This window comes from Nocardioides psychrotolerans, from assembly GCF_943371775.1.
GTDB classification, from domain to species: Bacteria; Actinomycetota; Actinomycetes; order Propionibacteriales; family Nocardioidaceae; genus Nocardioides; species Nocardioides psychrotolerans_A.
Window position 1 is genome coordinate 1 of record NZ_CALRWD010000009.1, and the last position, 56161, is coordinate 56161.

The window sequence follows — 56161 nt, forward strand, 5'->3', positions numbered from 1 at the left end:
CGCGGTCATGGACGCGCTCGTCGACTGGGGTGCGGAGCGCGGTGCCACGACGGCGTACCTCCAGGTGCTGGGCGACAACGAGCCCGCCCTGGCGCTCTACGAGAAGCTGGGCTTCCGCGAGCACCACCGCTACCGCTACCTCGCGCGGGCCTGACCGCTGCCCAAGATCGTCTCGGAGTGCGCGACCGGCCACGGCCAGGTCGTGCGGACCAGCAGCAGGAGCAGGCTCCCGGCTTCCGAGAGGAGAGGGAGCGATCCGGGACACCCCCTTGCAGCGGCAGAAGTGAGTGCCCCGGACCGCAACTCGTGGCACCAGGGGGCCCGCGAGACGTGGTGACGATGCCGACCCTGGCGGAGGAGGAAGAGGGGCGACCCGGCGAACCAGGCCGCCCCTCTCCCAGGGTCAATCAGTGTCGATGGTCAGCGGATGCCGACCACCTTCGTCGTGCCCTTCTTCGTGGTGGACGTGGCCGAGACCACCGCGAAGTAGCGCGTGATGGTCTTGCCGTTCCGGTCAGCGACCCGGAAGACCTTGATGCCGTTGGCGCCGAGGGTGCCGAACTTCACCAGCACCCGACCCGTGGCGGTCTTCTTGAACAGCTTGACGTCGGCGCCGGGGGCCTTCTTCGCCGTGATGGTGACGACGTCACCGTTCGCGGTGTTGGACCCGACGATCGACGGCTTGATCGCGACGGCGCCACCAGCGGTGCCGAAGGTCACCTTGCGAGGACCGACGTTGGCGACGCGGACGTCCGCGTCGTTGCGGACCACGGCGGTGACGGAGGCGACTCCGGCCTTCGACCCGACGAAGTCGTAGAACGCCTGACCATCACCGTTGGTCGGCAGGAACGTCGACTCGTAGGTGTCGTCGTCGTCGTCGCCAGGTCCGACGCGCAGGAACTGGGCGTCGTAGCCGTTGAGGGGCTGGCCCTCCTGGTCGGTGGCGGTGATGGTCATGGTGACCGCCGATCCCACCGGACGCTGTGCCTCGCCCTGCGCCGCGAGGACGAAGGTCGAGGCCGCGTCGTCCACGACATACCAGTTGACGGCGTCCGTGGTGCGCTGGACGTCGGTCAGCTGGGTGTCGACGGTCTCACCGGGGTTGGCCGGGTCGAACGCCGAGGTGTTGACGTTGTCCTTGTAGACGAACTTCTGCGCGTTGTTGATCTCGACCTCGAGCGACTGCGTCGCCGCTGCGGGCGACGAGGCCACGATCGACGGCTGCCCCAGCGCGAGCTGCGACGAGCCAGGCGTGCTGAACGTCGCCACCGGGGAGTTGTCGGTCACCGAGAGCAGCTGCGACGTCGGGTTGCCGTACTGGTCGAAGGTCTCGACGTCGTAGTTCACGACCTGGGCCGCGGCACCCGTGCCGGCACGGGCCTTGGGCAGGATCGAGGACTCCTGGACGTCGGAGAGCGAGACGCTCAGCGGCGCCGTCTGGCTCTGCGTGACCGGCGTGCCGACGGTCGTCCACGTGAAGTCGTGGTCGTCCGTCGCACCCCCGACGGTCGCCGTGATCGTGTCGGCCACGATCCCGTCGTCGTCGAAGCCCGTGTTGCGCTCGATGTTGGCGTAGAACTCACCGATGCCGTCACCGGAGGTGTTGACGGTGATGCTCTTGCCGATGCTGCCGAACTGAACCACGGCACCGGGGACCGGGGTGGCCTTGAACGGGTTGAGGCGGTTGGCGAAGAAGCCCTCGTCGATCGTCACCGTGACGGGGAGGTTGACCAGCCGGACGCCGTCGGCGTTGAACGCCGCGATGCCACCCTCGGCCAACGAGTCGGGCAGGAGCCCGCCGTTGCCCTGCTGGTTGACGTACTCACCGTCGAGGCCGTCGGTGGTGTCGGTGCTGCCACCGTCGTCGTTGTAGACCACGACCTGCGTCGGGGTGAGCGAGCGCAGGAAGTCGAGGTCCAGGTCGACGTTGCCCACGGCGAGCGCAGGAGACGTGGCCCGGATGGTGTTGTCGAGGTCCTGGCCCACGGGTGCGGCCGGGTCGGTGACCACGACGGAGAAGGCACCCGTCGCGCTGGTCGTGGCGGACGCCACCAGGTCACCGCCGCGGATCGTGCCGGCCGGCTGCGAGGCCTGCGGAGCGTAGACCGCGTTGTCGTTGGGGATCAGGGTCAGACCCACGGTCCGGCCCGGGAGCACCGTGCCGGAGGGGAGCTTGACCGTGCCCGACTGCGTCGTGCTGGTGTTGGCGAGCGCCTGGGCGCTGGTGCCCGAGTCCCAGGCCACCACGGCCTCATCGGTCGCGATCGCGAAGGGAGCTGCCGACGCAGCACCCGAGGTCGCGGTGACGGTCGCCCCGACCTTGTTGTTGTTCACGCCCGGCTGCACGACGACGGTGGACTTGCCGTCGACGTCGGTGTTGGGGATCGCCAGGGGCGTCGTGCTGTCGACCGGCGTGTTGTCGGCGACGTCACGCGCGATGGCACCCGTCAGGGCAGCGCCCTGGACCGGGTCACCGTTGGCGTCCTTCACGGTGAACGTGAGCGTGGTGCTCTCGTCGTCGTCCATCGCCGCACCCAGCGACGAGGTGATGGTGACCGACGCCGGAGCCTGCGGGAGGTTGGTGTTGGTCAGCTTGAGCAGCTGGTCGGAGCCGTTGTCGAAGACGCCGTCCTGGTCGTAGTCCACGACGACGTAGGTCGCACCGACACCGGCCGCGGGGTCCTGGTCGTCCGCCCCGTCGATCGCGGCCTCGTTGAGCCGCACGGTGACGGTGCCGCCGAAGTCGGTCTCGGCCGCGTCGAAGTCGGCGTCGGCGACCGTGCGACCCATGCCGAAGGCAGCCGCCTGGTCGACGCCGGCCACGTTGGACTCGTAGACGTCGAGACCCGAGAGCGGCTTGCCCTTCTGGTCCTTGACCGAGATGACCCAGCGGGTCTCCTGGTTGGCGCCGCCGCCGGCCACGTTGGCCGGGAAGCCCGGGGCCGTGGCCTTGCTGGTCGTGGTCGGCACCTGGTCGTAGGCGGAGAAGACCTGGGTGTCGTCACCCTGGGCGAAGATGCGCGTCTGGATCACGATCTCGTCCAGGGCGTCGGCGGTCGTGTTGCCGGCGACCGGCACCAGGGCGGCGTACGGCGTGAGCGCGTTGATGTCGGCCACGTCCGTGGCGATCGCCGGGATGCTGGCGTTGACGACGACGGGACCGCGGTTGGTCACGAGGGTGTTGGCGAAGGGCGAGCCCACGGCTGCCGCCTCGCGGGTCTTGCCCGTGACCACGACCTCGCCGTCGAGGTTGATGCCGACCTCGTCGCGCAGCGCGCCGTTGATCGAGACGGGCTGGGCACCGACGTTGGGGGTCGCGGTCCCCACGACACCGTTGGTGTTGGTGGCGAGCACGGCCGCGTTGACGTCGAGGACCTCCGCCCTGATGTCGGTGATGGCACCACCTTCGGCACCGGCCGGGGCGACCCAGTCGGCCGTGGCGACGCCGTTGAAGAGCGGAACGGTGGCGATGTTGACCTGCGTCGCACCCTTCAGGTAGCTGAAGCGGACGGAGTTGGCCGCGGGGAAGGTGCCGATGTTGACGCCGGCGAGGAGCTGGACGGAGGAGTTCTTGCCGTCGAACTGGTTGGTGTAGGCACCCGACTGCTCACCGGTGTAGAGGTTCACACCTCCGGCCTGTGCCTGCGCGATGGTCTGCGCCTGGGCCGGCGCGAGCGCCAGACCCGAGAGCGCGAGCGCGGAGATGGCCGAGACGGCCAGACCACGCTTCATGCCGCTGCGATTCATGATGATCCTTTCGGAATCGTTCCAGGTCGACGAGGGCCGACCTGCGTCCTGAGATGACGCTCCGACGACGCGCCGGAACGACAGGAAAGTCCTGTCGCAGGAGGGAACCTAGGGCTTTACCGAATTGCCCGCGCATTAGATGCAGTGCGGCCGTTGCGACTGCAAGAAAGGCAGCCGCGATCGGTCGCAAACCCCGTGGTTGCAAGGGTTTTCGTCACTTTTCAACCACTGCAGGGCGGACAACTCGACGTCGACAATTGTTGAAGAAAGACGCCGGCACGTGCAATAAATGTTTGCGCAGGTGAAAGGCCGACAACGCCACGGAAATGCAAAATTAGTACAGATCCCTATGGCGCTTGCAAGTAAGGGCGCGGCATTCTCTGCGAGGTCCATGCCTCGGGGACATGGCGGCCGGAGCGTCATGGGGGCGCGCCGGAGGAAGGGATCCCTGGTGAGCGCTGACTCCACGTCGGCCCCCGTGGCCCCCCTGGGACGGGAGGCGCCTGTGGCCACACGTCGCCGCGGTCGGCCCTACCGACTGCCGTCCGACCCGACCCCGCTGCAGTCCCACGAGGTCGGCCTGCGCCAGCGGATCGCCTGGCTGCTCGGCGTCTCACGCATCCACTCCACCGACCCGGACCTGGCGCGGCGTGACCGCTTCCTCGAGCAGCTCAGGTCCCGGGGCGTCGTCGTCGACACCTCACGACTCAGTCGCTGGGAGTCGGGACAGATGTCGGTCTCACGCGCAGTGGTGACCGCCTATGAGGAGGTCCTCGGCCTGGCCCGTCGACAGCTGGCCGTCGGGATCGTGGCGCTCTCCCCGACGTCGGAGGATCCCTTCGGCTCCGGTCGGGCACCGCTCCAGGACTCGATCCTGGCTCACGAGCAGCTCGATGGACACTTCGAGGACGTGCTGCGCGGGCGTGCTCCCGGCCACCTGTGGCTGGAGCTGTCCGAGCTCATCACCTCCGATCCCCACGTCTACCTCATGCAGGAGACGTGGAGCCAGTTGACCGAGCTCCTGGCCACCGAGCTGGGGCGCTCGACCGGCATGGCCTTCCTCTCCCGTTTCCAGGCCCAGCGGATGCTGGTCGCGCATCCGGGGTCCCGGCGCGCTGCGGTGCGGGCGATCGGCACCGTGGTGACCAGTCCCGCCACCGAGTTCGTCCTGCACCCCCTGTCCCTGCTGGAGGAGGTGCAGGACCCGCAGGCCGACGACCTGCTGCTGCGGCTGCTCCACGAGCCGCCCTCCCACCGACGCGCTGGTGCCTCGTGGGCGGTCGCGAGCAAGGCCGCCTCAGGGCACCTCGCTCCGCCCGACCTGGCCAGGGCCGAGTCCGCCACCCTCGAGATCCTCGAGAGGACGCGAGGTCTCCTGGCCCGGCTCGATGCGCTCAACCTCTACGTCCACCTGCCTCCCGCCGCGCAGCAACGGATCTCGCGTCGGCTGGTCGACCATGAGTCGGCGGACCACATCGACCTCGCCCGCGTCCACGGCCTGATCGAGGCCCCCGAGGCCGCCCGGGCCGTGGCGAGCAGGATCGCGGAGTCGGTCCAGGGCCGGACCCACACCGACCACCTCGTCGAGCTCGACCCCATGCTGGCCCGGCTCGTGTGCGAGATGCTCTTCCACGCCCGCCACGCACGTCGCCACCAGGCGGCCCTGCTCCTGGCGGCCAGCCCCTACCGCGCCGAGCTGGGGGCTTCCCTGTCCGCTCTGGCGGCGCGCCCCGACGAGGCGGTCGCGGTCAATGCCCTGCACGCCCTCACCCAGGTCGCCGACTCCGACCAGCGCGGCGAGCTGCTGCGCATCGCCGTCCGTGACCCACGGGCCTCGGTCCGCGTGGCCGCCCTGATGGCGCTCGGCCAGGTGGTCGGACCGCTCACGGCCGACGAGGAGCGACTGCTGGTGGGAGCCATGCCCGACAGTGGCCCCCTGTGCAGCGCGACGATGTACGTCCTCGGCATCGGGGGCGCGACGAGCCTCACATCGATGTCGAGCGACGACGGGGTGCGGGGGCAATCGGCTCGGTGGTGGGGTCGCAGCGGGGCCATCACCGAGCCGATGGCCCGCAGCTGACCCAGACCACGCCGGAAGCCGTCAGCAGGCCACCGCCAACCCAGCCCGAGCAGGACCGGGCCGGATCAGCGCGTCGAGGGTCAGCGCGATCGTGGTGCGGCTGAGCGGGATGAGCAGGTGCTCGGCGGGGTCCAGGGGGCACTTGTCCTGGATGGTGAGGTTGACGGTGCGTGGCCCCGCCGCGAGGTAGCCGGACGTGTGCGGCACGACGACCTCGTCGTAGCGCGTGGTGATCTGCGTGTAGCTCACCGAGCCCGGCGTCTCGTCGCCACGGTTGAGCTTCGTGAGGAACGCCGAGCCGGCCGCCTGCTGGGTGCAGGCACGGCAGAGGATCCCGAACCCACCAGCCAGTCCGGCGCCCCCGAAGGGCACCAGCGCCGTGCCGTGGTTGGACGGCGCGACGCCGACCAGGTCGTCGACGACACGAGCGCCACCGAGGAACTTGATGTAGTAGCGCGGGAGCAGCCCGCCCTGCGAGTGCCCGACCATCGACACCTTCTCAGCACCCGTCGACCGCAGCACCCGCGACGTGAACGCCGCGAGCTGACGCGCCGACCTCACCATGTCGCCCGTGCCGCGGTTGCCGTAGTCGAGCGAGTAGACGCAGAACCCCGCCGCCTTGATAGCAGCCGAGAGGCCCTCCAACAGGTTCTTGCGGTCGCCGATCGTGCCGTGCACGAGGATCACCGGCGTCGGGCGTTGCTCGGTCGGCCTGCAGGACCAGTCGTTGGCGCCCGGAGGGTCGCCGGCGGGCGAGGTCGGCAGTGGCAACGGGAAGCCGGATCCGGAGCCGGCACCGGCCGGCGCTACCGCTCCGAGAGCGGCGACCAGCGACAGGACGAGGGCGACCAGGGCTCCGAGGATGATGCGCATGGTCCATCCAACGACACACGGTGAGTGCGGTCACGTAAGAGGCCGTTGTGCGGGCCCGACGTGCCCGGACGTCCTAGGACCAACGGTCTAGCCGCATCCAAACAACCCCCCGGATGGATAACACGAGGGAAACACCTGACCGTTAGATTCCTGTGGTGCGTGATCTGTCACCGTGGCTCGGTTCGGCTCCGGAGGGACTCCTCGAGGCCTTCGACCGCTACGAGCACGCCTTGGTCGAGGGCGACCCGGCCGCAGTCGCCGCCTGGTGGGTGCCGGGCTCCGCGGCGACGTACGCCGGACCTGAGGGCCTGGTGATCGGGCGCGAGCTGATCACGGCGTCCCTCGCTCCGACGACCGATACTCGCCCCACCTGGGACGGGCACGACCCGGGCGTCTTCCACCTCCTGCCGATCGACGCCCAGTGCGCTGTCATCACGCTCACGATGCAGGAGGACACGGGCGGCTGGGGCTCGGAGACCCAGGTGTGGGTGTGCCGCCAGGACACCTGGCTGCTCACCGCCATCCACACCTCTCCCCCAGGATCCAACGCGCTGGACACGCGGCTGTGGCGAGTCGTGGGTGACCCGCTCGTCCCGGGCGCCCGTGACGGAGCGTTGGCCGGGGAGACCCTGGCCGTCAGCGACCTGCTCGCGGTCGCCGGCCAGCAGATCGGCGCCGGCAGCCCGGCCTGGCTGGCGAGCTCCTCGGCCGAGGACTGGGACGCCACCGTGGTGTCCACCCTGCTCAACGCCGGCGCTGACCTGCGCGGCATCTGTCGCACCGACGAGCTCGGCTGGTCGGCGTTCGGCGTCAATCCCCACTACGGCACGCCGCCCAACGCGCGCGCCCCGCGTCGCGTGCCCGGAGGAGCGGCCTCGGGCGCGGCCAGTGCCGTCGCCCTGGGCCAGGCCACCATCGGCGTCGGCCTCGACACCGGTGGCTCGCTGCAGGTGCCGGCCGCCTACCAGGGCCTCTACTGCCTGCGTACGACGCACGGCTCGCTGGCGCGCGACCGCGTGGTGCCCCTGAGCCCCACCTTCGACGCGATCGGCTGGCTGGCCCGCGACAGCGCAGCGCTCGCGGCCGCCGGTGACGTGCTCGTGCCGGCGTCGCTGCGCCTGGCACCGGACCGCGACCACAACCGCGTGGTCGTCGTCACCGAGCTCCTGGCCCTGGCCGACGACGACGTGGCGGAGGCCGTCGGGGACTACGCGCGGGAGCTCGGCGCGGTCGAGGAGTCGTGGGGCCTCGCCGAGCTCGACTCCTGGGTGAAGGCGTTCGTGACCGTTCGGGCGGCCGAGGCGTGGCGAGAGCACCGCGACTGGCTCGTCGGTCGGACCGACTCCGTCGGCCCGGCCGCGCGCGACCACTTCCTCGCCGGGGCCGCCGTCTCCGAGCACGAAGAAGCACTGGCCGCCGAGACCGTGGCCAGGGCAGGCGTCCGGCTGAGGACCTTGGTCGCCGACCGGATCGTGGTGCTCCCCGCTGCCGTCTCCGTCGCGCCCCGTCTGGACGACGACCTCGTCGCGGCAGAGCAGGCCAACCTGCGGCTGACGTGCCTGGCAAGCCTGGGCGGCCTGCCGGCCCTGACCGTGCCGGTCGCCGGTCCCGGGCTGCCACGCGCTGCGTGCCTCGTGGCGGCCCCGGGCCGCGACCGCGACCTGCTCGCGCTCGCGGTGCGGGCTCAGTCGTCGATGGAGCCCGGCGGCCGACAGATCACCGTGTCGGACGCGGTGTAGTCGGTGTGGAACTGCTCCTCACGCACGACCTCGTCCGAGCCGGGTCGGCTGAAGTAGCGCCACACGTCGACCTGGAAGCCGGAGTAGCCGGAGTTGGGGTAGCAGTCGGGCGTGTCCAGCGTGCGCGTCGCGGGCGCGACGTAGGCGTAGCGGTCTGACGTCCGGGTGGTGATGTCCCACGTCTTGGTGGAGTACATCGAGACCGTCAGCACCCCCTGCGACGACGGGGTGCTGGGGCTGAGCGAGGCCTTCACCAGCACGCCGTGCTTGGTGTCGTTCTGGAAGCGCAGGTCGATCGCACCGAACGCGACGGTCGCCTCACGCCCCACGGGGTAGCGGTCGATGTAGAACGAGTGCGGCTTGTGCTCGATGTCCTTGAGCCCGGCGAAGAACGCGGCGTTGAAGGTGGTCGTCGCCATCTGCGAGACCCCGCCGCCGAGGTCCTCCTTGAAGATGCCGTTGCTGATGATGAAGCCCTCGGTGAAGCCGTTCTCCCGGGTGCGCTCGCCGACGATGTCGTTGAGCGAGAAGATCTCGCCGGGCTCGAGCACGGTGCCGTCGACGATCTCGGCGGCCCGGCCGATGTTGATGTTGCGGTAGTCGGCGTAGGGGAAGTAGGTCGTGAACGTCGACACCTGCTCGCGGATCTTGAGTGCGCGCGCTTCCTTCGTCGTGAAGTCGGCATCGACGACGGTCGCCTCGACCTCCATCTCGCGCTCGCCCTCGGGCTGCGTGACCAGGGTCAGGAAGGCCTCGGTGACGACCGACGGCTCGTAGGTGACGCCCGGCTTGGCCGGCACCACGCGCGGCGTGCCGTCGACGACCTCGAAGGACGCGTCGACCGGCGCCCCGTCCTGGCTGATCCCCTCAGAGACCAGCGTGGTCAGCCGCTCGGTGTCGAGCTCGGGCACCAGCACGCCACCCTCTGCCTTCATCCCGAGCACCCGGGCGAAGTCGCGCGGCTGGAGCCGCACGGGCGAGTCGCCGAAGACCAGGGTGACCGAGCTCGACAGGGCCGGGTTGGCGAAGTCGTCGAGCGCGCTCTGCACGTCGGCCATGTCGATGTCGGGCTCGAGGTCGGTGAGGGTGAGCTCGACGGCCGCCTCGTCGGAGAGGTACGCCGAGACGAGGGCCTCGCGCGCGGCCTCCGGGTCGAGCCCCTCGCCCACGACGGGGTCGGTCACGACGATCTCGCCGCGCCGGAAGTCGACGGCCCCGTCGACGGGCTCGCGGCCGAGGTCTCCCCCGAGCCGCTCCACCAGGGCGTCGAGCCTGGCCTCGTCGACGTCGACCACGCCGTCGAGGTCGTCACCGCCGGTGTAGTAGTCCCAGAGCCGCTGGGGCTCCCACGACTGCTCGCCACCGGCCTCGGCGACGGACGCGAGGTAGTCGACCGACAGGCCGGCGTCCGCGGGCTGCACGGCCTCGGTGCGGTCACCGACCGTGACGGTGATGGGGGCGTCGACCTTGTCGGCCAGGCCCTCCTCGAGCGCCTGGGCGGCCGCAGCCGGAGCTCGACCGCCGATGCTCACGCCTGCGACGGTCGTGCCACGCGGGACCTTGTCGCCCGCCGCGAGGTAGGCCGCGGCGTAGCCGCCACCGGCCAGCAGCGCCAGCCCCACCAGGACGAGCAGCACCACCCGGCCGCCGTTGCGCTCACGGCGCGGGTCGGCCTCGCTGGGCGTCGTCTCGTCCCACAGGCTCATCGCCACATCCTACGAAGTCAGCCCTCTTCAACCGGGAGGCGCCCCCGCGCCGGACGCCGCCCGGGCGCCGGCAGCGTCGCCAACGAGAAGACCAGCACGGCGACCCCGAAGCCCAGCAGCGCATAGCCCTGCCCGTCGGCGGAGATCACGTAGTCCCCCTCGGGGCGCGGGACCGACAGGAAGGCCGCCATGATCGCCCACCCGGCACCGAACGGCGCTCGCAGCCACCACCCGGGCGGCAGCGCCCAGAGGGCTGCGGAGGTGGCGGCCACCCCGAGCAGGAGCCCCCACCACAGCGAGTGCAGCGCCACGCTCGCGAGCCCGACGGCGAGACCGCCCAGGAGCAGCCCGAGCGCCGCGAGGACCTTCACGGACCGCTCAGTGACCTGCGGGGACGCCGGCGAAGAGGTCGAGCTCGAGCCCGTCCTCACCGAGCTCACCCGGCTGACCCTTGGCGAGGCGGTAGTACTCGATGCCCCACGCCGTCGCGCCCACGTTGTTGGACAGCGCGAAGAACGGTCCGTCCGTGGTGATCTGCGTCTTGTGAGCCGCCAGCGCGGCCATCTTGTGGGAGTGGAACTCCTGCGCATCGACCATGGCCGCGAGATTCTCGTCGGAGGTGACGAAGGGCGGCAGCGGGCCGTCGGGGTCCATGCCCTCGAAGGTCGTGGTGTCCCCCGCCTCGCGCAGCGAGCGCAGCCCGGCGCGCATGCGGCTCTCGGACATCGCGCCCCAGTAGATCTTGGCGATCTCCCACGGCTCCCCCAGGTCCCGCCGGTACGACGGCACGGCAGCCAGCTGGGCGGCGTACATCGCCACCCGGTGGGCCTGGATGTGGTCGGGGTGTCCGTAGCCGCCGAACTCGTCGTAGGTCACGAGCACCTGCGGGCGGACCTCGCGGATCACCTCGACGAGGTGGGTGGCGGCCGCGGTCAGGTCGGCGTGCCAGAAGGCGTTGTCGTGCACCTCGTCGGCGGCGACCGCGTGGCCGTCCTCGTGCCACTTCATGCCGGAGTCGCGGTAGGTGCCGAAGCCGCCGAGGAAGCGGTGGTCGGTGACGCCGAGCTCGCGCATCGCGTCGGCCAGCTCGCCCTGGCGGTGCAGCCCGAGCCCGTCCTCCTTGTCGGCGGCGAGGTGCTCGAGCTCGGGCACGAGGATCTCGCCCATCTCGCCGGCGGTGCAGGTGACGAGCGTGACGCCGCGACCCTCGGCGACGTACTTGGCCATCGTGGCGCCCTGGCCGATGGACTCGTCGTCGGGGTGGGCGTGGACCAGCAGCAGCCGGTGCTCGGGGGTGCTCATGGCCGCCAGCCTAGTGAGGGCTGCCGACGGTCACTCAGGAACCGTCACGATGCAGACGCTTGGGCTGCGTGGGCAGCTCGACCGGCTGGGCACCGGTCGCAGGAGCAGCCGGCTCGTCGAGGTCGAGCCAGCCGTCGAAGTCGTCGACGAGCACCTCGAGCACCAGCTCAGGCGCATCCGTCAGCACCGCCCACGGGTGGTCCTCGTCGTCGTCCTCGCCCTGGAAGGGCTCGCGCACGACGCTGGTCTCGAAGCCGTCGCGGGCCAGCCGCTGCGCGACTGCGCGGGCGTCGTCCTCGTCGAAGAGGATCGCGCGCAGCAGCGGCGCGGGCTCCCCCAGGTGGTGGGCCAGCTCGGCGAGGAACGGGCGGTCGGGCTCGAGCCAGTCGACGTCGTGCAGCTCGTCGCGGCTCAGCCAGCGCAGCTCGTCGTGCTCGGTCGCCTCCGGCTCACCGCGCGTCAGCCGCGCCAGCGCGACGATCAGCACGTAGGAGTCCTCGATGACGCTCTGGCTCTTCAACCAGTCGGTCACCTCGATGTCGCAGCCGAGCTCCTCGGCGATCTCCCGCTCGATCGCGGCCATCGGCGTCTCGCCGACCTCCACCTTGCCCCCCGGCAGCTCCCACCGCCCCGCGGCCTCCGGTGGCGTCGTACGCCGTGCGGCGAGGACGCGCGCGTGCCTGACGATGGCTGCTCCCACGACCTGCTGCATGTCCGGAAGGCTATCCGCCTCTCCGCCCTTCTCGCTGGTTGAGCCGGCCGAGCCCCACCACCCTCGCTGGTTGAGCCGGCCGAGCCCCTGGGCGAGGCCGCGTCGAAACCCCGTGAGCCGAGAAGCAGCCGCAACCCAAGCCCGACTACCGTCACCCCATGCCAGCACACCCCGGCCTCCACCTCACCCGCACCGAGGAGAACGTCGAGGAGATCGACGCCCTGGCCCGCCTGCTCGGAGGACGGGTCGGCCTGGAGACGATGCTCGGAGACCTCGACCGCCAGGGCCGCAGGGGCCTCGCCCCCGGCCTCAAGGTGCACCGCTCGTTCACCTTCGACGCCGCCGACCGCCGCGACGAGCGCTGGTGGCCCCAGGGCATCAGCACCTCGGCCGACGCCTCCGAGGCGGAGACCATCGGCGGCAGGCGGATCGTCGCGGTCGCCTGGTATGCCAAGAAGCTGCCCGGCGACGCCAGCGGCAACCACGGTTCACGCATCACGTTCTTCGACCTCGACACCCGCCGCTATCGGCACGTCCTGCTGGTCGTGCCGAAGATCGAGGACGGGCGACTGGTCCTTGCTCCGCTCCGCGCCCACGCGGGCGGGATCGTCTGGTCGGGGCCCTACCTCCACGTCGCGGCGACGGCCAAGGGCTTCCACACCTGCCGCCTCGACGACCTGCTGCGCATCCCCGACGACCTCGCCGGCCCGACCTCGGGCATCGGCATCGAGGACGACCGGGTGTCGTCGCACGGCTATCGCTACGTCCTGCCCGTGCGTTTCTCCTACAGCGCCGCGGCGGCCGAGGGCGAGGAGCGGTTGCGCTACTCGTTCATGTCGCTCGACCGCGACACCACGCCGCCGTCGCTGGTCGTGGGTGAATATGCGCGCGGCAAGCAGACCCGCCGCCTGGTGCGCTTCGCCCTCGACCCCGAGACCCACCTGCTCTCGACGGCCGACGACAACCTCGCCCGCCCGTTCCTGCTCGGCGACGGCGTGCGCCGCATGCAGGGCGCCGTCATGGCCCGGGGCCGGCTGCACGTCACGACGTCCGAGGGCCCGTGGGGCCTGGGCTCGTTGTACGCCGGCGCACCGGGCGAGCTGCGTCAGCACCGCTGGGCGACCCCGATGGGCCCGGAGGACATCACCTACTGGCCCTCGACCGACCTGCTGTGGTCGGTCTCCGAGCACCCGCGGCGGCGCTGGATCTATGCCGTACGCCGCGCGTCGGTCACCTGATCTGCGACTCAGATGGGCTGAAATGCAACAGGCGGCCCGGGCCTCACTCTCGCAGCGGCGTGAGAGTGAAGCCCGGGCCGCGTCTGTGCGTCCCGTCTTGGGGCAATGCTGCTAGGGGGATACGGAAGTTACCCCTGAGGAGAGGTCGCTCCGGGGCACTTGCGTGCCCCGGAGCTCACTCACATGTGGTGCTGGATCAACGAACCTTGCGCTGGTTGGTCGTGTCGCCCGTCGTCTGGGCCGTGCGGCCGACGACGGCGACGTAGCGCGTGATCCGGTTGCCGTTGCGGTCGGCCACCGTGAAGACGGCGTCGCCACGGTTGTTGAGCTCCTTGACCTTGCCAACCTGGACGCGCTTGCCGGCGACCAGCTTGTAGAGGCGGACAACGGCGCCGGTGGCGCGAGCCGGGGCGTTGACCGTCAGACGGTCCTTCTTGCCCAGGTTCTTGCCGAACAGCTTGGCCTCGATGACGACCGGGTCCACGTCGTCGGCAACGAAGGTCACCGAGTCGCTGAGCGTCACGATGCCGTCGTCCGACGTCACCGTGGCGGTGATGTCAGCGGTGCCGGCCTCGGTGCCGATGAAGGTGTAGAACGCCTTGCCCTGTGCGTTGGTGAAGCGCGAAACGTTTGCGTCGCCATCACCAGCAGCCGGACCGTTGCGGATGAACTCCACGACGGCGCCCACAATCGGGTTGCCCTCCTGGTCGAGGACGGTGACCGTCTCGGTGACGGACGTGCCGACCGGAACGTCGCCCTCGGGGCTGGACTCGATCGTCGTAGTGGTCACCACGGCCTCGTAGAACTCCACGTCGACGGTGTCGGTGCGGGGCTCAGCAGCGGCAGGCAGGGCCGTGCCGGTCGTGGTCGTGTACTCGTACGAAGGCGAGTTCCACGTGCCGGTCACGGTGACCGTGCCACCCTCGGTCGACGACACGGAGAAGTCTCCGTTGCTGTCGAAGTCCGACAGGACGGACGCATCACTCAGGGAAGCGTCTTCCTCCGACTCGGAGAGGTTGACGGTCTGACCGCCCACGCGGTTGCCGAACTGGTCGGTGACGAAGACGTCGTAGAAGACGTCGGTGCCGACGGCAGCCGGGTCGGTCGGACCGTTCTGCTCACCCTCGGGCGACTTCACGATCTGCACCTCGCCGCCGTTGAGCGGGTTAGCGGAGTTGAAGTCAACAACCTCGGTGTCGGACGCCGTGCCAGACGTGGCCGTCACGACCGCGTCGGCCAGACCGTCGTTGTCGAACTCGTCGTCACGCTCGATGGCGACCTGGAACGTGACCTGGCCCGCACCGTTGGTGACGGCGGTGGTCGACTTGCCAAGGTTGACCAAGTTGCCAGCGTCGGCGCCGACGACCGAAGGCGTCTTTTCGGCGCCCGTGGTGAAGAAGCCGTCGTCGATGGTCAGCGTGACCAGCGTGCCCGCGGGGACCGGTCCGTCGGACAGCGTGTCCGCGTCGGGGCCGTCAGGCAGGGAGACGGTAGCGGTCCCAGTCTGAGCGACGCCCGGCTTGCTGCTGCCGGTGATCTCCGTGATCGTGACGGTGCTGCCTGCCGGCGGGGTCGAGTCGACAAAGTCGACCGTCAGGTCCGCGGCGTCCTCGGCGGCGTTGCCGAACGAGTTCGTCGTGGTGTCGGCGTCGAGAGTGCCGCCCTGCTCGGCCTGGTCCGGGGTGGCCGGGTCAGAAAGAGCAACGGAGACAGTGCCGGTGCCATCGGTGACATCGGTTGCGGTGAAGTCACCCGTGCGGGTGGTGCCGGCAGGCTGGTTGCCCTGCGCGGCGACGACGGCGTTGCCGCCGCCGGCCCGGTTGAACGTGAAGGTGACGGCGCGGCCGACGAGCGGGGTGCCGTCGGCCAGCTTCAGCGTGGCGTCGTACGTGTCGGTCGTGCCCGAGGCCGAGGTTGCCGTGGGCGCCTCGGTGAAGGCGAGGGTGGACTCCCCCTCCTTGAAGACCAGGTCAGCAGCAGCAAGATCGCCAGCCGACAGGCCCGGCGTGCCATCGCGCTCGACGAACGTCTTCAGGGTGTACGTGCCGTCGCCGATGTCCGTGAACGGGATCGTGGCAACACCCTGCGCGTTGGTGACAGCCGAACCCGTGACAGGGGCAGGGGTCGGGGTGACCGGAGTCGTCGCGAACGGCGCCAGGCTCAGCGTGTAGGAGACCGTCTGACCAGCCAGCGGGTTGCCGTTCTGGTCGAGGACCTTGGCGGTCAGGTCGCCGGGGGTGTACTCGTTGGTGTCGAACGCAGCACCGTCGGCCGAGGTGGCCGTGATGGTGGTGGCGGTCGGCGTGTACGAGGTGACCGTGACCGAGCGGCGGAAGTCGTCGGCCGGCTGGAAGCCGTTCGTGTCGGTCGTGTTGACGTAGAAGTCGTAAGTCGTCCCCGGAGCGTTCGAGCTGTTGGCGTTCTCGAAGACAGCCTTACCCTGCGAGTTGGTGTAGACCGCATTGGCCTCGCCCGCAAGGAAGTCGCCGTCACCGTCGGCGTCCTCAGCAACAACCTGGGCACCCACGACAGGCTGACCGAACTGGTCGAGGACGGTGACGGTGATGTCCGCCTCGCCACCCTGCTGGACGGTGGCAGGCGAAGTGGCCGTGACCGTCGTGATCGTCTGCGAGCGCAGGACGACAGGCTCGGCGTCATCGGCGTCGGCGACAGCAACCAAGAGTGCCTCGTCGAGGAGCGGCGCGGCACCATCGATGGCGTAGCCCGACAGGTCGACCGGGGCCGAGTAGGTACGGGTCGTCGCACCCTGGGCGACCGGCCCGGCGACGTCCTCGTTGGTGACGGTGCCGGTGGAGTACTCGTAGAACTCCAGGTCAGGATCAGCGGTGAGGTCGGACGTGGTGCCAGAGACGGCAGCCAAACGAGCCGAGGCGGTCTCGCCGGCGTAGGGCTGGTTGAAGTAGCCAACGTTGGAGCCGGGGGCGTAGGCGATGTCGATCGCGTCGGCGCTGCCGGAAACGGTGACTGCGTTGTTGTCCGTGTCGATCGGGGTGCCGACTCCGCTCAGGGCCTGGGCCTGAACGATGATCGGGAGGTTGAAGACGGCGGGGGCCGGAGCCCACTCGGTCGAGAACGCACCGGAGGTGCGGCTGACCGGGCTGCCGATGTTGGTGAACGTGACGCCACCGTCGGTCGAGTAACGGAACTGGACCTGCGACACATCGGAGCCGCCAGCGGCCACGAGGTGCACGGTGGACTCGACGCCGTCGCTCTTGAGGGAGGCGAGGCCGCTGTCAGTGGTGACGAGGTCGACCTGAGCTGCGCCGATCTGCTCTGCGAGAGGGACGGCGTTTGCCGAGGTGGCGATGAACGGGATGCCCGTTACCGCGAGTGCGGTGATGGCCGTGGTGGCCAGTCCCCGCTTGATGCCGCTGCTGTTCATGCGTGTTCCCTTCAGGAATGAATGTTGTTCGGCGAGCCCGAGAGCCGCCTCGCACCGGAGCTAGGTCCCAAGACGGGTGACCTGGCTCTCGACGCAGTCAGCAACCTAAGGAGGGGTGTGGAGGGGATTGGAATTGTTGTGACATGATCCAATCTCGACAACAAATGCGTGACCCGGGTCACCTCCTCGTCGTTGAGCAGTCCGTCGGTCCATCCAGGAGGCGTTCACCATGGGCACCACAGGTCACACGGTCAGCCCTGCCCGGCGAGGTCGGCGTCTGCATCTCCCCGAGGACGTCTCGGCGATCACGTCGCCGACGATCCGGGTCGACCTGCGGGTGGCGTGGCTGCTTACGACGGCCCGGATCCTGGGCAGCGACCCCGAGATGGCACGGCGAGATCTCTTCATCTCACGCCTGGCTGAGCGTGGGACGGCGCTGGATGCGCCCCGGCTGTCGCGGGTCGAGTCAGGCAGCAGCGTGGTGCAGCCGGGTGTCCTGGCGGGCTACGAGTCGGTCCTGGGGCTGACCCACGGGACTCTCGTGGCGACCGTCGGCGGGCTGCGTCGGAGCTTCCAGACGGCCGAGGTCGCCCGGGCCCGCAAGCCCCGCGACACCGCTCCCGACGGGGACTTCGACGCCCTGCTGGAGGCCGTCGCCAAGGGCGTCACCACCGGCTCACAGTGGCTGGCTGCGAGCCGTGCCCTTTGGTACTACGACCAGGTCTTCCTGCGTCAGGACGACTGGAACCAGCTCGCGTCGGCCCTGATCCGCGAGCTCGCGACCAGCGGCGGCATCGACCACGTGCGGCGCTTCGAGGCCGCCGTGGACTTCCTGCGTCACCCCTCGTCGCAGCGTCACGTCTCGCGCGCCCTGGGCAACTTCGTGATGGACCCGGACGCTCAGGTCGTGGCGCCCGTGCTCAACCTGCTCGGTGAGGTGACCGACCGCCCCGCCAGCGACCTGGTGCTCCGTCTGCTGTCCTCGCCATCCAGGAGCCTGCGCCGCGCAGCCACCTCCGTGATGGCCACCAAGGTCGCGCGGGGCCACGTCGATGCCGAGGCGATGCCCGAGCTCGAGCGGCAGCTCGAGCGCCAGCTGGCCCGTGGCGTCGACCTCGACGGCGGGCTCGACACGCTCGACCTCGCCGTCCATCTCCCCCGGACGTCCTGGGAAGCGGTCGAGAGCCGGCTCCGCGACCCCGTGGCCACCGCGATGGTGACGCGCGCCCGCTCCACCCGCGAGCTCATCGCGTCGCGCAAGGCAGGCGCCCTCGCCTCCGAGGTCGCGACCGCGATCCAGGACGCGACGCCGACGCACCACCCCATCGAGACCGACATGATGCTGCACCGGCTCGTGCGCGAGGCGCTGGTCCACACGCACAAGGCGCGCCGTCACCACGCGGCGCTGCTGCTCGCCGCCAGTCCCTACGGTCCGGCAACGGCCGACCAGGTCCTCACGCTGACGCACCACCGGGACGAGTTCATCGCGGCGCGTGCGTGGGCGATGCTCATGCGCCTGCCCTGCCCGACCCCACCGACCGGTGAGCGCGCCCGCACGGTCGGCGCCATGCCCGATCGCCACGCGGCCCGGGTCATGGTCAACGTGGGGATCCACGACCGGCCGCTCGACCGGGCCACGGCGGCCGGCATCGCTGCCCGCCTGCCGGCGCAGCGACGGTCGGAGCAGCACGCTGCGCTCTTCGCGCTCGGCATGCACGCCTCCCCCGAGCTCGCACAGCTCAGCGAGCACGATCACGCCGACACACGCCGAGGGGCGGCGTGGTGGCTGCTCCAGGATGGCGCGACCAGAGACGACGACTCGGTCGATCAGCGCGGCAAGCGCGCGAGCTGACGACTCTGGGCGACGAGGCGGTCGGTGGAGTCCCACACCTCGCAGTCCTCCTCGAACATCCCGCCCGCGACGTTGCGGCTGACGTGGCGCACGCGCAGCCAGCCGGGAGCGGGCTTGGCGCGCACGTGGGCGGTGAGCTCCAGCGTCGGCGCCCACCCCATGCCCTGGGTGTTGAAGGTGACCGGCGGGAGCGCGTCGACCACGAGCAGCAGCGAGATCGGGTCGGGCTCGCGGCCGTCCTCGAGGCGGAACCACGCGGCCATCTCGGCCACGCCCGTGGGCGCGCCGAGCGCCCACCCGACGTGCTCGGGGTGGAATCGCATGTCGAAGCGCTCCATCAGCGGCGCGATCTTGCGCACCTCCTCCGGCGCCATCGTGTTGGGCACGCACTGCTCCAGCGGCGGCAGGTCGAAGGGCACCGCGGTGGTCCGGACGTCGTCGGCGCCGCGGCCGAGGTCGCCGTACGTCGCGAGCGCGGCGATGCGCGCCTCTCCCCCTTGGCTCAGCTCGGCCGAGGCGGTGGAGACGCTGCCGCCGGAGCGGCGTACGTCCACCTGGACCTCGGCGGGACCGGGCACCGAGGCGGACAGGTAGTAGGCGCTGAGCGCCAACGGGTCGGGCTTGTCGGGCAGCTCCACCCGCAGCGCGTTGCCGACGACGGCGAGCAGGTAGCCGCCGTTGACGCCTCCCCCGACCACCCACCCGGGGTCGAGCTCGGCGCCGTAGCGCCCCTCGCCCAGCGAGGTCACCGCGGTCGTCGTGTCGAAGACAGATGCCATGCGTCGGAGCCTAGGTGGAGCGCGTGGGCCACGATGGACCCATGGACCACGGTGGACTCCCCCACGTCTACGGCAGCGGCGAGGAGCCGGACCCGCGCTACACGCTGGCCAACGAGCGCACCTTCCTCGCCTGGGTGCGTACGACGCTCGCCATGCTGGCCGGCGCGGTGGCGCTGCACTCGCTGGGCTTCCCCGAGAGCGACTGGTTGCGCGGGGTGCTGGTCGTGGTGCTGGCGCTCTTCGGAGGGCTGATGACGGCGCTGGCGTTCGTGCGGTGGGCGCGGATCGAACGGGCGATGCGACTGCGCGAGCCGCTGCCGCGCTTCACGCTCGGGCTGGTGGTCTCGGTGGCGCTGGTCGTGGTCTCCGTGCTGCTGGCGGTCGCCTTCGCGGTGTGAGGGTCAGCCGGTGACGGTCACCGTCACAGTCGAGCCGGGCTCGACCACGGTGCCGGGCACGGGGCTGGCCGACAGCACGAAGCCGGGGATGCCCGAGCTCATGCGCTCGTCGACCACGACCTCGACCCGCAGTCCCGCTGCCTGGAGGGACCGCACGTAGCTCTCGCGAGCCTTGCTCTGGTCGTCGAACTCGTAGTTCTCCGAGGAGAACCCGGGGACCGCGACGAGGGTGTCGAGGATCGTGATGGTCGCGAGCACGTCGTCGACGGCGTGGGCCGAGACACTCGACGACGCGGCGAAGACCACGTCGCGCTCGGGGAGGAAGACGCTCGCCGCGTAGTAGCGGGTGCCGAATCCTCGGCTCCGCTCGTCGGGCGAGCGGAGCGCCTGCTCCCCGTCGATCTCGATCGGGGTCCAGGTGTCGACCCGGTCGACGCCGTTGCGCGGGCGGACGTGCACGCTCGTGGTGTCGGCCGGATAGGCGATCGCGCACGTCTCGACGACCCCTTCGTCCACGATCACGGTGTCGCGCGTCGGGGTGCCGCACCGCGTGGCGTTGGTGCCCCACGACTCGGGGACGGCGACGACCGCCTGTCCCATGCCGACCCAGCGGGAGCCGGTGGGCGGCGCCTCGACGCTCGTCTGCTCGGACGGGGAGGCGGACGGGGAGTCGGACGCGGTCGGCGCGAGGTCCCGCGTGGCGACGTCGCTGCCCGGCCACAGCGCGACGCTCCCGGCGGCCACGACGACGGCGGCCGCGGCGGCCAGCCCGACGGCGTACGACCTGCGGCGGCGGGCCGTGCGGTGCATGGCGGTGAGCGGGGGCGGGCCGACGGGCACGTCGGCGGCGGAGCGCTCGAGCATCTCGGTCAGGTCGTTCACAGCGTCTCCTCGTGGTCGGCGAGATCGGGGTCGAGCGCCAGGGCCGCGAGGGCGCGCGACAGGCGGCTCTTGACCGTGCCCGGCGCGACATCGAGGACGCTCGCCATCTGGGTCTCGGTCAGGTGGGCGTAGTAGCGGAGCACGACCGCCGCGCGCTGGTCGGGCGAGAGCCGGGCGAGCGCACGGTCGACGCTGTCGCGGACGATGACGTCGCGGGTCGCGTCGGGTGTCGCCAGCTCGGGCAGGTGCTCGGTGGGGCGCTCGCCGCGCCAGAGCCGGCGGCGGCTATCGGTGAGGGTGTTGACGAGGACGCGGTAGACGTAGGCGTCGCGGTCGTCGGCACGTCGTACGCGTGACCACTTCACCAGGCAGCGGGTCAGCGCCGTCTGGACGACGTCCTCGGCCTCGTGGGTGCTGCAGCCGAGGAGCACGGCGGCTCGCACCAGCCGCTGCCAGCGCGCGGCGACGTAGTCGTCGAACTCGGCGTCTGGCCCGGGGTCGGCATCCATCGACTCCTCCTCGTCACTCCCTCACCTGCTGCGACGGGTCGGGGGCGGTGTGGGGTTCCCGAGGATCGTGACCGATCTGTGAGCTCAGGCTGGCGCCGCCGCCTTGGACTTGGTGTAGAGCTCGTCGGGTGCCCAGTCGGCGCCGTTGGACCATGCGATGGTGCCGGTGTCCGGGTCTGCGTAGACCTGGCAGAAGGTGCCGTAGTCGGCCGTCAGCGGCTCGAAGACGGGGCCACGCAGCAGCGGCTCCATGTCGATGACCCTGACCTCGCCCGTGTCGAAAGTGAGCTCGAGGACGTAGCGCCCCAGGACACGGACACTGGTCACGACGACCAAGGCAGGGTCCGTCGCCTGCCGTCGAGCGGGGGGCTGGCTCATGCCTGATCACCTTCCTGCGGTCGTCGGTCCAGTCTAACGACCGGTTCGTGTCGCAGTCCGGCTTCGAAGGCCGCCAACGCCTCCTGGGTGTGCTCGGCCAGCAGTCTCTTGATCGTGCGGTGCTGCTGTGGACTCAGGCTCCCCGCGAGGACCTGGCCCGTCTCGACCGCCACGGTCGCGAGGCGGCGACGACCAGCCATCACCGCCACGTGGGGTCGTTGATGTTCCTCACGGTTGTAGACGCACAACTTGAAGCTGCCGCCGTCGAACCAGATGGGAGACATGCCCCGCACTCTTCCCCGGATCCTCCGGAGCGGCCGCGGCTCCTCCACAGGGTCGTCGGCAGGCTTCCACCCTCGTAGGTCAGACGACCTCGTCCGCGGCGATCAGGAAGCCGCCGTCGGCGGGCTCGAGGTAGATCCGCCGGGTCTCGGTCTGCTCGGAGCCGTCGGTCGTGTAGGTGATGGTGGCGTCGACGGTCGTGTCGTCGACCTCCTCGACCCCCTCGATGGCCAGCGCGTCGATGGTGCGCCAGAAGCCGTCGTACTGGTCGAAGCCGCCGAGGTCGGACTGGTAGCCCTCGGTGAACATCTCCCACGCACTGCCGGTGTCACCGGGCAGCAGGGAGTAGTAGCCCGCGACGAAGTCGGCCGGGTCGCCGGCGTCCGGGGCGGGCGCCTCGGGCTCCGGCTCCTCCTCGGTCGGGGTGGGGGCGGGCTCCTCGGGCATCGGGTCCGGGGTCTCCTCGGGCGTCGGGTCGGCGCTCGGCTTGCCGTCCCCCTGGCCGGCGCGCGAGGCCGACGACCTCGGCTCGTCGGAGGTCACGGCCGGGTCCGTCTCGTCGTCGTCCGTCATCGCCCAGGCCGCACCGCCCAGCAGGAGCAGGACGAGGACGGCGGCGAGGACGAGCGGCGTACGACGGCGGCGGTGGTCGTCCTCGGCGGGCGGCGTCGGCGTCGGCGTGGGCGTCGGGGCGGCGAAGACTGCCGTCTGCTCGGGAGTCGGGACGGGAGCGCCGGAGTGGCGGTCGTTGACCTGGCGCAGCGCGTGCGCGCAGTCGGCCATGCTCCAGCGGGCGGCGACGTCGGCGTCCATCATCCGGCGGATCGGCTGGCGCAGCGGGCCGGCGCGCTCGGGCAGCGGGGCGGGCTCGCTGGCGATGCCAGCCAGGACCGCGAGCGCGTTGCCCTGCGAGGGGTAGGGCCCGTGCCCCTCGACGGCTGCGAAGAGCGTGGCGCCGAGCGCCCACACGTCGGAGGCGGGCGAGGCGTCGGCGCCGCGGGCCAGCTCAGGCGCGAAGTAGGCCGGGGTGCCGACCATGAGGCCGGTCTGGGTGAGCTGGTCGTCGGCCAGGTGGCGGGCGATGCCGAAGTCGCTGATCTTGGCGACGTCGTCGTCGGTGACCAGGATGTTGCCGGGCTTGACGTCGCGGTGGACCATGCCGGCCGCGTGCGCCGCGGCGAGACCGTCGGCGACCTGGGCCCCGATCCGGGCTGCGCGCAACGGGTCCATCGGGCCCTCCGCGGCGGTGATCTCCGAGAGGGTGCGACCGGGGACGTACTCCATCACCAACCAGAGGTGGTCGCCCTCCTCGACCGCGTCGTAGACCGCGACCACGTTGCGGTGGTTGAGCGCGGCCGTCGAGCGGGCCTCGCGCATCGCGCGAGCCAGGTGGGGCAGGGACTCGCCGGGCAGGTGGCCGACGCGCTTGACGGCGACCTCGCGGCCGAGCCGCTCGTCGTGGGCGAGCCAGACACTGCCCATCCCTCCCCTTCCGACCTCGCGGTCGAGGCGGTAGCGACCGGCGAGCGGTCCACGGGAGGAGTCAGGGGTGCGTGGGTCCATCAGGAGGAGGTACCCAGGGTGGGCTCCTCCACACGTCAGGAGCGGAGCTCGCGGACCATCTGGGGGAGGCCCCACTTGAGCGGAGCATCGAACCACGGCCAGTTGTGGACGCCGCCCTGCCGCACCCACGCGTCGTACGGGACGTCGGCGGCGGTCAGCGCGGCCAGGAAGGTGCGGTGCGCGGTCCACATGAGCTGCTCGGTGTACTCGCTGTGCAGCGGCTCGGTGCCGCGCTGGGCCGGGTCGGGCGATCCAGTGCCGGCAGCGATCAGGAGCTGCACGCCCTCGAGCCGCGGCGCGAGCGAGACCGGGTTGTGCGCCTGCCACACGTCCTGGCGCAGCACCGGGTTGCCCCACACGCGGGTCAGGTCGGGCGGGCTCAGCCCGAGGCTCGTGGCGAGCTCGGGCGGCAGGATGTTGGCGGTCATCAGGTTGGTGTCGGTCAGCCCCGAGATGCTCAGCACCGACTGGAAGAGACCGGGGTGGCGGGCGGCGTAGGTCAGCGCGCCGAGCGAGCCCATCGACGCGCCGACGGCCCCGCGGGCGTCGGTGCGGGTGCGGAACTTCCGGTCCACCCAGTCGATGAGCAGGTCGGTGTGGAAGGTCTCCCAGTCAAAGGAGCCGTCGACCCAGTCGCTGAACATGCCGGCCTCGTCGCCGATGCCGCCCTCGGGCATCACGAAGATCGCCTTCATCGAGCGGGTGAGCTTGGTCAGCTCGGTCGCCACGCTCCAGCGGAAGTAGGGGCTGCGGGCGCCGTTGTAGAGGTAGACGACGGGGTAGCGCTGCCTGGTCTGCTTCTTGTAGCCCACCGGCAGGATCACGCGCACCTTGTTGCTGGTGACCTTGACGCTGCGCGGGATCGGCACCGCAAAGTCGCGGCAGCGCGACGGCGGGCAGGCCCGGTCGTCGTCGGCGTTGGGCGGACTGAACTCGGTGGGCTCGTAGCCGACGTCGCTGGAGGGGATGCTCATCAGGCGGAGGTACGTCGCCAGCGCGCCGGGGCGGTCGCCGGCCCGGGTGCTGGTGATCGTGACGCGATCCTCGACCGGGGCCGCCTGGCTGGTGGCCGGCGCCAGCGTGACGGTCAGCGCGGCGGCTGCCAGGCTCGCTGCTGCTGCGCGCAGCCTGGACGCTCGGCGGACCCCTCGTGTCTCCCTCACGTGCTGCTCAACGAAGGCGTGAGACCGCCGTCACCGTGGTCTGGACCGGCTCGCGGGGGTGCGGGACGGATCAGGCCGCGCGGCGCATGAGCGGCAGCAGGTGGCTCTTGCCCTCGCGCGCGGCGACCATCTCGGTGGCCTCGCGGTCGTAGGCGGCGGCGAGCTCGTTGACGGTCGCCATGTCGTCGTCGGCGACGGCGGTGTTGATCGCCGAGACGTAGGAGGCGTGGAGGGTGTTGAGGTCGTCGATCAGGCGGGGCTTCAGCGTAGTGGTCATGTCTGGTTCAGCGCTCCGCGCCACCCGTTCGTTCCCGATCGGGTGGCGATGTGACCGATCTCTAGTGCGGGGTGGGCGGCGCGGACGGGTCGTCCAGCCGGTCGCGCAGCACCCGCTTGAGCAGCTTGCCGCTCTGGTTGCGCGGCAGCTCGTCGACGAAGTGCACGTGCTTGGGGATCTTGAAGGGCGCGAGGTCCTGGCGGGCGTGCGCGATCAGGGTCGCGGCGTCGGCGGACGCACCGTCACGCAGCACGACGACCGCCGTCACCGCCTCGATCCAGCGCTCGTCGGGAGTGGCGATCACCGCCACCTCGGCGACGTCGGGGTGGGTGTAGAGCGCGTCCTCGACCTCGCGACTGGCGACCAGCACTCCCCCGGTGTTGATGGCGTCCTTGATCCGGTCGACGACGGTGATGTAGCCCTGCGCGTCCATCCGCACCAGGTCCCCGGAGCGGAACCAGCCGTCGCGAAACGCGTCGGCGGTCGCCTCGGGCGCGTCCCAGTAGCCCGTGCAGAGCTGGGGGGAGCGATAGAGCAGCTCACCCGGCGTGCCGGCCTCGACAGGGGCGCCGTCCTCGTCGGCCACCAGCAGCTCGACGAAGAGCACCGACCGGCCGCACGACTCGGGGCGCTCGAGGTGCTCCTCGGGCTGGAGGACGGTCGCGAGCGGCCCGATCTCGGACTGGCCGAAGCAGTTGTAGAACGCCAGCTCGGGCAGCCGCTCCTGGAGCCGGTTGAGCACGGGCACCGGCATGATCGAGGCGCCGTAGAACGCCTTGCGCAGCGAGGACAGGTCACGCGTCGCGAGGTCGGGGTGGTTGGCCAGCGGCACCCAGACGGTCGGGGCGAGGAAGAGCGCGCCGACCTGGTCCGCCTCGATGCGGCGCATGATCTCGGGGACGTCGGGCCGCACCATCAGCCGGTTGGTCGCGCCGACCGAGAGGTAGGGCATGAGGAACACGTGCATCCCCGCCGAGTGGTAGAGCGGCATGCAGTGCAACGGGTCGTCGTCCTCGGCCATCGCGAGGGACACCACGCACGACACGTACTCATGCACCAGCGCCCGGTGCGTCATCATCGCGCCCTTCGGGTTGCCGGTCGTGCCCGACGTGTAGAGCAGCTGCACCAGGTCGGTGTCGAGCACCTCCACGTCGATCGCCGGCACGTCACCGGTGGACCACCCCGGGAGGACCGCCTCGTCGGTGCCGTGCAGCACCAGCACCTGCTCGATCGCGTTGTTGCCACGACTGCGCGTGCCCTCGACCGCCTCACGCAGCTCGGGGTCGACCAGCGCGACCCGGCTGCCGGACTGCGTGAGGATGTAGTCGAGCTCGCTGCCCGTCAGCGCGTAGTTGACCGGCACGTGCACCAGCCCCGCCCGCGCGCAGCCGAGGTAGGCCAGCAGGTAGGCATCCGAGTTGGCCCCCACCGTCGCGACCCGGTCGCCCTGCGTCAGCCCCAGACCCAGGAGGTACGCCGCGGCGCGCGACGTCGCCGCGTCGAGCTCGGCGTAGGTCCAGCTGCGGTCCGCGAACTCCAGCGCGACCCGGTCGGGCGCGCGGACCGCGCTGCGGTGCAGGACGTCGTCGACGGTGCTGGAGCGGGGGTCGGTCATGGGGTCCTCCGAGACGGTGGTCGGCACGCGGCGTGACGGCCGTCACCCAGGCTAGTGGGGGTGGCCGCGTGCCGCGCGCCGTCCGAGTGCTCGACCCTCAGGGCTGGCTGATCACCTGGTCGACCTTGACCGCGGTGATCGCCGCCTTGCCGACGTTCATCGATGCCGTGCCCGGGTCGCAGGAGAGGCTCACCTGCCCCGCCGTCGCGAAGGTGGGGGTGATCAGCATCGAGACGATCTCGCGGTCGTCTCCCGCCGCGTCGCCCAGGGTGAGCCCGTCGGCGAAGTCCTCGGTCTGGTCGCTTCCCGTCAGGGTGCAGGCGAGGCTGAACTTGCTGGCGTTGTTGCTATTGGCCAGAAACTTCGCGGTCACCACGTAGGAGCCGCCCGGCAGGTCCAGGGTGCGCAGCGTGGTGCTCGTCGACAGGGGAAGGTTGGTGAACGTCGCGGACGTGTCGCGCGTGACGTAGGCGCGCGTCAGGGGACCGCCGATGTCGACGCGCTTCAGGCTGCCGTTCTTGACCTTCTTGCCGGTGACGGCGTTGTTGGCGAGGTCGGCCGTCTTGACCTGCCCGTTCGCGATGTCGGAGCTGCGCACGGTGTTGGCGGCGTAGGCGCCGCCGCTGACGGCGACGAGCAGGGCGAGCATGGAGGTGACGTTGGCGAAGGTGGCGCTGGGACGACGTGGCATCGGAAGCCTCTTCTCGGATGGGGTCCTGCTCACGTTAGAAGTCTCTGCCGAGGGCGGGAATGGTCATTGCGGGCCATACCCACGTCGTCGCGCTGCGCGCGGCTGCCAGCATGTGGGGCATGCGTGCTGTCGTCCTCGACCAGTTCCGCGGGCCCGTCTCGGTGCGCGACGTGCCCGAGCCCGTCGCTCCGGACGGTGGGGTCGTGGTGCGCGTGCACGCGACCGGGCTGTGCCGCAGCGACTGGCACGCGTGGGCCGGCCACGACTCCGGGGTGGCGCTCCCCCACGTGCCGGGCCACGAGCTGGCCGGCGTGGTGGCCTCCGTCGGGGCGGGCGTCACCGGCTGGCAGGTCGGCGACCGGGTGACCGCGCCGTTCGTGTGTGGCTGCGGCGTCTGCTCGTGGTGCCGAGCCGGCGACGCGCAGGTCTGTCCCGACCAGACCCAGCCGGGCTTCACGCACTGGGGAAGCTTCGCCGAGCTGGTGGTGCTGCACGCGGCCGACCACAACCTCGTGGCGATCCCGGACGGGGTCGACGACGCGGCCGCGGCCAGCCTGGGGTGCCGCTTCGCGACGTCCTACCGCGCGCTGACGGCACGCGCCCGGGTGCAGCCCGGCGAGTGGGTGACCGTCGTCGGTGCGGGCGGGGTGGGTCTCAGCGCGGTGATGATCGCGGTCGCCGCCGGCGCCCGGGTCGTCGCCGTCGACCGCTCGGCCGCAGCGCTGGCCCTGGCGACGCGGCTCGGTGCGGAGCACGTGGTGCTCGCGGACGAGGGCGTCGTACCGGATCGGGTGCGGGAGCTGACCGACGGTGGCAGCCACGTGGCCCTCGACGCCGTCGGCACTGCCTCCACCCTCGCCGACTCGGTGCTCAGCCTGCGGCGGCGCGGGCGGCACGTGCAGGTCGGGCTGCTGGCCTCGGCGCCGGTCGTGCCGATGGACCGGGTGATCGCCTGGGAGCTCGACCTGCTGGGCAGCCACGGGATGGCGGCGGCGGACTATCCCGCGATGCTCGCGCTCGTCGCCTCCGGCGCGCTCGACCCGTCACTGCTGCTCGAGCGGACGGTGACGCTGGACGAGGCGGCCCGACTGCTGCCCGGCCTCGGCTCCGCCGCCCCAGCCGGCATCACGGTGATCGACCCGCGACTGGCGTGAGGCAGGGCTGCTCGTAGTCGGACGTGCTCATTCGCACTTCGCGACACTCCCCAGGCGGGGGCAGGAGGCCGGATCTGCACATGAGTACGTCCGACTACGGCGCCTAGCCTGGACCCATGGACTCCACCACGGACGAACGCAGGTCGCTCGAGCAGATGCTGGACGTGCAGCGCGGTGAGGTCGTCGCCTTGCTGGACGACATCGACGAGGAGCAGGCGCGCGCCCGGCTGGTGCCGTCGCTGACGACCCTGCTCGGGCTGGTCAGGCACGCGACCTTCGTGGAGCGCGTGTGGTTCCACTCCCGGGTGGCCGGCGTGCCGCGCGAGGACCTCGGCCTCCCGGTCACCGTCGACGAGAGCTTCGTGCTCGACGACACCGACACGGTCGACTCCGTGCGCGCGGCCTACCTCGACGCGTGCGCCCGCTCGCGGGAGATCGCCGCCGAGCACGACCTCGACGAGCAGTGGGAGTGGCACGGACGCCCGGTCAGCCTGCGGTTCGTGCACCTGCAGCTCATCCAGGAGCTGGCCCGGCACGCCGGCCACGGCGACATCCTGGTCGAGCAGCTGCGCGCGTCCGCGATACTGACCTCATGACGCAGAAGCGGATCCTCCGGGCCAACGCCAGGAAGCTCGCGCTCCAGCGCGACCGCACGACGAGGGACGCCTTCGAGACGTACGCCGTCGACCCCGACGACCCGGCCGTCCAGGAGCTGATCGACCAGCTCGTCGAGGACGACCCGGCCGAGACCGCGGCCGAGCTCTTCAGGATCGCCGCCCAGCTGCTCCACGAGGTGGCCGACGCCACCGGTGCTACGCCTGCTCAGGTCCTGACCCGGGTGTCGCGGGCCTGACGCTCTCGCATCGCTGCGCCTCAGGTCTCGACCCGCCCGTCGCGACCTCGCAGGCTCGGTCGCGGGGCTCGCTCGACCTCTTCGGGTCACACCCGCTCGCTGCGCTCGCGGCTGTGCCTCAGACGTTGAAGCGGAACTCCACGACGTCGCCGTCGGCCATCACGTAGTCCTTGCCCTCCATGCGCACCTTGCCGGCCTCCTTGGCCTTCTGCATGGAGCCGGCGGCCATGAGGTCGTCGAAGGAGACGATCTCGGCCTTGATGAAGCCGCGCTGGAAGTCGGTGTGGATGACACCGGCCGCCTCGGGAGCGGTCGCGCCCTGGGGGATGGTCCAGGCGCGGGTCTCCTTGGGGCCAGCGGTGAGGTAGGTCTGCAGGCCGAGGGTGGCGAAGCCGACGCGGGCCAGCATGTCGAGCCCGGGCTCCTCGACGCCCATCTCGGCGAGCATCGCGCGCGCCTCCTCGTCGTCGTCGAGCTCGACGAGCTCGGACTCGAACTTCGCGTCCAGGAAGATCGCCTCGGCCGGTGCGATGATCTCGCGCATCTTGGCCTTGAGCGACTCGTCGGCGAGCTCGTCGGCGTCGCAGTTGAAGACGTAGATGAACGGCTTGGCCGTCAGCAGCGACAGCTCGCGGATCAGCGAGCGGTCGACCTTGGTCGCGATGATCGGCGTGCCGGCCTCGAGGTGACCCAGCGCCTCGCGCGCGGCGTCGAGGTTGGCGGTCACGGCCTTGTTGCCGCGCGCCTCCTTCTCCAGCCGCGGGATGGCCTTCTCGACCGTCTGCAGGTCGGCCAGGATCAGCTCGGTCTGGATGGTGGAGATGTCGCTGGCGGGGTTGACCTCGCCGTCGACGTGCGTCACGTCCTCGTCGCGGAAGACGCGCGTCACCTGGCAGATCGCCGCCGACTCGCGGATGTGGGAAAGGAACTTGTTGCCCAGGCCCTCACCCTCCGACGCGCCGCGCACGATGCCGGCGATGTCGACGAACTCCACCGTGGCCGGCAGCAGCTTGGCCGAGCCGAAGACCTCGGCGAGCTGCGGCAGCCGGTCGTCGGGCACGCCGACCACCCCGACGTTCGGCTCGATCGTCGCGAACGGGTAGTTCGCCGCGAGGACGTCGTTCTTGGTGAGGGCGTTGAAGAGGGTGGACTTGCCCGCGTTGGGGAGCCCGACGATGCCGATGGTGAGTGCCACGGGCGGGCAGTCTACGGAGCCGCGAGGTTCCCCGACGAATCACGCCCGGTCACCGGCGGTCCAGCGGGCGTCAGGCCGACGCCATGAGCGCCTTCAGCCGCATCGCGGCCGAGACCGAGAGTGCCTTGGAGGTGCGCGTCGCGTCGTCGACCTGCACGATCACGCTCTCCCCGGTCGCGCAGCAGCGCCCGTCCTGGAAGATCGCCTGCTCCATGGTCACCGACGACCGACCGACCCGCGCGACGCGCGTGCCGATGTCGACCGTGCCCGGCCACTGCAGCTCGCCGACGAACTGCACGACCAACCGCGCGATCACGAACGACGCGCCTGCGTCGGCCAACGGGCCGGCCGCGCCGTGCAGCACCTCCACGCGGCCGGTCTCCAGCAACGAGGAGAAGACCGCGTTGTTGACGTGCCCCTGGCGGTCGGTGTCGCCGTAGCGCAGCTTGTCCTGCGCGTGGGCCGGGAAGTGGTCGAGGCTGGGTGCGTTGCTCACGGCGACCAGTCTGCCGCCCCGCCGCCGGACCGCACGACCGGACGCCCCGGCGGTCAGGACGACCGCGCAGGTGCTTGGCTGGGTGCGTGCCCCAGACCGGTGTCGTCCTGCGCCCCCAGACCCCGCCCGAGGAGATCCGTGCCGTCGTCGAGCACGCCGACCGGGCCGGGATCGCCCAGCTGTGGCTGTGGGAGGACTGCTTCCTCGAGGGCGGCCTCACCACCGCGGCGGCCGCCCTCGCCTGGTCCGAGCGGCTCGTCGTCGGGGTCGGGCTCATGCCCGTGCCCCTGCGCAACCCGGCGCTGGTGGCGATGGAGGTCGCGACCCTGGCCCGGCTCTTCCCCGGGCGTTTCGTCGCCACGCTGGGGCACGGCGTACAGCCCTGGATGGCACAGGTCGGCGCTCGCGCCGACTCCCCCATGACGCTGCTGCGCGAGCACACCATCGCGGTGCGCGACCTGCTGGCCGGCGAGCAGGTCGACGTCGACGGTCGCTACGTCCGCCTCGACGCCGTGCGCCTCGACTGGCCCCCGGCGACGCCGCCGACCCTGCTGCTCGGCGCGCGGGGCGAGAAGAGCGTGGCGCTGGCCGGCGAGCTGACCGACGGCGTCCTGCTCGACGCGGTCGCCGACCCCGACGCCGTACGACGGGCCCGGACGCTGGTGGACTCCTCACGGCCCGCAGGGCGTGCGGGCCGTGGCCAGGTCGTCGTCTATGCGGAGGTCGACCGGCGCGAGCACAGCACCGACGCGGCGCTCGACGCCCGGGTGCGCGAGGTCGTCGACTCCTTCGGCTCCGCAGGAGCCGACACGGTGGTCCTCCAGGCGACCGGGGACGCCCCGGATCCGAGGCCCCTGATCGACGCGGTGGCCCGCACCGAGGGCTGACCTCATCCTCCCGGGTGGTGGCGATCTTGGTGGCGCCCGTCACACTCGGGTGATCGCCCGCGACGGCCGTCGCGGGCGGGTCGACGCCGCTCGGAGGCACCCATGACCGACACGACCACCCATCACGAGGACGACCTGGGCACCCCGCTCGACCTGCTCCTCGCCGATGCCAGCCGCGGCCCGGTCCGCCGCTTCCTGCCCGGCATGTCCGGCGTGAAGTTCGCCGCCGGCCTGGCCCGCCACCCGCGCGCCGTGGCGGGTCGCACCGCCGGCCTGACCGCCGAGCTGGCCCGTGTGCAGGTCGGCCGCTCGGAGATCGCGCCGCACCCCAAGGACCGTCGCTTCAGCGACGAGGCCTGGGCCAAGAACCCGTTCCTGCGGCGCACGCTGCAGTCCTACCTCGCGACCGGCGAGGCCGTGCGCGGCCTGGTCGACGACGCCGGGCTGGGCCACGGCGACGAGCAGCGCATGGGCTTCATCGTCGACAACCTCGTCGAGGCCTCCTCCCCCAGCAACAGCCCCGTGCTCAACCCCAAGGTCCTCAAGCGGATCATCGACACCGGCGGCGGCAACCTGGTGGCGGGCGGGCGGCGCTTCGTGCGCGACTTCGCCACAGCACCCCGGGTCCCGTCGATGGTCGAGCCCGACGCCTTCGAGGTCGGCGAGGACCTCGCGGTGACGCCGGGCCAGGTCGTGCTGCGCACCGACGTCTTCGAGCTCATCCAATACGCCCCGCAGACGCCCAAGGTCCGCTCGGTCCCGCTCCTGATCGTGCCGCCGACGATCAACAAGTACTACGTCATCGACCTCGCCGAGCAGCGCAGCCTGGTCGAGCACCTCGTCCAGGACGGCCAGCAGGTCTACTGCATCTCCTGGCGCAACCCCGACGCCCGGCACGCCGACTGGGGGCTCGACACCTACGGCGAGGCGATCCTCGAGGCCATGACCACGGCCCAGGACATCGCCCGTCAGGACCAGGTCGCCGTGCTCGGCATCTGCTCGGGCGGCATGCTCGCCTCGATGGTCATGGCGCACCTGGCGGCGACCGACGACCTCGACCGCGTCGCGGCGTTCAGCCTCGCCGTCACGGTCCTCGACCAGCACGACGCCGGCCTGCCCAGCGCCCTGCTCTCGCACAAGGGCGCGGCCGCGTCCACGAAGGCGTCGCGCGACAAGGGCTACCTCGACGGGCGGGCGCTGGCGGAGATCTTCGCGTGGCTGCGGCCCAACGACCTGATCTGGAACTACTGGGTCAACAACTACCTGATGGGCCACGCCCCCAAGGCCTTCGACATCCTCTACTGGAACGCCGACCCCGTGCGCATGACCGCCGGGATGCACCGCGACTTCATGGACCTCGCGCTGCGCAACGCCCTGACCGAGGCCGGCGGCGCCACCTTGCTCGGCACCCCGATCGACCTGGGCGACATCGACGTCGACTCCTACGTCGTGGCCGGCATCGCCGACCACCTGTGCAAGTGGGAGTCCTGCTACCGCACCACCCAGCTCTTCGGCGGCGACTCCCGCTTCGTGCTCTCGACCAGCGGCCACATCGCCGCGATGGTCAACCCGCCGGGCAACGAGAAGGCCAGCTTCCAGACCTCCGACTCCAACCCCGAGAGCGCCGCGGAGTGGCTCGACGGGGCCCGCAAGGTCAAGGGCACCTGGTGGGACGACTACGCCGCCTGGCTGGCCGCCCGCACGGGCCCGGAGCGGGGCAAGCCGCGCCGGGTCGGATCCGCGAAGTTCGAGCCGCTGTGCGACGCTCCGGGGACCTATGTCCATGACCGCTGAGCTGCCCCTGGCCGCGCCCGACACCGTGCGCACGATCGCCGTGCGCGGCCTTGCGGCCCGCGTGTCCGTGCGCCCCGGCGTGGGCCGCTTCGTCCACGAGCCGCCGCTGCTGCTGTGCAACGGCATCGGGGTCTCGCTCGAGGTGCTGCAGCCCCTCGTCGACGCGCTCGACCCCGAGCGCGGCGTCGTACGGTTCGACGTCCCCGGGGTCGGCGGCAGCGCCCTGCCGCCGACGCCCTATCCGATCGCCGGACTGGCCTCCTGGGTCGCGGCCCTCATGACCAAGCTCGGGCACCGCGACTTCGACGTGCTCGGCCTCTCGTGGGGCGGCGGGCTGGCGCAGCAGCTGGCGGTCCAGTCCCGCAAGCGCGTACGCCGCGTGGTGCTGGTCGCGACCGGCACCGGCTTCCTGATGGTCCCGGCCCACCCCTCGGTGCTGGCCAAGATGGCCACCCCCCGGCGTCACCGCGACCCGGCCTACGCGCGCCGCATCGCCGCCGACATCTACGGCGGCACGATGCGCACCGACCCCGAGAAGGGCGCGAAGCTGCTGCACGCCGTCACGCGGTCGGGCCCCAAGCGGGGCTACTACTACCAGCTGGCCGCCATGACCGGCTGGAGCTCGCTGCCCTTCCTCGGGCTGATCCGTCAGCCCACGCTGGTGATGGGCGGCACCGACGACCCGATCATCCCGGCGGCCAACCCGCGCCTGCAGGCGCGACTGATCCCGCACGCCCGACTGCACCTCTACGACGGTGGCCACCTCGGCATCGTCACCGAGGCCGACGAGCTCGCTCCCGTGGTGGAGCAGTTCCTGGACGAGGAGACCCCCTCATGACCGACACCACAGGCTTTGAGGACCGCGACCTCGAGGACTCGCCTTTCTCCGACTTCCTCGGCTTCGAGCTGCTCCTCGACGACCAGGACCGCGAGCTGCTCAGCAGCGTCCGTGCGTTCATGACGCGCGAGGTCGAGCCGGTCATCAACGAGCACTGGACGCGCGGGGACTTCCCCCACGACCTGGTGAAGGGGTTGGCCGACCTCGGCATCGCCGGCCTGGCCTACGACGGACCCGGCTGCCCGGCACGCGGTGCGCTGGTCGACGGCATGGTCGCGATGGAGCTCAGCCGGATCGACCCGTCGATCGGCACGTTCATGGGCGTGCACGGCGGGCTGGCGATGGGCTCGATCCAGCTCTGCGGCTCCGACGAGCAGCGCGAGCGCTGGCTGCCGGCGATGGCGCGGATGGAGCTGATCGGCGCCTTCGGCCTGACCGAGCCCGACGTCGGCTCCGCGATCTCGCAGGGTCTCGCGACCAGCGCCCGCCGCGACGGCGACGGCTGGGTGCTCAACGGCGAGAAGAAGTGGATCGGCAACGCCTCCTTCGCCGACCTCGTCGTCATCTGGGCGCGTGACGAGGACGACGGGGAGGTCAAGGGCTTCGTCGTCGAGAAGGGCACCGAGGGGATGACCTTCGACGTGCAGCGGGACAAGATCGCGCTGCGCGTCGTGCAGAACGCCGAGATCCACCTCCGTGACGTGCACGTGCCCGAGGCCAACCGGCTCCAGGAGGCCACCGGCTTCGCGAGCACCGCCAACGTCCTGCGCGTGACGCGCATGGGCGTCGCCTGGCAGGCGGCCGGGTGCGCCCGCGGGGCCTACGAGCACGCCCTGCGCTACACCAAGTCGCGCGAGCAGTTCGGCCGGCCGATCGCCTCCTTCCAGCTGGTGCAGGACCTGCTGGTCAAGATGCTCTCCAACGTCACGGCCGCCACCGCGATGAACGTGCGCGCCTCCCAGCTCCAGGACGCCGGGCTGCTGCGCGACGAGCACGCCTCGCTCTGCAAGGTGCACAGCACCGTGCGGATGCGCGAGACCGTCGGCTGGGCCCGCGAGGTCCTCGGCGGCAACGGCATCCTGCTCGAGCACCACGTCGGGCGCTTCGTCGCCGACGCGGAGGCGATCTACTCCTACGAGGGCACCCGCGAGATGAACACCCTCATCGTCGGACGCGCGATCACCGGCGAGAGCGCCTTCGTCTGATGGCTCGGCTGGACGTCGGTCGCATCCGCTCCCACTTCCCCGCGCTGGATGCGGGCGTGGCGCACTTCGACGGCCCCGGTGGCTCGCAGGTGCCGCTGGTCGTCGCGCAGGCGGTCGCCGACGCGATGACGTCGGGGATGTGCCAGCGCGGCACGCTGACCGCGACCGAACGACGTACGGACTCGGTCACGCTCGCCGCCCGCCAGGCGATCGCCGACCTCGTCGGCGGCGACCCGGGCGGGGTCGTCTTCGGCCGCTCGATGACCCAGCTGACGATGGACCTCGCGCGCACCCTGGCCCAGGGCTGGGGCCCCGGCGACGAGGTGGTCGTGACGCGGCTCGACCACGACTCCGACATCCGGCCGTGGGTGATCGCGGCCGAGCGGGCCGGGGCGACCGTGCGCTGGCTGGGCTTCGACACGGTCACGACCGAGCTCGACGACGTCACGCCGCTGCTGTCCGAGCGCACGCGCGTGGTGGCCCTGACCGGCGCCTCCAACCTCTTCGGCACCCGGCCCGACGTCGCCGCGGTGGCGGCCGCAGCCCACGCGGTCGGCGCACTCGTCTTCGTCGACGCGGTCCACCTGACGCCCCACGCGCCGATCGACCTGGCGTCGCTCGGTGCCGACGTCCTGGTCTGCTCCCCCTACAAGTTCTTCGGGCCGCACCTGGGCGCCCTCGTCGCCTCCCCCACCCTGCTCGAGGGGCTCCGTCCCGACAAGCTGCTGCCGTCGAGCGACGCCGTGCCCGAGCGCTTCGAGCTCGGCACGCTGCCCTACGAGCTGCTCGCCGGCGTCACCGCCGCGGTCGACTTCATCGCCGAGCTGCTGCCGTCGTCGCAGCCCGGGGGCTCCCGACGCGAGCGGGTCCTCACCTCGATGGCCGCGCTCGAGGCCCACGAACACGTCCTGCTGCGCCACCTGCTCGACGGGCTGGCCGGGATCGAGGCGGTGACCGTCCACGGCCGACCCGCCCGTCGTACGCCGACGGTGCTGTTCACCGTCGCCGGCCACTCCGCCCGCGCGGTGCACGAGCACCTCGGTGCGTTGTCGGTCAACGCCCCGGCCAGCCACTTCTACGCCCTCGAGGCCTCGCGGCACGCGGGGCTCGGCGACGGGGGCGGCGTGCGCGTGGGGCTCGCGGCCTACACGACCCAGGACGAGGTGGACCGGCTGCTCGACGGGGTGCGTGCACTCCTAGGCTGAGCGGATGCGCCTGGCCACCTGGAACGTCAACTCCCTGCGCTCGCGCATCGACCGCGTCGAGGCCTTCCTCGAGCGTCACGACGTCGACGTGCTGGCGCTGCAGGAGACCAAGGCGCGCGAGGACCAGCTGCCGCTCATGGGCCTGCAGTCCCTGGGCTACGAGATCGCGGCGGCCGGCTACCACCAGTGGAACGGTGTCGCGATCATCAGCCGCGTCGGGCTCGACGACGTGCAGGTCGGCTTCCCCGAGATGCCCGGCTTCGGCGACCCGCTGACCGCGGAGGCGCGCGCGATCGGCGCGACCTGCGGCGGCGTGCGGGTGTGGTCGCTCTACGTGCCCAACGGACGCAAGGTCGACGACCCCCACTACGTCTACAAGCTCGACTGGCTCGCCCGGCTGCGCGAGGCGGCGCTCGACTGGCGCGAGGGCCCGACCGCGCTCGTCGGCGACTGGAACATCGCGCCCCGCGACGAGGACGTCTTCGACATCGCGCAGTTCCGCACGTCCACCCACGTGACGCCGCCCGAGCGCGCGGCCTTCCAGGCCTTCCTCGACGACGGGTACGTCGACGTCGTGCGGCCGCACACGCCCGGCCCGGACGTCTACACCTACTGGGACTACTACCGCCAGCGCTACGAGCGCAACCGCGGGCTGCGCATCGACTTCGTGCTCGGCTCCGCGCCGTTCGCCGGCCGCGTGACGGGCGCCTTCATCGATCGCGAGGAGCGTGCCGGCACCGGCGCCTCCGACCACGCGCCGGTCGTGGTGGACCTGGCTGACTGACGCGGCGAGCCCGGGCCGGGGCGGCGTATACTTTTCGTATGACCATGACGACGATCAAGGTCTCGGCCGAGACGCGTGACCGGCTCAAGGCGCAGGCTGCGGCGTCCCGCGTGAGCCTGGGCGAGCACCTGTCCCGCCTGGCGGACGCGGCAGACCGCGGGCTGCGGTTCGAGGCGATGCGCCGAGCCATCGACGCGACGCCGGCCGACGTGCTGGCGACCTACACCGCCGAGACCGATGAGTGGCTCGACGCCGATCTCGGTGCATGACGCGGCTGCGGCAGGGCACCGTCGTCTGGGCCTGGCTCGACCCGAGCGTCGGGCGCGAGCAGACCGGTCGACGGCCGGTGGTCGTGGTCTCCTCCGACGGCTACCTCGACGTCGTCACGACGCTGGCGGTCGTCGTGCCCGTCTCCCGCACTGATCGTGGCTGGCCGAACCATGTCCCCCTCCGTGGTGTGAGCGTCCCGCCGGACTGCTTCGCCATGACGGAGCAGCCGAGGACGATCAGCCGCGACCGCCTCGGGGAGCAGCTGGGCTACGTGGACGCACCTTGCCTCGCGGAGATCAAGGTCTGGCTCGCCGCGTTCCTCGACCTCTGAGCGGCCCCGCGCGACGTCCCCGGCACTGTCGGTGGTCGCGTCCATGCTGGTGGTCATGACCGTCACCACGCTCGCCGCGCTGCTGCTCTGCCTCGCCGTCGGGGCCCTCGTGGGTTACCTCGCCGGGCTGCTCCGCGGCCGCGACCACTCGTCCCGCGACGAACGAGCGGGCGCCGCGCTCGACCAGCGCGCCGCGGACCAGGCGGTGGTGAAGGAGGGGCTCGACCGGCTGCAGGACCAGATGCGCGACCTCGAGCACAACCGGGTCGCGTGGCAGAGCCAGCTGCACGAGCAGGTGCTCGACATGCGTCACGCCAACGACTCGCTGCGCCGGGAGACCCAGTCGTTGTCGACCGCGCTGCGCAAGCCGCAGGTGCGGGGGCGCTGGGGCGAGCTGCACCTGCGACGCGCCGTCGAGCTCGCGGGGCTCGTCGACCGGTGCGACTTCTCCGAGCAGGTGCGCCTCGACGACGGCGCCCGACGGCCCGACCTGGTGATCCACCTGGTCGGCGAGCGACAGCTGGTGATCGACGCCAAGGTGCCGCTCGACGCCTACCTCGACGCCACCTCCAGCGACGACGACGACGACGTGCGCGCCGGCCACCTGGCCCGCCATGCCCGCCAGGTGCGGACCCACGTCGACCAGCTCGCCGCCAAGGCCTACTGGCGCTCGCTCGAGGTGAGCCCGGAGTTCGTGGTGCTCTTCATGCCCGCCGAGTCGTTCCTCGCGGCCGCCCTGGAGGCCGACGGTGACCTGATCGACTACGCCGCGACCAAGCAGGTCGTGCTGGCCACCCCGACGACGCTGATCGCGCTGCTGCGCACGGTCGCCCACGGCTGGAGCCACGAGGCCCTCGCCGACCAGGCGCGCGAGATCCACCGCCTCGGGCGCGACCTCCACTCCCGCCTCGGCACGCTCGGCACGCACGTCGACCAGCTCGGCCGCTCGCTCAACGCCGCCGTCGGTCACTACAACCAGACGGTCGGGTCGTTGGAGTCGCGGGTGCTGGTGGCGGCGCGCCGGTTCAGCGACCTGTCGGTCACCGACGACGACCTGGCGACGCCGCGCGCGGTCGAGCTGCGGGCGGTCTCCCGGCGCGTCGCCCCCGGCGAGTCGGACGAGGACCATACGGTGGCCCTGTGATCGAGGCATCATGACGCACGCCCGGACCCTCTGGGAGGAGGGGCGCGAGCCAGGCCGACAGGTCGTCGCGCTCGGGGTCGCTGCTGCCCTCACCGTGGTGGTGGTCGACCTGCTGCTGGGCGGTCACATCAGCTTCTTCTTCGACCTCTGCTTCGTCGCCCTCTGCGTGGCGCTCGCCCTGACCGTGCGCCCCTCGGACTTCTTCACCGTCGGCGTCCTGCCGCCGCTGCTGATGATCGGGGTCTTCGTGCTGGTCGGCATCAGCCGCCCGTCGGTCATCGGCCACCCCGAGGACGGCGCGGTCCAGGCGGTCATCACCGGCCTGTCCGAGCACAGCCTCGCGCTGGTCGCGGGCTACGTCCTGTGCCTGGCCACCCTCTACGTCCGCCAGCGGGTCATGCGAAACGGTCGGGGTCTCCTGCACCACGACGCGTGACCTCGGGGGCGCCCGAGGACCAGTCGACGACCGTGGTCGGCTCGGCCGGGGTGTCGCCGGCCTCGATGACCAGGTCGACCTCGTGGTCGAGCTCCTCCTTGACCTCCCAGCCCAACGTGCGCGGCTCGGTCTCCCCCGGCAGGATCAGCGAGCTCGACAGCAGCGGCTCGCCGAGCACCTCGAGCAGCGCCTGGACGAAGGTGTGGTCGGGGATGCGCACGCCGACGGTCTTCTTCTTGGGGTGCATCAGCCGCTTCGGGACCTCCGGCATCGCCGGGAGGATGAACGTGTAGGGCCCCGGCGTCGCGGCGCGGATCGCCCGGAAGGCCGAGTTGTCGACGTGGACCATCTGCCCGAGCTGGGAGAAGTCCTTGCAGATGAGCGTGAAGTGGTGCCGGTCGTCGAGCCCCCGGATGCGCAGGATCCGGTCCCGGCCGTCCCGGTTGCCGATGCGGGAGCCCAAGGCGTAGCCGGAGTCGGTCGGGTAGGCGATCAGCGCGTCGTTGCGCAGCTCCTCCGCGACCATCTCGAGCAGCCGCGGCTGCGGGTTGTCCGGGTGGATGTCCACGAACCTGGCCATCGGCCCTCCTGCTTCCGTTGCGAAGACCGGTCGCGTCGACCCGTCGCTCCGATGGTCTCAGCCCAGGCGGACGGCCTGCCGACCGGCTGGCGCCCCAGGCATTCATTAATACGATGATTTCATCAATTCGGGGTATGCGCCCCCTCCTCAGCCTTACTCTCCCCGCGGGGAGCAGGACCGAACGCGCAGCCGCGCGGACGTCCTTGCTCGGGGGGAACGATGAGAGCGACGCTGATCGTGGCTGTCCTGGCCACGTGCCTGTCCACCAGCCTGGGCGTGGTGCTGCCGGTCACTGCGGCGAGCGCCGACGAGCTGAGCCTGCCGCAGGTGCTGGGCACGCAGGGCACGGCGCCCAACACCATCTCGCTGCCGGTGCCCGCCGGGGTCGTCCCGACCGCGATCCACGCCCGCCTCGGCGTCGAGGGCGCACCGGACGGGTCCGTGCGCGTCGCGGTCGCCGGGCGGACCCGTGTCGTCGTCGCGGCCCGGGCCAGCCAGGCCCTGTCGCTGCCGGTCTCGCGTGCCGACATCGGTCCGGACGGCACGATCTCGGTCGGGACGCAGTACGTCGAGCCGCGCGCGAGCGGCTGCCGGGTCAGCCAGGACCCCGTGCTGACGCGGCTCAGTGGGATCACGTTGGTCTTCGACGGCTCCGAGCGTGCCCCCACCTCCGTCGCCGCATTCCTGCCCGCGACCGCCTCGCGCATCGATGTCGTCGTGCCCGACGACGCATCGCCGGCCGTGCTCGAGGCCGGACTGACGGCCGTGCTGGCCCTGAGCAACCGCTACCCCGCGCCGACGCCCGTCGTGCTCACCCCGGAGAGCAGCCAGGTCCCGGACACCGGCGCCGGACAGCGGATCATCCGCATCGACCCCGGCCGCGAGGCGGAGACCACCTCGACGGTCTCCACGTGGCGGGGGCTCCCGGCCCTGATCATCGCGGGGTCCGGGCCCGGACTCGTCGACGCAACCCGCGCGCTGGACTCGGACGCACTGGCCCTGGGTGACGCGCCCCGCGTCACGACCCTCGCCCTCTCCCAACCCGACCACGACCTCGACACGCGACTCTCCCTGGCGGACCTGGGCAGCGAGACGCTCCGGCTGTCCGGGTGGGGACGGTCCAGTGCCTACGTCGGCATCCCGCAGGACTCCTTCGGCGGCCCGGTCGACTCGCTCGAGCTGGACCTGGTCGGCATGCACACCGCGGTCCGCGACGCGCACGCCCAGGTCGAGGTCTTCCTCAACGACCGCCTCGTCGGCTCGACCGTCCTCGACGAGGAGACCGGCTTCAGCATGCACGTGGAAGCGCCGGCCAGCATGATGCGGGCCGAGAACGCCCTGGAGGTGACCCTCACCGCCGCCCCCGACGACGGACGGTGCGGGACGACCGCGACCCAGGCACCGGTGCTGCTCGACATCGACGCTGCCCGGTCGGTCGTCGCCGCCACGCGCGGGACCGGCGCCCTGAGCGGTTTCGATCTCTTTCCCCAGGTCTTCGGCGGCGAGGTCGCCGTGGCCGTCCGCCCGACCTCGACCCAGCCCCTCGGTGACGCCCAGGACGCCGCGGTGCTCCTCGCCGCCCTGCAACGCGTCGCGAGCCACCTCCTCACCATCCGCCTGGTCACCCCCGACGAGCTCCTCACCGGCACCGACTCCGGCCTTCTCGTGGGCGCCACCTACGACGACTCCGCCGCGCTGCGGGCCCCGCTGCGCCTCTCGGGCATGCGGTTGGTCGATCTCGCGGCGGAGACCTTCTCCTTCGCCGCCGACAGCCCCTATGCAGCGCTCGAGGCCGTGCACGAGGGCGGCCGGGACGTGCTGCTGCTCGGTGAGTGGTATCCCGAGGCCACCCTCAGCCGGGCCGACCTCACCGACCGGGCGGTGCAGAGCGTGGCGAGCTCGGGCTGGCGCGACCTCCATGCGGACCTGTTGATCGCCACACCGGACCGCGAGCCCTTCCGGCTCTCGACCGACTCCGTCATCCCCCAGGCCGACCGTCTCGACGAGCAGCGCTCCCTGATCTGGTGGTTCGGGATCGGGACCGGCGTGGTGCTCGTCGTGCTGCTCCTCCAGCTCGGGCTCGCCAGTCGCCGCAACCGCGCCATCCGCGACCTGGTGCGGGCCCAGGAGAGCGACGACGACCCTGGACTGGACGACTGATCCATGGCCCTCCAGACGTCCGCGCCGCTCGCCGACCCGGCACCCGTGCGCGCGACGTCGTACGCCGCGCGCCTGCAGGCCGACCCCCGCGGACGACGAGTCCCTGGCAGCCTGCCCGTCTTCGCGTTCGCGGTCCTGGTCGGGACCGCAGCATCGATCTACACCGTGAGGTCCGGCACCAACCTCGACTACGGCGACGCGATGGCCCACCTGACGATCGCGCGCCGGGTCGTGGACAACAAGGCGCCGGGGCTGGCCCAGCTGGGCACCGTGTGGCTGCCGCTGCCCCACCTGCTGCTCATGCCGCTGGTCCAGGACATGTGGCTCTTCCGCACCGGCGTCGCCGGCTGCATCGTGAGCACCCTGTGCCTCGGGGCGTCGGCCACCGCGCTGTGGCGCACGACGGCCCGCCTCGAGCTCGACGTGCTCGCGCGCCTGGTCGCCCTGCTGGTGCTCCTGGCCAACCTGAGCCTGCTCTACGTCTCGACGACCGCCCTGACCGAGCCGGTGCTCATCGCCGCGATGCTCGGCACCATCGCCGGGGTGGCGGGCTGGTGCCGCAGCCACCGACAGCTCAGCGGAGGGGAGCTCGCCGTCTTCGCCGGGATCCCTGCTGCCGCTGGGGTCCTGACACGCTACGAGGCGTGGCCGCTGGTCATCAGCGCGCTGGTCGTCGTGGTCGTGGCCAGCCGGCGGCGAGGCAGCTCGTGGCGACGGTCCGGTCGCTACGGACTCGCTCTGGCTGCCCCATCGATGCTCGCAGCGAGCTGGTGGCTGGCCTACAACACGGCCGTCTACGGCACACCGGTGGAGTTCCTCACCGGGCAGTACTCCGCGGCCGCCTTCACCCAGGTCTACCTCGACAACGGGCTCCTGGCCACCAAGGGCAACGCCGGGCTGTCCTTTGCGGTCCTCGGTTGGGCGTTGCTGGAGACCGCCGGCCTGGTCGCGCTCGTCGCCGCCGGCATCGGGCTGCTCCTGATGACCTGGCACTGGGGGCTCGAGGACCGAGCACTGATCGTCTGGATGGCCGCGAGCTCGACTGCGTTCCTGCTCTTCAGCCTGACGACCGGCCAGCACATCATGGTCAACGACAAGTCGCTGCCCACCGGGGCCTACAACAACCGCTACGTGCTCTCCGCGATCCCGTGGCTGGCCCTGCTGGCCGCCGTCGGTGTGCACCACGTCGTACGCCGTGCACCGCAGGTCCGCATGCTGCTCGCCGCCGTGCTCCTGGTCGCCGTGACGGCGCAGAACGTGTGGTGGCTCCAGGCGCCGACCGCGCACATGACCGTGATCGAGGAGGCGCACGACCAGCACGTGGCCTACACCCGGATCAAGGCGGCGGCGACCTGGCTGCGCACGCACTACGACGGTGGCGGGATCCTGATGGACCAGACTCCCGACAAGTCGTCGTTGGCCCCGGTCCTCGGCATCCGCATCGACGAGTTCTTCACCCGCGCCTCCGGACCTGTCTTCCAGGAGGCGATCGATGATCCCCACGCCCACGCCCGCTGGGTCTTCATGCACCGCCGTCAGGTCACCAGCAGCGCCACCGAGACCGGGCGCGACCTGGTGACCAGGGCCCTCGCCAAGGACCCGCAGTTCCACGCGCGCTACCGGCTCGTCTACGCCATCGCCGACATCGGCATCTACCGACGGCTGGAGGAGTGGCCGTGACCACGACCCGCGAGCCGGTCGCGTCCAACGCGGTCGCTGACGAGCGACCGATGCTGGTGAGACGAGGCGCCGTCACCGCCCAACAGCACGCCGCCGCCCGCCGCCGCCAGCTGCTCGAGGGGGGTGACCTGCACCAGTACCTGCTGATGGACGGCGCCCTCAGCAGGGCTGAGCTCTACGACCATCTCGCGCAGGAGTGGCGGATCCCCCACGTCGACCTGATCCGCGAGCCCTGCGACCCCGCCCTCCTGTCGCGGATGAGCCGACGCGTGGCCATGCGCGAGGGCTGGATCCCGTGGCGTCGCTCCGGCGACCTGGTGGTGCTGGCGACCACCGTGCGACCCACCGAGGCGGCAGCGGGCGTGGCACGCGAGCTCTTCGACGCCGGGCGCGTCGAGTTCCGCGCGACCACCCCGTGGGACCTGTGGAGCGCTCTCGAGGTGGGCCAACACGACCTGCTGCTCTACGAGTCGGCCGAGCGGCTCGCGACCGAGCGCCCGATGGCCTCCGCCCGTGCTGGGCTCACCGCCTGGCAGCGTCGCGTGCCGGTCGCCGTCGTGCTCGCGCTCGCGGCCGGTTTCGTGCTCGCCCCGCTCAGCACGCTCGTGCTGGTGCTCTCGCTGGCCAACACCCTCTTCCTCAGCAACATCGTCTTCAAGACCGTCGCGTCCTTCCTGGTCCCCACCCGTGCGCTGATCCGCTCCCGCCGCACGCTGGCGGAGATGAGGCAGCGGCAGCGCCGCGGCCTGCCACCGGTGTGGGTGCCGGTGGACAGCGATGCCCTCCTGCCGACGTACACGGTGCTGGTGCCTGCCTACAAGGAGGCCAACATCGTGGCCAAGCTGGTCCGCAACATCGGCGCCCTGGACTATCCCCCGGCCAAGCTCGACGTGATGCTCCTGCTCGAGGCGGACGACGAGGAGACGATCGCGGTCGCCCGCGCCATCGCGCTGCCGGAGCACGTGCGCGTGGTGATCGTGCCGCCGGGGTCGCCGCAGACCAAGCCGCGCGCCTGCAACTACGGCCTGGCGTTCGCCCGCGGCACCTACGCCGTCATCTACGACGCCGAGGACCGGCCCGACCCCCAGCAGCTGCGGATGGCCGTGGCGGCGTTCGCCCGCGACCGGCTGGAGCGCGCGCACGGGCTGAGCCACCGCCCCCCGCTGGCGGTCGTGCAGGCCTCGCTGCACTACTTCAACGCCGACTACAACGTCCTCACCCGGATGTTCGCGGTGGAGTACGCGCACTGGTTCGAGGCGATGCTCCCCGGGATGGACATGGCCCGGCTGCCGCTCCCGTTGGGCGGCACGTCCAACCACTTCGACGTCGCCTCGCTGCGACAGATGGGGGCCTGGGACCCCTACAACGTGACCGAGGACGCCGACGCCGGCCTGCGCGCCAACCTCCTGGGCTACCGCGTCGCGGTGATCGACTCCTCGACCGGGGAGGAGGCGTGCGCGCACGTCGGTGCATGGATCAAGCAACGCACGCGGTGGATCAAGGGCTACATGATCACTGCGGCCGTCAACACCCGCAGCCCGCTGCGCTTCGCGCGCGCCGTCGGCCCCCTCGGGGTCATCGGCATGCTGGGCCTGATCATGGCCACCCCCCTGGCCTTCCTGGCCTACCCTCTCGCGCTGGCACTGACCGTCGCGACCTACGTCGGGGTGCAGTTCATCGGTCTCACCCTGCCTCCGCTGCTCGTGCAGGTCAGCGTCCTCACCTTCGTCTTCGGCAACCTGGTGATGATCGTGTCCGCCGGCGTGGCTGCGACCTGGCGCTACAGCTGGCGGATCGGGGTGTTCGCGATCTTCAGTCCTCTTTATTGGCTTCTTCACAGCTTCGCCGCATGGCGCGCTCTGTACCAAGTGATCCGGGACCCACACCGGTGGGAGAAGACCCCCCACGGCATGACCGAGGACTACGAGAGCGATGCCCATGTCTGAGCGCCCCACCACCACCCCCGCGCGGCCCCAGCGACCGCTGATCACCTACGTCCTGCCGGTCTACGACGAGGAGGAGAACCTCGCGGCCTTCCACGACGTGCTGGAGCGCGCCACCCGCACACGGCCCGACCTGCGCTTCGAGTTCATCTACGTCGACGACGGCAGCCGTGACGACTCCCTGGGCCGGTTGCTCGCGCTGCGCGGCGCTGACCACCGCGTCAGCGTGCTCAGCTTCTCGCGCAACTACGGGCACCAGATCGCCGTCACGGCCGGTCTGGACGCCGCCGCGGACGCCGACGCGGTGATCGTCATGGACACCGACCTGCAGGACCCCCCGAGCGTGAGCATGGAGATGATCGAGCGCTGGGAGGCCGAGGCCGACGTGGTCTACGCCCAACGCCGCAGTCGGCGCGACTCGGCCTTCAAGCGCGGCACGGCCTACGCGTTCTACTGGGCCCTGGACCGGCTCGCCTCGGTGAAGATCCCCCGCAACGTCGGCGACTTCCGGTTGATGGACCGCGCCGTCGTCGCGGAGGTCTCGCGCTACCGCGAGCACGAGCGCTTCCTGCGCGGGATCGTGGCCGACGTCGGCTTCCGACAGGAGGCGCTGCTCTTCGACCGCGACGCACGACACGCGGGGCGCAGTCACTACCCGCTGCGCACGATGCTGCACTTCGCGGCCAACGGCATCCTCGGCTTCTCCACCGCGCCCCTGCGGTGGATCTCCAGGCTCGGCATCCTCATCTCCGGTGTCAGCGTGGCGCTCGCGTGCTACGTGCTCTACGTCCGCCTGTTCGTGCCCAGCCAGGCCGTGCCCGGATGGGCCTTCCTGGGCGTCGGCATGTTCCTCCTCAGCGGGCTGCAGCTGGTCATGATGGGCGTGATCGGCAGCTATCTGGGGCGGGTCTACGTCGAGACGCAGGACCGGCCCCTCTACTCGCTGGCGATGACCGCGCGCGGCACCCACGTGTCCACCCGCCGAGTCCCAGCGCCACGCGCGTCGGCGTCGCGCGAGCCGGTCGTCGATCCCGTGCTGGCCGAGGGTGGCGGGTGACCTCCCGGATCCAGCCCCGGTGGGTGGTCGTGGCGCGCTTCGCCACCGTCGGGCTCACCAACACCGCCATCGACGTGGCGCTGTTCATGCTGCTGCACGACAGCCTCGGGATCCTCGGCGCCAACCTCGTCTCCACCAGCGCCGGGATGGCCTTCAGCTTCATCGTCAACGGCCTGGTCACCTTCGGCAGCAGTCGCCTGACGATGCGTCACGCGGCGTTGTTCCTCGCCACCACGGGCGTGACGATGTGGGTCGTGCAACCCGTGCTGATCGGGCTGCTGGACGGCTCGCTCCCCGTCCTCGCCGCCAAGCTGCTGGCGCTCACGGTGAGCGTGGTGCTCAACTTCGCGGCCTACCGCTGGGTGGTCTGGCCGCCGTCGTACGACGACGCGGTCAGCTCCGCCCGGCAGCCTTGAGGTCGCGGCGCAGCTCCTTGGGCAGCGAGAAGATCAGCGACTCCTCGGCACTGTGGACCGCCTTGGCGTCGGGATAGCCGCGCTCGGCGAGGTAGGCCAGCACGCCGTCGACCAGGGCCTCGGGGACGCTGGCCCCGGAGGTCACGCTGACGTTGCGGACGCCCTCGAGCCAGGACTCGTCGATCTCGGAGGCGTCGTCGACGCGGTAGGACGCCTTGGCCCCGGCCTCGAGCGCGACCTCGACCAGGCGAACGGAGTTGGAGGAGTTGCCCGAGCCGACCACGATCAGGAGGTCGGCGTCGCGGGCGATCTCCTTGACGGCGAGCTGGCGGTTCTGCGTGGCGTAGCAGATGTCGTCGCTGGGCGGGTCGAGCAGCAGCGGGAAGCGCTCGCGGATCGCCGCGACCGTCTCGAGCGTCTCGTCGACCGAGAGCGTGGTCTGGCTGAGCCAGGCGACGCGGGCCGGGTCACGCACGACGATGCCCGGCACGTCGGCGGGGCTCTGCACGAGCTGGATGTGGTCGGGCGCCTCGCCCGCCGTGCCCTCGACCTCCTCGTGGCCCTCGTGGCCGATGAGGAGGATGTCGTAGTCGTCCTCGGCGAACCGCTTGGCCTCGTGGTGGACCTTGGTCACCAGCGGGCAGGTCGCGTCGATCGTCTTGAGCTCGCGCTCCTCGGCCTGGCGGTGCACCTCGGGGCTCACGCCGTGGGCCGAGAAGACGACCGTGGCGCCGGCCGGCACCTCCTCGATCTCCTCCACGAAGATCGCGCCGCGCGACTCCAGGTCGGCCACGACGTGCTTGTTGTGCACGATCTGCTTGCGCACATAGACCGGCGAGCCGTAGAGGTCGAGCGCCTTCTCCACCGTCACCACGGCCCGGTCGACGCCCGCGCAGTAGCCCCGCGGCGCGGCCAGCAGGACCGCTCGCTCCGCCTCGTCGGTGGGCAGGAGGCGCGGGGTGCCGAGGTCGGTGCTCATGGGGCCGAGTCTACGGGGGCCGGCGGCGGCGTCTCGCCGGCCGCGGTGTCCTAGGGTCACCGCATGGCCCTGGACACCTCACCCCAGTCGCCGGCGCCGGTGCGGCAGATCGCCAACGCGATCTCCGGCTGGGTCGACCGGTTGGGGGCCGTGTGGGTCGAGGGGCAGGTGGCGCAGGTGAGCCGGCGACCGGGCGTGGGCACGGTCTTCCTCACGCTGCGTGACTCGGTGGCCGACATCTCGGTGCCGGTCACCTGCTCGCGGGTGATGTACGACGGCCTCAACCCGCCGCTCGTCGAGGGCGCCAGTGTCGTGATCCACGCCAAGCCGTCCTACTACGCGACCCGCGGCACGATGTCGCTCTACGCCCGCGAGATCCGGATGGTCGGGCTGGGCGAGCTGCTAGCCCGTCTCGAGCAGCGGCGCCAGCTCCTCGCCGCCGAGGGTCTCTTCGACCAGGCCCGCAAGCGGCGGCTGCCGTTCCTGCCCGGCAAGGTCGGCCTGGTCACGGCGCCCAACTCGGCCGCCGAGCGCGACGTGCTCGAGAACGCACGCCGGCGCTGGCCGGCGGTGGCCTTCGAGGTCCGGCACGCCGCCATGCAGGGCACCCGGTCGGCCGCCGAGGTGATGGAGGCGCTCGACCGGCTCGACCGCGACCCGACCGTCGACGTGATCGTGATCGCCCGAGGTGGCGGAGCCGTCGAGGACCTCCTGCCGTTCTCCGACGAGGGCCTGATCCGCGCGGTCGCCAAGGCGCGCACCCCGGTCGTCTCCGCCATCGGCCACGAGCCCGACACCCCGCTGCTCGACCTGGTCGCCGACGTGCGCGCCTCCACGCCCACCGACGCCGCCAAGCTGGTCGTCCCCGACGTGCACCAGGAGCTGGCCGGCATCGGCCAGGCCCGGCTGCGCATGCGCCAGGCCGTGGGCGGTCGGATCCACCAGGAGCAGTCGCGCCTCGACCAGCTCCGCTCACGCCCGTCGATGGCCGATCCGCGCTCCCTGCTCGACGCGCGCGACGCCGAGCTCGTCGCCCTGCGTGAGCGGGCTCGCCGCACACTGCGCCACGCCCTCGACCGCGCCGCCGACGACATCGGCCACCACCGTGCGCGTGCCCGCGCCCTCTCGCCGCTGGCGACGCTCCAGCGCGGCTACGCCGTGCTCCAGGATGCCGACGGTCACGTCGTGACGTCGATCGACGGGCTCGCGACGAAGCAGCAGATCAGCATCCGCGTCGCCGACGGCCGCATCGCCGCCACCGTCGCCGCGACCACCCCCGATCCAGCCCCCGATCCAGCCCCCGCGTCCGCGCACGAGGAAGACGAGCCCGCATGACCGACGAGACCCCCTCCTACGAGGCCGCCCGCGACGAGCTGCTCGACGTCGTCCGCCGTCTGGAGACCGGCGGCACGACGCTCGAGGAGTCACTGGCGCTCTGGGAGCGCGGTGAGCAGCTCGCCACGGTCTGCCAGACCTGGCTCGACGGCGCGCGCGAGCGGCTCGACGCGGTCATCGAGGCCGACGACGCGTAGGCGTCCGGGGTCTCGACGACCGCTCGCTGCGCTCGCTGCTCGACCGCCGGAGCGCCCTGCTCGACCGCCGGAGCGTCAGGGCGTGAGCGGGTCCGTGGTGAGCAGCTCGATCAGCAGCGTGAGGTCGGCCTGGCTGGCCGACCCGTAGACCAGCAGCCGCTCCTCGCCGAGCTCGGCGGTGTAGGCGAGGTCGCCGCCCTCGTCGGAGTAGCCCTCCCAGGTCGTGGCGATCGGGCTGTCCACGGTGAGCGCGTCCTCCTCGGAGATGTTGTCCGGCTCCTCGTCGACGAAGGTCGCGAGCAGCTCGTCGAGCGCCTCGTCCTCCTGGCGCACGCCCACGAAGGTGCCCGCGTCGGTGAGGATCGACAGGCCGAAGGCCGGCCGCTCCCCCGGCACGATGGTCACGTTGGTCGCCTTCCAGCCGTCGGGCAGCGTGGGGGGATAGGCGATCTCGACGTCGGCGTCCTGGGCGAGCTGGACGGTCTCGAGGTAGTCGACGGCGTCGCGCTCGATCTCCTCGTCCTGGCTGGTCAGCGCGCGGAAGAGCACCCACGCCAGCACCGCAACGACGGTGATGACCAGCGCGGCCACCAGCCCGTCGACCGACCTGTTGTAACGCCCGGGCGTCCCGCTCTCGCTCACCGGACCAGTGTCACAGGTGCCGTACATTCGCCGCGTGCCGACCCTCGCCCACCTCGCGGCCGAGGCCGTCGCGGTCGGCGCCCTGCTGGCCCTGCTCGTCACCGCCTACCGGCACCCGACGGGTCGCACCGAGGCCCTCGTCGCGCTCGGCGCCGCAGCCACCGCACTCGCCACCGGGCTGGTCAGCCTCGACGAGGCCGGGCGGACCGTCCGCGAGCTCGCCCCGGTCGTGGCGTTCCTCGCCACGATCCTGGTCGTCTCCGACGTCTGTGCCCGCGCCGGCCTCTTCGCCGCCGCCGGCCAGCTGCTCCGCGCCGGCCCACGGCGCCTGTTCACGGTGGCCTTCCTCGTCGCCGCCGCGGTGACGGCCGTCCTGAGCCTCGACGCCACCGTCGTCCTGCTGACACCGGTGGTCGTCGGTGCCGCCGTCGCGATGGGCACGTCCCACCGGCCGGGCGCCTACGCGTGCCTGCGCATGGCCAACTCCGCGTCGCTGCTGCTGCCGGTCTCCAACCTCACCAACCTGCTCGCCCTGCCCCGCCTCGACCTGACGTTCACCGAGTTCGCGCTCACCATGGCGCCTGTCCTGGCGGTCGTGCTCCTGGTCGAGTACGTCGTGCTGCGCGTCGCCTTCCGGCGCGAGCTCGCCGCGACCCCCGCACCGCAGCAGGACCCCGGGCCCGTCCCCCTCCCCCTCGTCCCGGTGGTCGTCGTCGTGCTGATGCTCGCCGGCTTCGCCGTCACCTCCCCCCTCGGCATCGAGCCGTACGCCGTGTCCGCAGCAGCAGCGCTGGTCCTGGCGGTCTGGGGTCGGGCGAGGGGCCTGGCCGGCACCCGCGACGTGCTGCGCGCGGCACACCTGGGCTTCGCCGCCTTCGTGCTGGCGCTGGGGGTCGTGGTCGCCGCGATCTCGGAGGGCTTCCTCGGCGACCTGGTCGCGCAGGTGCTGCCGACCACCACCTCCCTGGCCGCGCTGGCACTCATCGCGCTCGTCGCCACCGTGCTGGCCAACCTCCTGACCAACCTGTCCGCGACGCTGCTCGTCGTACCCCTCCTGGCCCCGCTCGGCGACACCGCGATCCTCGCCGCGCTGCTCGGCCTCAACATCGGCGCCGGGCTGACCTACTCGGGCTCGCTGGCCAACCTGCTCTGGGCGCGCCACCTGGAGCGCCACGGCGACCGGCCGAGCCTCCGGGAGTTCCACCGGCTCTCGCTGGTCGCCACCCCGCTCAGCCTGACAGCCGCAGTTGCGGCCTTGTGGCTGGTCACCTGACCGCACATGCGGCATGATCTGCGCGTGAGCACCTACCGAGTTGCGGAGGCCGCCGAGATCCTCGGCGTCAGCGACGACACCCTGCGCCGCTGGGTCGAGGCCGGCAAGGTCGCGGCCGCCTCGGTCGACGGGCGCAGCACGATCGCCGGTGAGGACCTGGCCGCGCTGGCCGAGTCCCTCGCCGACGGCCGCGACCCCGACCCCGATCGGGCCTCCGCCGTGAGTGCCCGCAACCGGCTCACGGGCATCGTCGTCCGGGTCAAGAAGGACACCGTGATGGCCCAGGTCGACCTGATCTGCGGGCCCTACCGGGTCGTGTCGCTCATGAGTGCCGAGGCGGCCGACGAGCTCGGCCTCCGCCCCGGGGTGCGCGCCGTCGCCTCGGTCAAGTCCACCAACGTCGTCGTGGAGCGTCCCTGATGAGGACCCGTGTGACCAGGCAGCTCGTCGCGTTCGCCCTCCTGCTGCCCCTGGCCGCCTGCGGCTCCGACGGCGGAGACGACAGCGGCGCGAGCGACACCACGATCACCGTGCTCGCGGCGGCCTCCCTCACCGACACCTTCACCGCGCTCGCGGAGGACTTCGAGGCCGAGCACGAGGGCGTCACCGTCAAGCTCGCCTTCGACTCCTCGGCCACGCTGGCCGAGCAGGCCGTCGGCGGCGCCCCCGCCGACGTGCTGGCCACGGCCGACACCGCGACGATGGACGACGCGAGCGAGGCCCTGGCCGCCGACCCGCAGCTCTTCGCGACCAACACCATGGTGGTGGCGCTGCCGGCCGACAACCCGGCCGGCATCACCTCCTACGACGACCTGGGCTCGGGCGACGTGACCTACGTCGTCTGCGTCGACACCGCCCCGTGCGGCAAGGTCGCCGCGGCCCTGATCGAGAGCACCGGCCTCACTGCCGAGCCCTCCAGCCTCGAGGTGGACGTGAAGGCGGTGCTGTCCAAGGTCGCCACCGACGAGGCCGACGCGGGCTTCGTCTACGCGACCGACGCGGTCGCCGCCGGCGACGCGGTCACCACCGTGGAGATCCCGGGCGCAGCCGAGCAGGTCACCTCCTACCCGATCGCGCCGCTGGTGCAGTCCGAGGAGTCCGACCTCGCCCAGGAGTTCGTGGACCTGGTCCTCTCCGAGGTCGGCCAGCAGGTGCTCGCCGACGCCGGCTTCGGCCCGCCGAGCTAATGTCCCGACGCAGCGACCCGACGACCCGGCAGACCCTCGGTCGACCACCGGCGGTCCTGGTCGTCCCCGCCGCGCTCGCCGCCGCACTGCTGGTGCTGCCCCTGGTCGCCCTCGTGCTTGACACCCCCTGGTCGACCTTCCTCGACCAGCTCGGCAGCCAGCCGGTCCGGGAGGCGCTGCGCCTCACCGCGGTCGCCTCGGGCGCCACGGTGGTCGCGTGCCTGGTGCTCGGCACCCCCCTGGCCTGGCTGCTGGCCCGCGTCGACTTCCGCGGCCGAGCAGTGCTGCGCGCCGCGGTCGCCGTGCCGCTGGTCCTGCCGCCCGTCGTCGCCGGCGTCGCCCTCGTCACCGCGCTCGGCCGCAACGGCCTGGTCGGCCCGCTGCTGCGCGAGGGCGGGATCACGCTGCCCTACACGACCGGCGCCGTCGTCATCGCCCACACGTTCGTGTCGATGCCGTTCTACGTGCTCAGCGTGGAGGGCGCGATGCGCTCCTCCGGCGAGCGCTTCGACGTCGTCGCCGCCAGCCTGGGCGCCACCCGCTGGACGACGTTCCGCCGGGTCACGCTGCCGCTGGCCATGCCCGGCATCCTCGCCGGGTCGGTGCTGGCCTGGGCCCGCTCGCTGGGCGAGTTCGGCGCGACGATCACCTTCGCCGGCAACTACCCCGGCACCACCCAGACGATGCCGTCGCTGATCTACACGACCCTCCAGGGCGATCCCGCGCTCGCACGCACGCTGAGCATGATCCTGCTGCTCGCCTCCGTCGCGATCCTCGCCGCCCTGCGCAACCGCTGGCTGACGACGCCATGACCGAGACCAGGAACGGGACCAGGACCGGCCTCGACGCGAGCATCCGCGTCCCCGACCGCCTCGAGGCGACCCTCCAGGCGCCGCCCGGCTCGGTCGTCGCCGTCATCGGCCCCAACGGCGCCGGCAAGACCACCCTGCTGCGCGCGCTGGCCGGCCTGGTCGAGATGACCGGCCACGTCACCGTCGACGGCGAGAGCTGGACCGACCCGCCCCGGCTGGTGCGCGAGCGCCGCCTCGGCTTCGTCTTCCAGGACCAGTCGCTCTTCCCCCACCTCACCGCCCTGGCCAACGTGGCCTTCGGTCTCCAGTCCCGTCGTACGCCGCGGCGCGCGGCCGAGCAGGTCGCGCAGGGGTGGCTCGACCGCTTCGCCATCGGTCACCTGGCCGGTCGCAAGCCGGGCGAGCTCTCCGGCGGCCAGGCCCAGCGCGTCGCGATCGCCCGCGCCCTGGCGTCCGACCCGCAGCTGCTGCTGCTCGACGAGCCGTTCGCGGGACTCGACGTCGGCGTCGCCACCAGCCTGCGGATCGAGCTGGCCCGCCACCTGGCCGACTACGGCGGGGTGAGCCTGCTGGTCACCCACGACGCGATCGACGCGCTGACCCTGGCCGACCGGGTGCTGGTGGTCGACGAGGGTCGGGTCGCCCAGTCCGGCAGCCCCCAGGAGGTGGCGGCCCGCCCGCTCACCGAGCACGTCGCGCGCCTCGTCGGCCTCAACGTCATCCGCGACGGCGAGACCTACCGCTCCTTCACCCCCAGCTCGGTGACCGTGTCGGTGCACCGTCCCGAGGGCTCCGCGCGCCACCAGTGGCACGGCCCGATCGCCAGCGTCGCGCCCCACGGCGACGCCGTACGCCTCCTGGTCGCAGCCGACGGACCCGTCCCCCGGGAGCTCCTCGCCGACGTGACCCCCGGCGCGGCCACCGAGCTCGGGCTGACCCCGGGCCGCGACGTGTGGCTCTCCGTCAAGGAGACGGCGGTCCAGACCTACGCGGCGGACCGCTCGAGGTGACGGACACCGTTACGATGCCGACCATGGAACCCACCCTGGACGTCGCGCCCCAGTCCCCCGACCGCAACCTCGCGCTCGAGCTGGTGCGGGTCACCGAAGCCGCCGCGATGGCGGCCGGCCGCTGGGTGGGCAAGGGCGACAAGAACGGCGCCGACGGCGTGGCGGTCAACGCGATGCGCGTGATGATCTCGACCATCGGCATGAACGGCACCGTCGTGATCGGCGAGGGCGAGAAGGACAACGCGCCCATGCTCTACAACGGCGAGAAGGTCGGCGACGGCACCGGCCCGGAGTGCGACGTGGCCGTCGACCCGATCGACGGCACCACGCTGACCGCCAAGGGCATGGCCAACGCCGTCGCCGTGCTCGCGGTCTCCCCGCGCGGCTCGATGTACGACCCGTCCGCGGTGTTCTACATGGACAAGCTCGCGACGGGTCCCGAGGCCGCCGACGTCGTCGACATCCGCTTCCCCGTCGCGGAGAACATCCACCAGGTCGCCAAGGCCAAGGGCAGCAAGCCCGAGGACGTCACCGTCATGCTGCTCGACCGCCCGCGCCACGAGGCGCTCGCCGAGGAGATCCGCGCCACCGGCGCCCGCATCAAGTTCATCGTCGACGGCGACGTCGCCGGCGCCATCTCGGCCGCCCGTCCCGACAGCGGCGTCGACCTGCTCCTCGGCATCGGCGGCACGCCCGAGGCGATCATCACCGCCTGCGCGATGAAGTGCATGGGCGGGGTGATCCAGGGTCAGCTGTGGCCGCAGGACGACGAGGAGCGCCAGCGCGCGCTCGACGCCGGGCACAACCTCGACCGCGACTTCGTCCTCCACACCGACGACCTCGTCACCGGCGACGACTGCTTCTTCGTCGCCACCGGGATCACCGACGGCGACCTGATGCGCGGCGTGCGCTACCGCTCCGGTGGCGCGACCACCCACTCGCTGGTGATGCGCTCGCGCAGCGGCACGATCCGCTCGATCACGAGCGAGCACAAGCTGCAGAAGCTACGCAGTTATTCCGCGATCGACTTCGACTGAGACCGGCTGCGCCTGCCGGCGCAGCGACCCGACGACGTGGTCGATGACGCGCGGGTCGACGGCCATCCCGAC

The 56161-nt window shown here is 71.6% G+C and carries 54 protein-coding genes (1 of these 54 cut by a window edge); 31 read left to right on the plus strand and 23 right to left on the minus strand.

All coding sequences use genetic code 11. From position 1 onward, the window contains the following. Positions 1-420: 420 nt before the first annotated feature. Complete coding sequence (locus tag AAG827_RS04310; protein WP_341924582.1) at positions 421-3747, minus strand: hypothetical protein; 3327 nt, start codon at positions 3745-3747, stop codon at positions 421-423. A 505-nt stretch (positions 3748-4252) separates the two neighbouring features. Here AAG827_RS04310 and AAG827_RS04315 point away from each other — a divergent pair. Continuing rightward, positions 4253-5827: a hypothetical protein gene (locus AAG827_RS04315; protein WP_341924583.1), complete on the plus strand. Its 1575-nt coding sequence runs from the start codon at positions 4253-4255 to the stop codon at positions 5825-5827. 21 nt (positions 5828-5848) lie between these two features. On the opposite strand, the gene AAG827_RS04320 is transcribed toward AAG827_RS04315, so the two are convergent. Continuing rightward, complete coding sequence (locus tag AAG827_RS04320) at positions 5849-6700, minus strand: alpha/beta fold hydrolase (protein ID WP_341924584.1); 852 nt, start codon at positions 6698-6700, stop codon at positions 5849-5851. A gap of 155 nt (positions 6701-6855) precedes the next feature. Between AAG827_RS04320 and AAG827_RS04325 the strand changes: the two genes are divergently transcribed. Further along, positions 6856-8439 (plus strand): amidase family protein, encoded by a 1584-nt coding sequence (locus tag AAG827_RS04325; RefSeq protein WP_341924585.1) that lies wholly within the window; start codon positions 6856-6858, stop codon positions 8437-8439. On the opposite strand, the gene AAG827_RS04330 is transcribed toward AAG827_RS04325, so the two are convergent. From AAG827_RS04330 to AAG827_RS04345, 4 genes are read right to left on the minus strand one after another with little or no spacing between them, the layout of a single operon-like run. Further along, on the minus strand, positions 8385-10145 hold the full coding sequence (locus AAG827_RS04330) for a VanW family protein (protein ID WP_341924587.1): 1761 nt from the start codon (positions 10143-10145) through the stop codon (positions 8385-8387). The genes AAG827_RS04325 and AAG827_RS04330 overlap by 55 nt on opposite strands. Positions 10146-10162: 17 nt before the next feature. Then, positions 10163-10516, minus strand: a complete 354-nt coding sequence (locus tag AAG827_RS04335) for a hypothetical protein (protein ID WP_341924588.1) — start codon at positions 10514-10516, stop codon at positions 10163-10165. Positions 10517-10523: 7 nt separating this feature from the next. After that, positions 10524-11447 (minus strand): N-acetyl-1-D-myo-inositol-2-amino-2-deoxy-alpha-D-glucopyranoside deacetylase, encoded by a 924-nt coding sequence (gene mshB / locus AAG827_RS04340; protein WP_341924589.1) that lies wholly within the window; start codon positions 11445-11447, stop codon positions 10524-10526. A gap of 34 nt (positions 11448-11481) precedes the next feature. After that, on the minus strand, positions 11482-12159 hold the full coding sequence (locus tag AAG827_RS04345) for a (deoxy)nucleoside triphosphate pyrophosphohydrolase (RefSeq protein WP_341924590.1): 678 nt from the start codon (positions 12157-12159) through the stop codon (positions 11482-11484). 158 nt (positions 12160-12317) lie between these two features. Between AAG827_RS04345 and AAG827_RS04350 the strand changes: the two genes are divergently transcribed. After that, a complete protein-coding gene (locus AAG827_RS04350) occupies positions 12318-13397 on the plus strand; it encodes a hypothetical protein (RefSeq protein ID WP_341924591.1) in 1080 nt (359 codons plus the stop codon). A 196-nt stretch (positions 13398-13593) separates the two neighbouring features. Here the strand turns inward: AAG827_RS04350 and AAG827_RS04355 are convergent, their stop codons facing one another. After that, positions 13594-16800, minus strand: a complete 3207-nt coding sequence (locus tag AAG827_RS04355; RefSeq protein ID WP_341924592.1) for a hypothetical protein — start codon at positions 16798-16800, stop codon at positions 13594-13596. Positions 16801-17029: 229 nt separating this feature from the next. Between AAG827_RS04355 and AAG827_RS04360 the strand changes: the two genes are divergently transcribed. Beyond that, positions 17030-18652 carry a hypothetical protein gene (locus AAG827_RS04360; protein WP_341924593.1) on the plus strand — a complete coding sequence of 541 codons (1623 nt, stop codon included), beginning with the start codon at positions 17030-17032 and terminating at the stop codon, positions 18650-18652. On the opposite strand, the gene AAG827_RS04365 is transcribed toward AAG827_RS04360, so the two are convergent. Next, positions 18628-19431 (minus strand): thioesterase family protein, encoded by an 804-nt coding sequence (locus AAG827_RS04365; RefSeq protein WP_341924594.1) that lies wholly within the window; start codon positions 19429-19431, stop codon positions 18628-18630. The genes AAG827_RS04360 and AAG827_RS04365 overlap by 25 nt on opposite strands. A gap of 41 nt (positions 19432-19472) precedes the next feature. Between AAG827_RS04365 and AAG827_RS04370 the strand changes: the two genes are divergently transcribed. Further along, entirely contained in the window at positions 19473-19829 is a 357-nt protein-coding gene (locus AAG827_RS04370) for a DUF202 domain-containing protein (RefSeq protein WP_341924595.1), read from the plus strand. Positions 19830-19832: 3 nt separating this feature from the next. Here the strand turns inward: AAG827_RS04370 and AAG827_RS04375 are convergent, their stop codons facing one another. The 9 genes from AAG827_RS04375 to AAG827_RS04415 form a co-directional block, all read right to left on the minus strand. Continuing rightward, positions 19833-20711, minus strand: coding sequence for a PASTA domain-containing protein (locus tag AAG827_RS04375; protein ID WP_341924596.1), 879 nt, complete (start codon positions 20709-20711; stop codon positions 19833-19835). Next, a complete protein-coding gene (locus AAG827_RS04380; RefSeq protein WP_341924597.1) occupies positions 20708-21220 on the minus strand; it encodes a SigE family RNA polymerase sigma factor in 513 nt (170 codons plus the stop codon). The genes AAG827_RS04375 and AAG827_RS04380 overlap by 4 nt, the downstream gene beginning before the upstream one ends. Before the next feature lie 84 nt (positions 21221-21304). Further along, positions 21305-21598, minus strand: a complete 294-nt coding sequence (locus tag AAG827_RS04385; RefSeq protein WP_341924598.1) for a DUF2442 domain-containing protein — start codon at positions 21596-21598, stop codon at positions 21305-21307. Next, a complete protein-coding gene (locus AAG827_RS04390) occupies positions 21595-21882 on the minus strand; it encodes a DUF4160 domain-containing protein (RefSeq protein ID WP_341924599.1) in 288 nt (95 codons plus the stop codon). The genes AAG827_RS04385 and AAG827_RS04390 overlap by 4 nt, the downstream gene beginning before the upstream one ends. A 79-nt stretch (positions 21883-21961) precedes the next feature. Beyond that, on the minus strand, positions 21962-23443 hold the full coding sequence (locus AAG827_RS04395; RefSeq protein WP_341924600.1) for a protein kinase: 1482 nt from the start codon (positions 23441-23443) through the stop codon (positions 21962-21964). 35 nt (positions 23444-23478) lie between these two features. After that, positions 23479-24606 (minus strand): alpha/beta hydrolase family protein, encoded by a 1128-nt coding sequence (locus AAG827_RS04400; protein ID WP_341924601.1) that lies wholly within the window; start codon positions 24604-24606, stop codon positions 23479-23481. A 70-nt stretch (positions 24607-24676) separates the two neighbouring features. Continuing rightward, positions 24677-24883, minus strand: coding sequence for a hypothetical protein (locus AAG827_RS04405; protein ID WP_341924602.1), 207 nt, complete (start codon positions 24881-24883; stop codon positions 24677-24679). A gap of 61 nt (positions 24884-24944) precedes the next feature. Beyond that, entirely contained in the window at positions 24945-26498 is a 1554-nt protein-coding gene (locus AAG827_RS04410; RefSeq protein ID WP_341924603.1) for a fatty acyl-CoA synthetase, read from the minus strand. 97 nt (positions 26499-26595) lie between these two features. Beyond that, a complete protein-coding gene (locus tag AAG827_RS04415) occupies positions 26596-27189 on the minus strand; it encodes a hypothetical protein (protein ID WP_341924604.1) in 594 nt (197 codons plus the stop codon). Positions 27190-27308: 119 nt separating this feature from the next. On the opposite strand from AAG827_RS04415, the gene AAG827_RS04420 reads away from it, so the two are divergent. From AAG827_RS04420 to AAG827_RS04430, 3 genes are all read left to right on the plus strand, one after another. After that, entirely contained in the window at positions 27309-28343 is a 1035-nt protein-coding gene (locus AAG827_RS04420; protein ID WP_341924606.1) for an alcohol dehydrogenase catalytic domain-containing protein, read from the plus strand. A 116-nt stretch (positions 28344-28459) separates the two neighbouring features. Next, positions 28460-28939 (plus strand): DinB family protein, encoded by a 480-nt coding sequence (locus AAG827_RS04425; RefSeq protein ID WP_341924607.1) that lies wholly within the window; start codon positions 28460-28462, stop codon positions 28937-28939. Then, on the plus strand, positions 28936-29196 hold the full coding sequence (locus AAG827_RS04430) for a hypothetical protein (protein WP_341924608.1): 261 nt from the start codon (positions 28936-28938) through the stop codon (positions 29194-29196). Before AAG827_RS04425 ends, AAG827_RS04430 begins: the two co-directional genes overlap by 4 nt. A gap of 118 nt (positions 29197-29314) precedes the next feature. Here AAG827_RS04430 and ychF read toward each other — a convergent pair whose 3' ends face one another. Both ychF and AAG827_RS04440 read right to left on the minus strand, forming a co-directional pair. Next, a complete protein-coding gene (gene ychF, locus AAG827_RS04435) occupies positions 29315-30391 on the minus strand; it encodes a redox-regulated ATPase YchF (RefSeq protein ID WP_341924609.1) in 1077 nt (358 codons plus the stop codon). A gap of 70 nt (positions 30392-30461) precedes the next feature. Further along, complete coding sequence (locus tag AAG827_RS04440) at positions 30462-30887, minus strand: acyl-CoA thioesterase (RefSeq protein ID WP_341924610.1); 426 nt, start codon at positions 30885-30887, stop codon at positions 30462-30464. A gap of 86 nt (positions 30888-30973) precedes the next feature. Here AAG827_RS04440 and AAG827_RS04445 point away from each other — a divergent pair, with 86 nt between their 5' ends. The 10 genes from AAG827_RS04445 to AAG827_RS04490 all read left to right on the plus strand — a co-directional run bounded on the left by AAG827_RS04445 (position 30974) and on the right by AAG827_RS04490 (position 39781). Continuing rightward, positions 30974-31774: an LLM class flavin-dependent oxidoreductase gene (locus tag AAG827_RS04445; protein WP_341924611.1), complete on the plus strand. Its 801-nt coding sequence runs from the start codon at positions 30974-30976 to the stop codon at positions 31772-31774. Positions 31775-31876: 102 nt separating this feature from the next. Further along, positions 31877-33568 carry an alpha/beta fold hydrolase gene (locus AAG827_RS04450; RefSeq protein WP_341924612.1) on the plus strand — a complete coding sequence of 564 codons (1692 nt, stop codon included), beginning with the start codon at positions 31877-31879 and terminating at the stop codon, positions 33566-33568. Next, positions 33558-34406 (plus strand): poly(3-hydroxyalkanoate) depolymerase, encoded by an 849-nt coding sequence (gene phaZ / locus AAG827_RS04455; protein WP_341924613.1) that lies wholly within the window; start codon positions 33558-33560, stop codon positions 34404-34406. The genes AAG827_RS04450 and phaZ overlap by 11 nt, the downstream gene beginning before the upstream one ends. Further along, on the plus strand, positions 34403-35611 hold the full coding sequence (locus tag AAG827_RS04460; RefSeq protein ID WP_341924614.1) for an acyl-CoA dehydrogenase family protein: 1209 nt from the start codon (positions 34403-34405) through the stop codon (positions 35609-35611). The genes phaZ and AAG827_RS04460 overlap by 4 nt, the downstream gene beginning before the upstream one ends. Continuing rightward, positions 35611-36816, plus strand: a complete 1206-nt coding sequence (locus AAG827_RS04465) for a cysteine desulfurase-like protein (RefSeq protein ID WP_341924615.1) — start codon at positions 35611-35613, stop codon at positions 36814-36816. Before AAG827_RS04460 ends, AAG827_RS04465 begins: the two co-directional genes overlap by 1 nt. Before the next feature lie 4 nt (positions 36817-36820). Further along, positions 36821-37600, plus strand: a complete 780-nt coding sequence (locus AAG827_RS04470; RefSeq protein WP_341924616.1) for an exodeoxyribonuclease III — start codon at positions 36821-36823, stop codon at positions 37598-37600. A gap of 38 nt (positions 37601-37638) precedes the next feature. Continuing rightward, complete coding sequence (locus tag AAG827_RS04475) at positions 37639-37869, plus strand: hypothetical protein (RefSeq protein ID WP_341924617.1); 231 nt, start codon at positions 37639-37641, stop codon at positions 37867-37869. Then, entirely contained in the window at positions 37866-38201 is a 336-nt protein-coding gene (locus AAG827_RS04480) for a type II toxin-antitoxin system PemK/MazF family toxin (RefSeq protein ID WP_341924618.1), read from the plus strand. The genes AAG827_RS04475 and AAG827_RS04480 overlap by 4 nt, the downstream gene beginning before the upstream one ends. 55 nt (positions 38202-38256) lie before the next feature. Further along, positions 38257-39345: a DNA recombination protein RmuC gene (locus AAG827_RS04485; protein ID WP_341924619.1), complete on the plus strand. Its 1089-nt coding sequence runs from the start codon at positions 38257-38259 to the stop codon at positions 39343-39345. A 10-nt stretch (positions 39346-39355) separates the two neighbouring features. Beyond that, a complete protein-coding gene (locus tag AAG827_RS04490; protein WP_341924620.1) occupies positions 39356-39781 on the plus strand; it encodes a DUF6542 domain-containing protein in 426 nt (141 codons plus the stop codon). Here the strand turns inward: AAG827_RS04490 and AAG827_RS04495 are convergent. Beyond that, positions 39741-40361, minus strand: a complete 621-nt coding sequence (locus AAG827_RS04495; protein ID WP_341924621.1) for an L-threonylcarbamoyladenylate synthase — start codon at positions 40359-40361, stop codon at positions 39741-39743. The genes AAG827_RS04490 and AAG827_RS04495 overlap by 41 nt on opposite strands. Before the next feature lie 219 nt (positions 40362-40580). On the opposite strand from AAG827_RS04495, the gene AAG827_RS04500 reads away from it, so the two are divergent. The 5 genes from AAG827_RS04500 to AAG827_RS04520 are packed head-to-tail and all read left to right on the plus strand — an operon-like array spanning position 40581 to position 47617. Next, positions 40581-42521 (plus strand): cellulose biosynthesis cyclic di-GMP-binding regulatory protein BcsB, encoded by a 1941-nt coding sequence (locus tag AAG827_RS04500; RefSeq protein WP_341924623.1) that lies wholly within the window; start codon positions 40581-40583, stop codon positions 42519-42521. A 3-nt stretch (positions 42522-42524) separates the two neighbouring features. Further along, positions 42525-44201 carry a hypothetical protein gene (locus AAG827_RS04505; RefSeq protein ID WP_341924624.1) on the plus strand — a complete coding sequence of 559 codons (1677 nt, stop codon included), beginning with the start codon at positions 42525-42527 and terminating at the stop codon, positions 44199-44201. After that, entirely contained in the window at positions 44198-46147 is a 1950-nt protein-coding gene (locus tag AAG827_RS04510) for a glycosyltransferase (protein ID WP_341924625.1), read from the plus strand. Before AAG827_RS04505 ends, AAG827_RS04510 begins: the two co-directional genes overlap by 4 nt. Beyond that, entirely contained in the window at positions 46140-47201 is a 1062-nt protein-coding gene (locus tag AAG827_RS04515; RefSeq protein WP_341924627.1) for a glycosyltransferase family 2 protein, read from the plus strand. Before AAG827_RS04510 ends, AAG827_RS04515 begins: the two co-directional genes overlap by 8 nt. Continuing rightward, positions 47198-47617 (plus strand): GtrA family protein, encoded by a 420-nt coding sequence (locus AAG827_RS04520; protein ID WP_341924628.1) that lies wholly within the window; start codon positions 47198-47200, stop codon positions 47615-47617. The genes AAG827_RS04515 and AAG827_RS04520 overlap by 4 nt, the downstream gene beginning before the upstream one ends. Here the strand turns inward: AAG827_RS04520 and AAG827_RS04525 are convergent. After that, on the minus strand, positions 47595-48596 hold the full coding sequence (locus AAG827_RS04525; RefSeq protein ID WP_341924629.1) for a 4-hydroxy-3-methylbut-2-enyl diphosphate reductase: 1002 nt from the start codon (positions 48594-48596) through the stop codon (positions 47595-47597). The genes AAG827_RS04520 and AAG827_RS04525 overlap by 23 nt on opposite strands. A gap of 63 nt (positions 48597-48659) precedes the next feature. Between AAG827_RS04525 and xseA the strand changes: the two genes are divergently transcribed. After that, positions 48660-49931 (plus strand): exodeoxyribonuclease VII large subunit, encoded by a 1272-nt coding sequence (gene xseA / locus AAG827_RS04530; RefSeq protein ID WP_341924630.1) that lies wholly within the window; start codon positions 48660-48662, stop codon positions 49929-49931. Beyond that, positions 49928-50128, plus strand: coding sequence for an exodeoxyribonuclease VII small subunit (locus AAG827_RS04535; protein WP_341924631.1), 201 nt, complete (start codon positions 49928-49930; stop codon positions 50126-50128). The genes xseA and AAG827_RS04535 overlap by 4 nt, the downstream gene beginning before the upstream one ends. 75 nt (positions 50129-50203) lie before the next feature. On the opposite strand, the gene AAG827_RS04540 is transcribed toward AAG827_RS04535, so the two are convergent. Then, the gene (locus tag AAG827_RS04540; RefSeq protein ID WP_341924632.1) at positions 50204-50770 is read right to left on the minus strand and encodes a DUF4245 family protein; all 567 of its coding nucleotides are present in this window, start codon (positions 50768-50770) and stop codon (positions 50204-50206) included. A gap of 34 nt (positions 50771-50804) precedes the next feature. On the opposite strand from AAG827_RS04540, the gene AAG827_RS04545 reads away from it, so the two are divergent. Genes AAG827_RS04545 through glpX form a run of 6 tightly spaced genes read left to right on the plus strand, consistent with a single transcriptional unit; the run spans position 50805 to position 56089 of the window. Beyond that, on the plus strand, positions 50805-52043 hold the full coding sequence (locus AAG827_RS04545; protein WP_341924634.1) for an SLC13 family permease: 1239 nt from the start codon (positions 50805-50807) through the stop codon (positions 52041-52043). 24 nt (positions 52044-52067) lie between these two features. After that, on the plus strand, positions 52068-52463 hold the full coding sequence (locus AAG827_RS04550; RefSeq protein WP_341924635.1) for a helix-turn-helix domain-containing protein: 396 nt from the start codon (positions 52068-52070) through the stop codon (positions 52461-52463). Between the two features lie 11 nt (positions 52464-52474). Next, positions 52475-53230 (plus strand): molybdate ABC transporter substrate-binding protein, encoded by a 756-nt coding sequence (gene modA, locus AAG827_RS04555; RefSeq protein WP_341924636.1) that lies wholly within the window; start codon positions 52475-52477, stop codon positions 53228-53230. Next, positions 53230-54042 (plus strand): ABC transporter permease, encoded by an 813-nt coding sequence (locus AAG827_RS04560; RefSeq protein ID WP_341924638.1) that lies wholly within the window; start codon positions 53230-53232, stop codon positions 54040-54042. The genes modA and AAG827_RS04560 overlap by 1 nt, the downstream gene beginning before the upstream one ends. Next, positions 54039-55052, plus strand: coding sequence for an ABC transporter ATP-binding protein (locus AAG827_RS04565; protein WP_341924640.1), 1014 nt, complete (start codon positions 54039-54041; stop codon positions 55050-55052). The genes AAG827_RS04560 and AAG827_RS04565 overlap by 4 nt, the downstream gene beginning before the upstream one ends. Positions 55053-55066: 14 nt before the next feature. Further along, positions 55067-56089 carry a class II fructose-bisphosphatase gene (gene glpX / locus AAG827_RS04570; protein WP_341924641.1) on the plus strand — a complete coding sequence of 341 codons (1023 nt, stop codon included), beginning with the start codon at positions 55067-55069 and terminating at the stop codon, positions 56087-56089. Here the strand turns inward: glpX and AAG827_RS04575 are convergent. Then, positions 56057-56161, minus strand: the 3' portion of a protein-coding gene (locus AAG827_RS04575; protein WP_341924643.1) for an alpha/beta fold hydrolase. It continues 732 nt past the right edge of the window; the window shows 105 of its 837 coding nt (coding positions 733-837); its start codon lies off the right edge, out of view; its stop codon occupies positions 56057-56059. The two genes, glpX and AAG827_RS04575, sit on opposite strands and share 33 nt — an antisense overlap.

Coding starts and splice junctions, on each gene's coding strand:
- AAG827_RS04480 (WP_341924618.1), top strand. CDS start 37,866: ATGACGCGGCTGCGGCAGGGCACCGTCGTCTGGGCCTGGCTCGACCCG.
- AAG827_RS04350 (WP_341924591.1), top strand. CDS start 12,318: ATGCCAGCACACCCCGGCCTCCACCTCACCCGCACCGAGGAGAACGTC.
- AAG827_RS04405 (WP_341924602.1), bottom strand. CDS start 24,883: ATGACCACTACGCTGAAGCCCCGCCTGATCGACGACCTCAACACCCTC.
- AAG827_RS04310 (WP_341924582.1), bottom strand. CDS start 3,747: ATGAATCGCAGCGGCATGAAGCGTGGTCTGGCCGTCTCGGCCATCTCC.
- mshB (WP_341924589.1), bottom strand. CDS start 11,447: ATGAGCACCCCCGAGCACCGGCTGCTGCTGGTCCACGCCCACCCCGAC.
- AAG827_RS04490 (WP_341924620.1), top strand. CDS start 39,356: ATGACGCACGCCCGGACCCTCTGGGAGGAGGGGCGCGAGCCAGGCCGA.
- AAG827_RS04415 (WP_341924604.1), bottom strand. CDS start 27,189: ATGCCACGTCGTCCCAGCGCCACCTTCGCCAACGTCACCTCCATGCTC.
- AAG827_RS04560 (WP_341924638.1), top strand. CDS start 53,230: ATGTCCCGACGCAGCGACCCGACGACCCGGCAGACCCTCGGTCGACCA.
- phaZ (WP_341924613.1), top strand. CDS start 33,558: ATGACCGCTGAGCTGCCCCTGGCCGCGCCCGACACCGTGCGCACGATC.
- AAG827_RS04470 (WP_341924616.1), top strand. CDS start 36,821: ATGCGCCTGGCCACCTGGAACGTCAACTCCCTGCGCTCGCGCATCGAC.
- AAG827_RS04330 (WP_341924587.1), bottom strand. CDS start 10,145: ATGAGCCTGTGGGACGAGACGACGCCCAGCGAGGCCGACCCGCGCCGT.
- AAG827_RS04430 (WP_341924608.1), top strand. CDS start 28,936: ATGACGCAGAAGCGGATCCTCCGGGCCAACGCCAGGAAGCTCGCGCTC.
- AAG827_RS04500 (WP_341924623.1), top strand. CDS start 40,581: ATGAGAGCGACGCTGATCGTGGCTGTCCTGGCCACGTGCCTGTCCACC.
- AAG827_RS04495 (WP_341924621.1), bottom strand. CDS start 40,361: ATGGCCAGGTTCGTGGACATCCACCCGGACAACCCGCAGCCGCGGCTG.
- AAG827_RS04485 (WP_341924619.1), top strand. CDS start 38,257: ATGACCGTCACCACGCTCGCCGCGCTGCTGCTCTGCCTCGCCGTCGGG.
- AAG827_RS04505 (WP_341924624.1), top strand. CDS start 42,525: ATGGCCCTCCAGACGTCCGCGCCGCTCGCCGACCCGGCACCCGTGCGC.
- glpX (WP_341924641.1), top strand. CDS start 55,067: ATGCCGACCATGGAACCCACCCTGGACGTCGCGCCCCAGTCCCCCGAC.
- AAG827_RS04345 (WP_341924590.1), bottom strand. CDS start 12,159: ATGCAGCAGGTCGTGGGAGCAGCCATCGTCAGGCACGCGCGCGTCCTC.
- AAG827_RS04460 (WP_341924614.1), top strand. CDS start 34,403: ATGACCGACACCACAGGCTTTGAGGACCGCGACCTCGAGGACTCGCCT.
- AAG827_RS04450 (WP_341924612.1), top strand. CDS start 31,877: ATGACCGACACGACCACCCATCACGAGGACGACCTGGGCACCCCGCTC.
- AAG827_RS04355 (WP_341924592.1), bottom strand. CDS start 16,800: ATGAACAGCAGCGGCATCAAGCGGGGACTGGCCACCACGGCCATCACC.
- AAG827_RS04385 (WP_341924598.1), bottom strand. CDS start 21,598: ATGAGCCAGCCCCCCGCTCGACGGCAGGCGACGGACCCTGCCTTGGTC.
- AAG827_RS04360 (WP_341924593.1), top strand. CDS start 17,030: ATGGGCACCACAGGTCACACGGTCAGCCCTGCCCGGCGAGGTCGGCGT.
- AAG827_RS04390 (WP_341924599.1), bottom strand. CDS start 21,882: ATGTCTCCCATCTGGTTCGACGGCGGCAGCTTCAAGTTGTGCGTCTAC.
- AAG827_RS04420 (WP_341924606.1), top strand. CDS start 27,309: ATGCGTGCTGTCGTCCTCGACCAGTTCCGCGGGCCCGTCTCGGTGCGC.
- AAG827_RS04525 (WP_341924629.1), bottom strand. CDS start 48,596: ATGAGCACCGACCTCGGCACCCCGCGCCTCCTGCCCACCGACGAGGCG.
- AAG827_RS04515 (WP_341924627.1), top strand. CDS start 46,140: ATGTCTGAGCGCCCCACCACCACCCCCGCGCGGCCCCAGCGACCGCTG.
- AAG827_RS04465 (WP_341924615.1), top strand. CDS start 35,611: ATGGCTCGGCTGGACGTCGGTCGCATCCGCTCCCACTTCCCCGCGCTG.
- AAG827_RS04370 (WP_341924595.1), top strand. CDS start 19,473: ATGGACCACGGTGGACTCCCCCACGTCTACGGCAGCGGCGAGGAGCCG.
- xseA (WP_341924630.1), top strand. CDS start 48,660: ATGGCCCTGGACACCTCACCCCAGTCGCCGGCGCCGGTGCGGCAGATC.
- AAG827_RS04535 (WP_341924631.1), top strand. CDS start 49,928: ATGACCGACGAGACCCCCTCCTACGAGGCCGCCCGCGACGAGCTGCTC.
- AAG827_RS04380 (WP_341924597.1), bottom strand. CDS start 21,220: ATGGATGCCGACCCCGGGCCAGACGCCGAGTTCGACGACTACGTCGCC.
- AAG827_RS04475 (WP_341924617.1), top strand. CDS start 37,639: ATGACCATGACGACGATCAAGGTCTCGGCCGAGACGCGTGACCGGCTC.
- AAG827_RS04425 (WP_341924607.1), top strand. CDS start 28,460: ATGGACTCCACCACGGACGAACGCAGGTCGCTCGAGCAGATGCTGGAC.
- AAG827_RS04410 (WP_341924603.1), bottom strand. CDS start 26,498: ATGACCGACCCCCGCTCCAGCACCGTCGACGACGTCCTGCACCGCAGC.
- AAG827_RS04565 (WP_341924640.1), top strand. CDS start 54,039: ATGACCGAGACCAGGAACGGGACCAGGACCGGCCTCGACGCGAGCATC.
- AAG827_RS04395 (WP_341924600.1), bottom strand. CDS start 23,443: ATGGACCCACGCACCCCTGACTCCTCCCGTGGACCGCTCGCCGGTCGC.
- AAG827_RS04320 (WP_341924584.1), bottom strand. CDS start 6,700: ATGCGCATCATCCTCGGAGCCCTGGTCGCCCTCGTCCTGTCGCTGGTC.
- AAG827_RS04365 (WP_341924594.1), bottom strand. CDS start 19,431: ATGGCATCTGTCTTCGACACGACGACCGCGGTGACCTCGCTGGGCGAG.